The sequence below is a fragment of the Pseudomonas sp. WS 5079 genome, assembly GCF_012985465.1.
GTDB lineage: Bacteria > Pseudomonadota > Gammaproteobacteria > Pseudomonadales > Pseudomonadaceae > Aquipseudomonas.
In genome coordinates this window covers 1-54822 of record NZ_JAAQWN010000010.1, presented here as the reverse complement: position 1 = coordinate 54822, position 54822 = coordinate 1, and the positions used below count along the sequence as shown (strand labels likewise).

Here is a 54822-nt window from a genome sequence, read left to right as displayed (position 1 = left end):
GGCCATGGTCAGTACGGAGCTGTTGGCACGGTAGCCTGTCGTCTCGGCCAGCAGGCGCAGAATGACCAGGCGATAGTCTTCACGCAGAAAGGCGGCGTATTGGGTCATGTTTTTTCTCGCAGCAAGTAATCATTGATCCGGTCCAGCGAGCGGGCTAAAGGGCCAAGCGCATCCTTGACCCCCGATAGTTCGGCCCGCACAGCTTTCATGTCACCCAGCAGATCGGTGACGGCGTTCTGGTCAGGCAGGTGCCGGATTTGCTCTTCCAGGGCAACAATGCGGACACGCAAGTCCAGGAGTTCCTGACCGCTGGCCGCTTGGCGTTTGGTCATCCAGGTGTAGATACCCAGCACAGTCAGAATCAACCACTGCACGGTCTGGAAGCCAAAGTTGAGTTCGTTTAGGTTCATCGAAAACCCCGTCTGTTCATGTGTTTCAAAGCATCCGTGCAGTCGAAACAATGTTCGGTACCCGGTTCGTTTTGGCGCCGATCCTCTGGGATCGCATCACCGCAAGATTCGCAGCGGTAGGCAGACTGGCCTGAGTGGCGTTGCAAGCCGCTAGCTTGGGCACGCTGCATAACCTCTTTGATGTCGTCTTCATCTGTAGCGTGATCGGCTACATCCATATGGCGTCAGTCCTTTTCCTGTAGATCCAGCAAGCCGTTGAGTTGGGCCAGGTTGGTGCGAACCCATAGGCCGTAGTCCTGGGCGTGGGCAAGAATGTCTGCGGGAGTGACGCCGCTTTCCAATAGTTCGGCGTCAGTGCCGGGGGTGGCCCAGGGCGCTTGCGCAGGTTGGGTGGCAGTGGAGCCTGGTCCTGGGGCAGGCACACCGAGGGCGGTGTTGAAGTCGCGCAACCAGCCAGCAGTGAACACGCAACGAGGGATAGGCTGAGTAACTGCGCCAGGCGCAGGCCGGTATTGGGTCGTGACATGTGGAATGCGCTCCTGGAGCAGTTTCTTTTCTTGGGCGTACTGTTCCATCAGGTTGAACAGCAGAGACTCGCTTTCGTTGGCCCTGGCGACTTGTTGCAGCAGCTGCAGTCGGTTGTCCCGCTCGGCTTGCTGGGCCTGTTTGGCATTCTTGGATTCGAGGTCTGACAGTGCTTTTGCACCCAGGGCTTCGGCATATCGGAAGGCAAAGCCATAGGCGATAGCGCCCGCTACCGAAGCACTCAGCACGCAGGCAAGTGCTACGACAGCCCAGCGCGCAGGCAAGGGCCAAACCAATCGCTCAAGCGCGTCCATGGAGGTGCCTTTGGCGGTTTCGCGCTTTACGTGACCGGCGCTTGGCTGCGGCGATGCCCGTTTTGCCATGGCGATAAGGTGGAACAACGCTGGACCTAATCCAGGTTCCATCAGCGGTACTTGGGGTCACCCAACGACAGACCCCAACTAGCCCCGCCATCACAACTGCAAAGCCTCTGCTGAACAGGTTCAGTTTCATGAGGAGGCCCCTTGATCCGGTGGCCCTTGCTTGACCAGGCGAGCAAGGAACAGGACCAGCGCCAGGGCACTGTTGATGGCGGCGTAAGCACGTGGCGAGAACTGGGCTTGCCACATCGGCAACAGTTCCAGTTGGGCAAATCCTAGCAGCGCGATCAGGATGGTGATCTGGACGCTATAGAGCCGATAGCAACAACGCCAATCGCAGATAGGCTTCATGCCGCGACACCGTGCTTCGCCCCGCGCTCGATGCCTGCAAGAGCCAACCCATCGGCAATAATTGCATCCCCATACCATTGACCTCCTGGCAGCGGACCTGGGCCGTTTTCATGGCGGATGATGGCGGTAACCAGGGTGCGCATAACGTCGAAGTCATACACGTCCACGCCTTCAGAGTCGGGGTGACGCCCCAGGGCACGCGCCACACTGGCGGCGTAGGCATTGGTATCGTTTTCGGATGGCGGTGCCCAGCGCTCAACGAACTCACGGACGGTGTCGATGCGGCTGCCGTCTTTTGCCAGGCGCTTGTCCTGGTAGGTGATCAGTACGCGGGCAATGGCGCGGATACCCCAGCGGGGGGCGGTGAACTGGACGAATGCGCTATCGCCCTGGGCAACAGCCATACCTTGCCAGCGCACACCCTTGGCGTGACGGATATTGCCGGGGTTGAAATTACGGATGCCGCGAGGGTTATCGGGTCGCATCGGACGCCTCCAGTAACGGCGCCTCCCTTTTGAGGGCGCCAAAAAACACACACCGCCATCATCGGCGGTGTGTGTTCGGAGGACTTTTAATCGGGATTAAAGAGATTAGTGAATCGCGCTTTCGCGGAAGTCGAAGAGCTGGGAAACCAAGCGTTGGAACCAGCCGACCTTAGCCAGTTCTTCTTTTTTGTAGCCCATCGCTCGCATGGTCTCGTTATGGCAAATGCAGTTGAGCACATGCAATACCGGCGGCTCTTCGGCCTCAATGCTGAGTCTGGATTGAGTCACGCTCAACAAGCATTCTTCAGACTGAGGCTGCAGCATCAGCTTTTCCAGTTCAACGTAACGACGCATAAAGTCGGCATGTGCGCGAGCACGCTGCGCGCTGCCAATGACCAGGTTGATCGACGCCAGTACTGTGACCAGGGCGGAAGCCGCCAGTGCGACCCCTAATGCGTTCTTTTCAAGGATGCCGTAAATCGCCGCTGACCCGAAGATTACCGAAAGCATGTTGGAGAACTGGTCCAGGCGGTCGAAAAATGCCCGACGACGCTGGTGGTATCGGATGGATCGGCGGATGCCAAACAACATGGCATGCCATCGATCCGCCAAATCAGTGCTTACTTCCCCCATTTCCGTTTCCTCCATCTGGGCGTGGTGGTGGTTTGAGTGAGTCATACACTACGTTGCGTCCTGGACCTTCACTATAGTCGATGCTCTGTTTTCCGCGCTCTTCAGAGTTGGTAGCCCGGTCGCGACCGCTTTCACTTTTCTCGCGAGGTTTAACTTTGTCGTCTTTTGACACTGAGTAACTCCTTTAGTTATTGGTATGGGCCGAGAGTCAGTTTGTGCAGTGCGCAGGGCGTGGTTTTTCGGACAGTTCTTTGGTGGCAGCGTCCACGGTGTACACCTTCAAACACTCTTTGCCACCGCCAAATTTCTTTCTCAGCTCCGCATCCTGTTCGGCGTCAGCCTTGGCAACCGCAACAGGGTCAGCAGATTTTAGGCACTGGTCACGCGCTGCCTGGTACGAGTTCAAGGCATCTTTGATTGAGCTGGGAATCGTCTCAACCCCGCCATTGCTCGCAGCACTGACCTGAGACTGCCACCAGGATCTGGCGTAGATGCCAGCAGAGAAGCATTGCCCAAGGGGCTCAAAGACAGATTTGCCGAACTTGGCTTGACCAGCATCAGCCAGCGCGTTGAATGCGCGACTCTGAGCGCCAAGCTCCTGCAACTGGCCCTGCTTCAGGATGGCGGCGCTATCTGCCATTGCCTTGTCCAGGTCTGCAACGTATTGAGTCGCGCTCTGTAGGGCTTGCTCGCTCGCGCTGGTGAAGGTGGCAGCAGCTGCCACAGGTTCAAGTGTTGAGCTTTCGGTAGGTGGTTTACGTGACGAGCCAGCCACGATTAGCCAGTATCCCACTAAGATAATCAGTATCCAAAAGGACACCATCCCGACCTTTTCGCGAGTTCGCATATCTTTCCAGGCTCTACGTTTCACTTTTGTCACGCGCTAACTCCTTGTAAGAACTAAAACCAAAACCGTCCGACGAAGATCCCGAACAAAAAAAGGCCCGCTGCATTCATTTTGTACATGAGCAAGAACTCACGAAGTGGCAAGGGTTCTGCTGCCCGCTCCATAGAGTTTTCTGACGTCGGTTGTGGGGCGACTTCAACCTGCTGAACAAACTCTAGAACTCGTTGTAATTCATTACGTTTTAGGTTGTTAAGCTGCGTGCGCCCAAAGTTCAGGTCGCAGAAGTTCAACATCTCTTGTCGCGCGTCTTTTTCTGTTGCGCCTCGGAGAACTTTTCCTATGAGCCGGCGTTTGTCGGCCTCTTCCTGCAACTGCTCTAGGCGGCTATTTATCACGGCACGAGCTTCATGAAACTGCTCAGCAGTAATTTCGCTGATGGAGCACACCCCTAACTGCGCATGGACTGTGCGCCATACATCTCGCGGATCGTCGCCCAACTCCTCACACTTAGCGCGTAAGTCATGCAGCTCCTTACGCTGGGCTGTTACTAGCCCTCGGAACTCAGACTTTTCCGAAAGATTAATATTGATACCGTAGTTATTGATATCGCCTTCGGCTACTTGGCCCACACCTCCTTGGAATTCCTGTCCCATAACTATTTTTTCCTCTTGCTACCACCGACATTGAGTGTAAGCCCAGCCTGATTCACAGATCCGTGGATGTACTGACCGACGTCGTTAAATGTATGGCTAACCGTCTCGGTAGGAACTCCACCGAGAAGAACTCGGAGCGCTGCATCTCTCAGCTCTTTCTCACTTTCTCGAAAGCGTTCGATTAACAAACGCTCCTCTGGCGTGAGTGCTACGGAAGACCGCACCCCGGTCAGCACGTACTGAACATCCACTCCCGATAGAGCAATGGCGGATAGATAGTCAGCGGTCGGAGAACCATCGCCTTTTTCATAAAGAATCTGAGACCCCTTGGAGACAGCCCCAAGGCGTCCGAAGTCCGTCTGATTCATTCGTAGGCGTTTCCGTTCTTCAACGAGTCTCGCGCCAAGATTAATTCTCTGCACCACAAATCCCCTTGCATGGTTCAAGATCCTGAACCATAATGACCACGCACCACCACTTATAGTCACAATCTACCACACAGGGGGGCGCCATGAACGGCACCACAACTGCACTCGACTCGGCGCCATTGCCGTATCCACAAACCCCTACAAGTGCCAATGCCTGGTTTGTCAGCCATGGCATTTGCAAAGCGCACTGGGCTCAAGCCCAGGGCTTTGATCGGATGACTGTTGTTGACCTGTTACGGGGTCGGTTGAAAGGGTTGCGTGGTGAGGCTCATCACGCAGCTGTTGCCTTGGGATTGAAGGCCAATCCCGCAAGCGCCCATTCAGCTGCTGCATAACTGGAGCCCCCTCATGACTCAACCCATCTCCTCTGCAGCCCGTGTACTACGTGTACTCAAGGCACTGAAAGGCCACACCGTCACCGGCCTCAGCAATACCGAGTTGGCTCAACTCACCAAGGACAGCCCGAGCAACATCACTCGCGCTATGCAGACCCTCATTGAGGAAGGCTTGGCCGTGAAGCTAGACAACGGACGTTTTGCCCACTCGATTGGCTTGCTGCAAATCGCACAAGCCCACGCCGAACACATGTCGCGCTTGACCCACCGCATGCAGGAAATCAATCAGCGTATCGCCGCTGGCTCGTTGAACTAAGGAGAACACCATGGCACGTACCAAAACCCTAGTTGCTGAAGCTGTTGAACTACCAGCCCTAAACGGCGAGATGCTGACAGCTAATCAGAATGTGATGGCGACGATGCAGTCTTCACACAGTGAAGAGCGTGATCTGGTGAATCAGATGCTCGGCCAAATTCAGATGAGTCGCGCAATCTCAAAATTTACCGACGTCGTGAGTTTGCAAAAGTTAAAGAGCATCAAGGAAACCAAGATGTACCGGGCTCTTGCGGGGCAAAAGGGGTTTGATAGGGAGGGTAATGAAATTGCCGATGTCGGGACTTTTGATGGTTTTTGTCGAGCACTTGGCACCAGCGCTAGTAAGGTTGACGAGGATCTAAAAAATCTTGACGTGTTCGGTGAAGAAGCTCTTCAACAGCTAGCTCAAATTGGGGCCGGATATCGTGATCTGCGTAAATACCGTCGCCTGCCGGAAGACGAACAAGCCGCCCTGATCGAAGTCGCCAAAGCCGGTGATAAGGACGCATTCCTTGATCTGGCTGAAGAAATCATCTCCAGACACGCCAAAGAAAAAACCGAACTGACCCAGCGCCTCGACGACGTTAATGCTGACTACGAGGCCCAGGGTGAGGTTATGGCGAAGCGCTCCGGCGAATTGGACCAGACCAAAATGGAGCTGGAGAAAGCCCGTAAGCGCATCCAGTCCGCGACACCTGATGACGTAATCAAAGATCTGCGTAGTGAAGTGACGGCTCTGAGTTTCGAGATCGAATCAAAGGTGATGGGTTCGTTACGTGAAGGCTTCACGCTGATGGCAGAGCATGCCAACGAAACGGGTCAGGATCATCGTGAATTTCAAGCAGACCTTATCCGGCAACTGGAAACCACTCTGGCCACGGTGCGCAGTGAGTTCCATTTGCCAGCCTCCCTGGTCAATAGCGCACCGGTCTGGATGAACACGGAAGAGGCCTGAACATGAACCCAGTTCAGACCCAGCTCTTGGCCCAGATTGCCCAACAGGCAGCCAGTGCCCCGCATGGTCAGCGTACCGCCATCTATAAGGCCGGGGCCGCTGAGCTGGGCATCTCACTCCAAACCCTACAGCGCAAGCTGAAGGAGGTCTCAGTGACCAAGCCTCGTAAACGCCGCAGTGATGCAGGGTGCAGTGCGTTGCCCCTGGAAGAAGCCCAACTGATATCAGCTGTTTTGCTGGAGTCGATCCGCGCCAACAACAAACAGCTGTCCACTATTGAGCGGGCCGTCGAGCGCCTGCGCAGCAACAACATGATTCTTGCCGGTCGTGTCGATGAAGCCACAGGTGTCTTTCAGCCGTTGAGCAACGGAGCAGTCAGCCGTGCTCTGCGCAGCTACAAGCTGCACCCCGAGCAGTTACTGCACGATGTCCCGGCAGTATCACTTGCCAGTAAACACCCGAACCATGTGTGGCAGGTCGATGCCTCGATTTCAACTCAGTTCTATCTCGCCGATGACGGTGCGCGGGTGATGAACAAGGCTGAGTTCTATGACGGTAAGCCCGCCAACCTGAAGAAGATCGAGCGTCAACGCTTGTGGCGCTACGTCATCACCGATCACACCAGCGGCACCGTGTACCTGGAGTATGTACTGGGTGCTGAGTCCGCTGAGAACCTGTGCAATGTATTGATCAATGCAATGCAGAAACGCCACGACTCTGACCCATTCCACGGCGTGCCATGGATGCTCATGACTGACCCTGGTGCAGCCATGACCAGTGGGATCTTTCGCAACCTGTGCCGTGCCATGTCCATTGACTTGATCATTAACAAGGTCGGCAACGCACGGGCTAAAGGTCAAGTTGAGCAGGCGCACAACATTGTTGAGCGCGAGTTTGAGAGCGCGTTGAAGTTTCAGGCGGCCGAAAGTTTGGAGCAGATCAATGCGTGGGCAGGCCAGTGGATGCGTTACTACAACGCCACCTCTATCCATACCCGTACTCGGCGCACCCGGTTTGGTGTGTGGCAACTGATCACCTCCGAACAGCTGCGTTTGGCACCAGCTATTGAGGTCTGTCGAGAGCTGGCAATCAGCACACCGGAAGAGCGCAAGGTCAGCAATCTGCTGCAGGTCTCTTTCCGGGGGGCGCAGTTTGATGTCAGTTCGGTACCAAGTGTGATGGTCGGCGAAAAGCTGTTGATCACTCGTAACTGCTGGCGTGACAAGGATTCCGCCACCGTGGTGTTGATGGGCGATGACGGACGCGAGCAGTACCACGTTGTTGAGCGCATTGAAAAGGGCGAATTCGGCTTTGCGGGAACCTCCGCAATCATTGGTGAACAGTACAAGCGTCATGCTGAAACGCCTGCACAGCTCTCGCGCAAGGTGTTGGAACAGCTCGCCACTGGCACCACAAACCAGGCGGACGCCGAAGCAGCCCGAAAGGCCAAAACCGTGCCGTTCGGGGGCCTGATCGATCCGCACAAACACGTGACCGATACCGTGCTACCGGCCTACTTGCCGCGTCGTGGCACATCGCTGAACGTCAACGCACCGACTATCGAGCACGCGCTGCTGACGCACGTCGAGGCCGCGAAGCTGTTGCGTCCACGTATGCCTGACATGTGGTCGGCTGAAACCTTCAGTTGGCTGCAGCAGCACTACCCGGACGGTATCGACCAGGAACAACTGGACTCTATCGAGACCGAGCTGAAACGACCTGCCGAAGTTGTACGCAAACCACTCAGCCTGGTGGCTGTGGTTGGAGGTAACTGATGTTGAAGCTCAAGCATGTACTGCAAGGCGTAGGGCGACCTCAGTCGGCCCTGGCGGAGTCGCTGAGTCTCAGCTGCGCTGCTGTAGCCCAGTTACTGAATCACAGCCTGTGGCCGCGCAGTCTGGATTGCGAAGAATTGCAGGGGCGCATTCGTGTGTTCCTGACCGAGGCTGGCGCCAACGATGCCGATATCGCCAACGCCTTTGAAGAAGTGGATCTGCCGTGTTCGAGCACGGCAGATCCGGCCCAAGTGAATGAGCCGTCCGGGGAGGACGAATCTATGTTACTGCCAAAACAAACGTTACAGCCATCAACTCGTAAGGCTTTCAGCCTGTTTCGCGATCCCTTTGAGGAGTTGCAGAACGCCCAGGACATGTGGGTCAGTCCTGATATTCGTTATGTTCGCGAGACCATGTATCAGACCGCACGCCATGGTGGGTTCTTGGCGGTCGTGGGCGAATCGGGTGCAGGTAAAAGCACTCTGCGCCGGGACCTGATCAATCGAATCATGGATGCCAATGATCCCGTGATTATCATCGAGCCGTATGTGTTGGCGTCCGAAGACAACGACACCAAGGGCAAATCGCTGAAGAGCACTCACATTGCCGAGTCCATGATGGCGGCGGTCGCTCCCCTCGCGAAGCCCAAGAGCAGCCCTGAAGCCCGTTTCGCGCAGTTGCACAAGGCTTTGAAGGAGTCGCACGCAGCGGGCTACCGGCACTGTCTGGTAATAGAAGAAGCACACAGCCTGCCGATCCCGACCTTGAAGCATCTCAAACGCATCCTGGAACTGGAGGTTGGCTTTGTCAAACTGGTCAGCATCATCATGATCGGCCAACCGGAACTCGACGTGAAGCTGAGTGAGCGCAACGCCGATGTCCGTGAGGTGGTGCAACGCTGCGAGCGCGTCACCCTGGCCCCAGTCAGTGCCAATCTGCTCAAGGAGTTTCTGACCTTTCGCTTCAGCCGTGCAGGAAAGCAGCTGTCTGAGGTGATCGATGACAGTGGTATTGAGGCGATTGCTGCACGTCTTTCCCAGCCAAGTCGCCGTGGTGGTCGTGAGGAAACAGTGTCAATGCTTTATCCGCTGGCCATCGGCAACTTAGTGAATGCTGCGCTCAACATGGCAGCCGATATCGGTGCGCCGCTCGTCAACGCTGACGTTGTGAAGGGGGTGTGAGATGGCCGCTCTCTATTTGGTAGGTGTGCAAGTGATAGCGCCACACCCGGTCAGCATTCTGGCTGAGGAGTTCCCGGTGAAGCTTTCAGCTTTCAACGAACTGACCCGCGATATCCGCAACGCTGGTATCGGGATCAAGCATTTGGTGCTGCAAGACAACAAAATCTTCATTGAGCAGGGCTGTGTGGAGCTGTTCTTAAGGCGCTTTGGGCACGAACTACGTGGAATTCGTTACACGCCTGCAGGGCGTTTTACACGAAACACCGTGTCGGTACGGGGTGTCGATGTGGCTTGGTACACGTTGATGAAGGAGCAGGATCAATGAGCCAATCTCTGACTATTGCAATCGCCGCCATGCGTGATGCTGTCGAGCATGACTCCCCGACTATGTTTTGGGGTGAGGCCATGACGCATGTGGCGGTACTGCTGGAGCACATCAACCAGCAACGTAATGTTTCGGTAGGTACTGCTATGCCTCCTGAAATCAACAACCACTTGCTAGCGTGGATCGTTGACCAGGTTGACACCATTGAAGATGACAGTGTGATTCGCGATATCTACCGGCTAATAGCCGCTGACCAGGCGTCTTTCATTGCCACGGAATACGCCCAAGGGGCGCCAGCTTCGCTGCAAAGTGTTCTGGCAGAGCGCATTCGTCAGATCCAAGTTGAGTGTTTCTACCCGGAACATGACGACGAGAACACTGATGGATCTCTAGCCATGGCTGCTGCGTGCTATGCCGAAGAGGCATTTTACCAAGCAAAGATCGTCGATCGCTTATCTGCCATCTCGCAGGTCACACCCGTGCTGTGGCCTTGGACACCTGATATCTGGAAGCCCACAGATCAACGACAAAACCTGGTCAAGGCGGGCGCCCTAATCCTGGCTGAAATTGACCGTCTCGACCGCGCAGCAGCGCTTGCCCAAAAGGAGCAGCACCATGTCTGACATCAATATCCCTGAAGGCTTCGTTCGCAACGCAGTCGGCCATCTCGTCCCGGTAAGCCAGGTCCGTGACCACGACAAGCTTCGCGACCAGGTTGCCCGCGAACTTACTGACGAAGCCAAAGCACTGAGCCTGGCGCTGAAAAACTTCAAGAAGAAAGCGCTCGGTGATGTAGCCGACTTGATCAGTATTGCCGGTGAGCGTTATGGCGTAACGATGGGTGGCAAGAAAGGCAATGTCACCATCGCGACCTATGACGGCAAGTTCAAAGTACAGCGTTCATATGCAGACCGCCTGACGTTCACGGAAGAAATGGAGGTCGCCAAGGTCTTGGTCTACGACTGCATCCGCGCCTGGAGCAAAGGCGCTGACGACCACTTGATGGCCATTGTCGACCGTACCTTTAGTCCTAACCGCAACGGTCAGATCAAAACTTCTGACGTGCTGGACCTGCTGCGGTTGGAGATCGACGACGACAACTGGAAGGCAGCCATGCAGGCGGTGAAGGACTCCATCATGGTCTCGGGCAGCGCCGTGTACATCCGTGTTTATGAGCGGATCGGCGACTCAGACAACTACAAGGCAATCCCTCTCGACCTGGCGGTGGTGTGATATGGGCCTTCTAACTTCGATGAAATGGCCCAAAACGACACTGTTCGATCTGCTTGAAGATGCAGAGGCCAATACAAAGGACACCTTTGACGTTGTTCACCTGGAGCTGGAGTCAGGCCAGAGCTACGTGGTTGCGATTCTTCATGGCGAGCCAGATCAGGTTGATGCTATTGCCGAACAACTTGAGGAACTCAAGCATCAATGGCTGGGCACAAAAAATGACAAATCGTCCCTCTGCAGGTCACGCGACACGACCGATCAAGTAACAGCAGACGTTCACGACCCTGAAGTCGCGAAAATCATCGACTTGCTCCAGCAATGGCACACGAGCCGCATCCAGAAGCTACAGATGATTGTGCAGGCACCTGCGGATACCGAACTGGTGTTGCGCGGGGTAAACGGGCATCAGGTCGAACTGTTGGGTGACGAACGTAAGGGCTTTAAAGCTGGGTGCGCCATGGCGCTCGATCTCTTTAGCAAGTTTCCACTGACGATGACCGAGATCATCGACGATGACACAGGCGAGGATGAGTGACATGGACACTAACAACCGCACTCTTGAAAAAATCAAAAAGTGTCTGGAAATGGCGAAGTCCAAAACCAGCAACCCCCACGAAGCTGAAATCGCATTACGCCAAGCCCACAAGCTGATGGAAATGTACAACCTGGAGGTGGGTGATGTACTTGCCAGCATGGCTAGCGAACACACGATCCTTGCCGGCTCTGAAGGTTCTCCACCTGTGTGGCGTGTGCGACTTGCCCAAGTTTGCGCAGATGCATTCGGCACCATGATCATTATTTCCAACCCTCGATGGAGTGCGGCCCGCTTCATCTTTGTTGGCTGCTCAGCGGCGCCAGAGCTTGCTGGCTACGCATACCAAGTGCTGGGGCGCCAGTTGCAGAAAGCCCGTCGTGACTTTCTGGACACCCAAAAGCGTTGCAAGCGATCTACCAAAGTCGCCCGAGGGGATGCCTTCGCCAATGGCTGGCTGGACGCCGTACACAGCAAAATTCAGGCATTCGCAGGTGTGGAAGACAACATCGCCGAGGCAATTGAAGCCTTCATGCAGAAACACCATCCCGATCTGCAGAGCGTTGATATCAAGCGTCGTAAGGTTAAAGCGCGTAACGAAGGCGCCAGTGATGCCGGTTATGAAGCTGGTAAATCCGCTCAACTGCACCAGGCCGTGAATCACCAACCTCGCGCACGCTTGACCATGGGGGTTTGAAAATGGATGTCATGGAAACGAAGTTCGACACCCTGGTGGTTGAAGGCATGGGTGGCGAAGTTCCTCGGGTAATTGGCGAGCTGCGAGTGGCCGCTTGGTCTTCGGGTCATGCCCTCGACGAGAAGCTTGCTATGGAGGACTTCATCCGTGAGTTGTCTTACGGCGACATTGAAGATCCGCAGCAGGCTGCAATTGAACTGATGGAGCGTCTGAAATGGGCATGACCAGCACAGGGAAACTTTCAGCCGGTGTACTGGAGTTCATGGCGATCTGCGATCAGTGCAAGCGCCCCCGCAATACCGGCAACCACACTAAGTGCAGCAAGATTCGGCAACGGATTCACGCTGCTCATAACCAACAGTGCAGCAACGCACGTTCGATGCAGAGAGGTGACAAGTGAAATCCGCGCCTTCCAACCCGAACCGCCTGCGCTTGATCAAGCTGATCCATGTCGCCCGACGTGAGCTACGCATGGAAGATGACACCTATCGCCTGATGCTAGCTGGTATGAAGGGTTTGGACGGCGCAACGTCCACCGCTGATCTGAGCGTTACAAACCTGCTCAGGGTTTTGGAACAGCTCAAGCTAAAGGGTTTCAAGGTTCGTCCAAACAAACAGCAGAAGCGGCCGCTGGCCGACGACATTCAATCGAAGAAGATCCGATCACTGTGGTTGGAGCTGCACGGCCTGGGAGCGGTGCGCGACCCCTCCGAGGCAGCTCTGGCCAAGTTCGTACAGAGCATGACTCGTGTGTCAGCGCTGCAGTGGCTGAACACCGCCCAGGCGAGCCGAGTCATTGAGAACCTGAAACAATGGATGGGGAGAGTCCAGTCATGAGCACAATACGAGGTACTGATCTTTTAAGTGAAACCATCGAGCCGATGGCTAAGGTGATCCAGGAAAGCTTGGGCGTGAGCATTGAACTGGCCGAAGCGACGAGCGTGGAAATCACCACGCTTTTTGCCCACCTCTGGGGTGGCCAGGTGGTCTATGTGCCCAAGGGCGTAAGCATTCAAGCTTCGAGACTGCACCAAAAGATCTACGACGACTGGACTGGTCGCAATCACCACGAGGTTGCAACTAAACATGGTGTTTCTGTTCAGCTGGTTTACAAGGTGGTTAAGCGCATGCGCCTGGCAATCATCGCTCGTAATCAGCGTGACCTATTCGAACCGCCTGAAGACACGTTGGAAAAGGAGTAAATGGCAGGACAGGCTGGCCTCATCGAAGGTATGCTAACCCCGGTCAACGGCAACTGATCGGGGGCTATTTCAAATTGCACTGGCTGCAACTCTATTTCAGAACTCCGCTCACCATGTACCACCATGTCCCGGAGTATCTCGGGTTTACCTCACACTCCCCCTAGTATTTATCCCAGTCCTAAACAGATGACCCCCTGGGCAGCCGACTCCACCTGGCGCGGCAAGCTCAACCTGACCCCGGAACATATCACCGACATGGTGGTGGACATGGACCGGCGCGGCCTGCGGGTGATCGCCCATTGCACCGGCGACGGCGCTTCCGATGTATTTCTCGATGCGGTAGCCGAGGCGCGGCGGGTCAACGGTGACAGCGGCATTCGTCACCAATGTGCCCACAGCACCCTGCTACATCCGGGCAACCTCAAGCGCTTCAAGGCGCTGAACGTGATCGCCGAGTTCTCCCCGGCTGCCTGGTACCCGACGCCGTTTGCCAGCGGCGCCCGCTCCGGTTACGGCGCCGAGCGCCTCAAGCGCATCTACGACTTCAAAGGCGTGCTGGCCGAAGGCGGCCTGGCGGTGATGGGCACCGACTGGCCGGTGGCCTCGATTGACCCGTGGTTGGCCCTGGAAACCATGGTCACCCGGCAAAACCCCTGGAACCAGGAACCGGACTGCTTCGGCGAGCCGATCACCCTGGAGCAGGCACTGCAAGTGGCGACCCTCAACGGCGCCCACGCCATGGGCCTGGAGCACTCCACCGGCAGCCTGGAGGTGGGCAAGTGCGCCGACCTGATCGTGATCGACCGCGACCTGTTCGCCCAGCCCGCGCGCAACTACATCCACCAGACCCAGGTGCTGCTGACCCTGGTCGATGGGCGGCCGGTGTACGACCGCCTCAACACTTTTGAAGGCACGGCGCTGCAAGCCGTGTGGCAAGGCCTGCCGCCGGTGATCGAATGAATAGCGAGCGTATTGCGGTCACGGTAGTCTCGGGCTTTCTCGGCGCAGGCAAGACCACCCTGCTCAACCGTATCGCCCAGCAGCCGCAACATGGGCGCATGGCGGTGATCGTCAATGACTTCGGCGAGCTGAATATCGATGCGGCGATCATCGCCGAAGTCACCGACGCCGTGTTCAGCCTGCAGAACGGCTGCATCTGCTGCACCGTGCAAGAGGACCTGCTGGCGCAACTGGTGAGCCTGAGCCAGATGCGCCCACGCCTGGATCGGATCGTGATCGAGTGCAGCGGCGTGTCCGACCCGCAACGCATTGTACAAACCCTGGGTTATCCACAACTCAAGGCGCACCTGTACCTGGATACGGTGATCACCCTGGTGGACGCCAGCGGCTACAGCACCCTGGAAGGTGAATTCGCGCGCTTGTCCCGCGCTCAGGTGGCGTGTGCCGACCTGGTGCTATTGAACAAGGCCGATCTGGTCAGCGCCGCCGAACTGCAGCGCCTGCGCACCGAGATCGGAGCGCGTACGCGGGTGATCAGTACCGTCCAGGCGCAGATCCCCGACGCCCTGCTGCTGGGCGAACGCAACCCACGCAACGGCCTGACGCCGGTGCCGGCGCCGCACCACGAACTGTTCGAAAGCTGGACCTGGCAGGGCACCCAGGCCCTGCCGGCCAAAGCCCTGCGCGATTGGCTGGGGCAACTGCCCAAGGATTTGTTCCGCCTCAAAGGCCTGGTGCATTTACAGGGCAACGACCAACCCTTCTGGTTGCAACATGTGGGCAACCGCAGCCAGTTCACCCTGGCCGGCGGCGAGCATGCGCAGGATTCATCGCAACTGGTGTTCATCGTCCGACGCGGCAGCGAGCTACGGGAGCGGCTGGAGACACAACTGCAAGAGATACAGGGCCTGTAGACGCGGATGACGATGAAGGCAGAGTGCCGCCTTGACCTTGCTACCCTGGCCCTTGAAAATGCCCGACGCTTTTTCGTCTCCCCGCTTACAGAAGTAGTGAAATTTCAATGTCCGATTCCCGTACTGAAGAATCCGTAGTCACCTTGCAATCCAAAGCTGAATACGAAAACGCCATCAATCTTTCACAGCATGTGCCAGCGGCCAAGAACATCAGTGAAATGGTGCTGGACGCGTTCCATACCTCCAAGGAAAGCGACCAGATCCGCGAATTGCGCATCGCCATCCGCCAGGCCCACGACGCCTTCGACGATGACCAGGCCTACGACCTGATGGGCCAGCTCAAACAGCTCAAGGACGCCGAAGCGGCCGACAACGCCGCCCTGGAAGACCTGAGCAGCAAGTTTTCGATCAGCCGCATCCTGTCCAGCTTCAAGGACGACCCCGAGTTCCAGGAACTGGTGTATGGCCTGGCACTCAAGGTGCTGAACCAGACCCACCAGGCCATCAGCAACCCGAGCGCCGGCAAGGGCAAGGCCGCGCGGGCGAAGAAGGAATTGGAAGTGTTTGTGATCAGCAAGGACGGGATCAGCGTAACCCTGCCGCTGCGCACGCCGCGCTCCAAGCTCAATGTAGACCGCGAGGCGCTGGAGTTTTTGGGGTTCAGCTTTGTGGGCGAAGGGGATGAAGCGGAGCTTGAGAGTGAGAGCTTTGTGGATAACTCCGGTGTCGAGCAGCCTTTGACGCGCAAGAGCATCGTCACCGCGCTGCAACAGCAGACTGCGTTTGACGGTTACAGCATCGCCCAGCAATAAGCCCTACCCCCTCTAAATGTGGGAGCGGGCTTGCTCGCGAATGCGCAGTGTCAGTCACTTATTTGTTGATTGATACACCGCTTTCGCGAGCAAGCCCGCTCCCACAGGTAAGCAGCTCCGCGCTCTGGTTTTGCTGTTGCTTTTGATCTCAGGCGCCCCGTTAAACCACGATGGCCGCAGGCAGGTATTGCGCAGTGGGCACCCCGGCATGGATGCCGGGGTAGCCGCGACACGGCCATGGATGGCCGATCGCGGCGGGCCCACGGAGCAATGCCTGACTGCGGGCATGCCGAGCCTAGGCGAGGCACCGAGTGGTGGGGCAAGAGCCCTTTGCTTACTTTGGGGCTTTTCCAAAGTGAGCCGCCGTCAGGGCGGAACCCTAGGCCGCCGTTACCGCAGAAATGGATATGTACTCATACCAAACCACCCCCACAAAAAAGCCCCGCGCTTCTCTCGAAGGCGGGGCTTTTCATTGCATCCCAACTCAGTGGGCGTAAGTCAGCAGCAACTCTTTCGGCACCTGGAAATCCAGGGACATCATCACGCTCAAGGCCGTGATGGTGAAGATCGAGAAGACGAACAACTTGCGCGCCCAGACAGTGTCATCCACCGCCTTGTAGCCGGTCCAGGCCATGTACAACCAGTACATGCCCATGGCCGCGGCGACGGCGAGGTAGCTCATGCCGGCGTAGCCACTGAAGGTCAACATCAAGGTCGCCACGAGGAAGGCCAGGATGTAGAGCAGGATGTGTTTCTTCGCCACCTGGATGCCGCGCTTGACCGGCAATACCGGAATCGAAGCCGCCAGGTAATCGTTGAAACGGAAGATCGCAATGGCGTAGGAGTGCGGCATCTGCCACAGGCTGAACATCACCAGCAGCACCAGCGCAGCCATGTCGAAGCTATTGGTCACAGCGACATAACCAATCACCGGCGGCATCGCCCCCGACAGGCTGCCCACCAGCGTGCCGTGAACCGACTTGCGCTTGAGGTACAGGCTGTAGAGGCCGACGTAGATGACAAAGCCGATCACGGCAAACAACGCCGCCAGCGGATTGGCCACCGTGTACAGCAATGCCACGCCGGCAACACCGAGGACGGTCGCGAAGATCAGTGCCAGTTTCAGGGAGATTAGGCCCTGGACCAGCACACGATTCTTGGTGCGCTCCATCTTGATATCGATGTCACGGTCGATGCAGTTGTTGAACACGCAACCGGATGCCACAACAAGGGAAGTGCCGATCATTGCCGCCAGGAAGATGGCCAGATCGACATGCCCCTTGGAGGCCAGGAAGAAACCGCCTGCCACAGAAAGCACGTTACCGAAAATGATCCCCGGTTTGGTGATTTGGATAAAGTGCTTGAGCGACATCGGGTCTTACCTCACTTCGCCATCATGTAGGTGTGGATGCTGAACATGATCCACAACGACAGGCCGACCAGCAGCAGGATCACAATGGCCGTGAACACAAACGCAATCACGTTGTTGCGCTGGGCCTGGGAGCGATCCAGGTGCAGGAAGTAATACAGGTGGACAACCACCTGGATCACCGCGAACAACAGCACGATGGCCAGTGTCGTGGCCTTCGGCAAGGTTGGGTACATCACCAGGCCGAACGGGATGATCGTCAGGATCACCGACAGGATGAAGCCGATAGCGTAAGACTTTACGCTGCCGTGGCTCGCATCATGGCTGTCATGGGAGTGTGCATTAGCCATTACAGAGTCCCCATCAAGTAGACAACGGTGAAGACGCAGATCCAGACCACGTCCAGGAAGTGCCAGAACAGGCTCAGGCAGCTCAGGCGGGTCTTGTTGGTCGACGTCAGGCCATGCTTGTTGACCTGGTACATCATGATCGCCATCCAGATCAGACCGGCGGTGACGTGCAGACCGTGGGTACCGACCAGGGTGAAGAACGCCGACAGGAAGCCGGAACGGCTAGGGCCGTAGCCTTCGGAGATCAGCAGGTGGAACTCGTTGATCTCCATGGCGATAAAGCCAAGGCCGAGCAGGAAGGTCAGGCCCAGCCACTTCAGCACGCCCGCCTTGTTGCCACGGAAGAACGCCAGCATGGCGAAGCCGTAGGTGATCGAACTGAACAGCAGCAAGGCGGTTTCGCCCAGTACGTAATTCAGTTCGAAGATGTCGTGGCCCGATGGGCCACCCGCTACGTTGTTTACCAGTACCGCGTATACCGCGAAGATCGATGCAAACAGGATGCAGTCGGTCATCAGGTAGAGCCAGAAACCGTATACGGTCATCTCGCCCGAGTCGTGGTGATGGTCATCGTGCCCATGGTCATCGACATGGGCGTGTCCAGCATTGGTCACTAAGTTCGACATGGTTTAAGCCTGTTCCAACGAGGTTTCAACACGGTTGGCCGGAATCTTCTTCTCGGCTACCAGGCGAGCGTGCTGCTCGGCTTCGATGCGCTCGATCACGTCGACCGGCACCATGTAGCCTTGATCATCACGAGCCGCGTGGATCACGAAATAGATCACGGTGCCAGCCAGGCTTGCGATGGCCAGCCACCAGATGTGCCAGATCATCGCGAAACCGAAGACCGTCAACAGCGCGCCCATCACCACGCCAGTGGCGGTGTTGTTCGGCATGTGGATCGGCTCGTAGCGCACAGGACGCTGGTACGCAGTACCGTTTTCCTTGGCTTCGGTGAACGGATCGATGGTCTCGGCCTTAGGCAGCACGGCGAAGTTGTAGAACGGCGGTGGCGACGAAGTCGACCATTCCAGGGTGTGTGCATTCCATGGGTCGCCGGAGTCGCAGGCGTTTTGCTTGCGGTCACGGATACTCACGTACAGCTGGATCAACTGGCAGGCAATACCGACAGCGATCATCACCGCACCGAACATGGCGACGTACAGGTACGGCACCCACTCAGGGTTGGTAGTGGCGTTCAGACGACGGGTCATGCCCATGAAGCCCAGTGCGTAGAGCGGCATGAACGCGACGAAGAAGCCGGTGATCCAGAACCAGAATGCAGCCTTGCCCCAGCCTTCGTGCAGCTTGAAGCCGAACGCTTTCGGGAAGTAGAAGCTGAAGCCAGCGATGTAGCCGAATACCGCACCACCGATGATCACGTTGTGGAAGTGCGCGATCACGAACAGGCTGTTGTGCAGCACGAAGTCAGCACCCGGGATGGCCAGCAGTACGCCGGTCATGCCGCCGATGGCGAAGGTCACCATGAAGCCCAGGGTCCACAGAACCTGGCTGGTGAAGCGCAGGCGGCCGTGATAGATGGTGAACAGCCAGTTGAATAGCTTCACCCCCGTCGGGATCGAAATCAGCATCGTCGCCAGGCCGAAGAAGGCGTTGACGCTGGCCCCCGAACCCATGGTGAAGAAGTGGTGCAGCCAGACCATGAAGCCCAGTACGGAGATCGCGCCCGAGGCGTAGACCATCGAGTGGTGACCGAACAGGCGCTTGCCGGTAAAGGTCGAGATCACTTCGGAGAAGATACCGAACGCTGGCAGGATCAGGATGTACACCTCAGGGTGACCCCATGCCCAGAACAGGTTCACGTACATCATTGGATTGCCACCAAGTTCATTGGTGAAAATGTGGAAATCCATGTAACGGTCAAGCGTCAGCAGGGCCAGGGTAGCGGTCAGGATCGGGAACGAAGCCACGATCAGGACGTTGGCCCAGGTGCAGGTCCAGGTGAAGATCGGCATGTCCATCAGCTTCATGCCTGGGGTACGCATTTTCAGCACGGTGGCCAGGAAGTTGACCCCCGTCAGCGTCGTACCCAGCCCGGATAGCTGTAGCGCCCAGATGTAGTAATCCATCCCCACGCCCGGACTGTATTGCAGCCCCGACAATGGCGGATAGGCAACCCAACCGGTCTTGGCGAATTCGCCGACGCCTAGGGACAGGTTGATCAGCACGACGCCGGAAACCAGCAGCCAGAAGCTCAGGGAGTTGAGGAACGGGAACGCAACGTCACGCGCACCGATCTGCAGCGGCACTGCCAGGTTCATCAGGCCGGTGAAGAAAGGCATCGCCATGAAGATGATCATGATCACACCGTGGGCGGTGAAGATCTGGTCATAGTGTTCAGGCGGCAGGTAGCCAGGCGAACCCTCGGTGGCCATGGCCAACTGGGTACGCATCATGATGGCGTCGGCAAAACCACGCAGCAGCATGACCATGGCGACGATGATGTACATCACGCCGATTTTCTTGTGGTCGACCGACGTCAGCCACTCGGTCCACAGGTAGGTCCACTTCTTGAAGTAGGTGATTGCCGCAAACAGCGCCAGACCACCCAGCGCGATCATGGCGATGGTCACCATCACGATCGGCTCGTGGAATGGGACCGCTTCCCAACTTAATTTACCAAACATCGTTTACTCCTCTGCCCCGGCAGCTGAATGCGAATTTGCGTCCGTCCCTTCCACAGCAGCCACTTCTTTCTTCTCGTGCTTGACCGGCTTGCCTGGCTTCATCCCTTCATACTTATCGATGATTTTCTGAAACAGGTCCGGCGTGTACGAGGAGTACAGCTCTACAGGGTTGTTCTGGCTTGGCTTGGCAAGGGCTTCGTATTCAGCTTTTTCAAGCTGTTTTGGTGAGCTCTTGGCTTCTTGTACCCAGGCGTTGAAGTCTTCCTGGGTGGTGGCGATTGCTTTGAATTTCATGCCGGTAAAGCCCGCGCCACTGTAGTTGGCGGAGATACCGTCGAGCTCGGCGTTCTGGTTGGCAATCAGGTGCAGCTTGGTCTGCATGCCCGCCATCGCGTAGATCTGGCCACCCAGGCCCGGGATGAAGAACGAGTTCATCACCGCATCCGAGGTCACTTTGAAGTTGATCGGGGTGTTGGCCGGGAACACGATCTTGTTGACGGTGGCGATCCCTTGCTCGGGATAGATGAACAGCCACTTCCAGTCCAGCGCGACCACTTCGATAGTGATTGGCGGCACGTCGGATTCCAGCGGACGGTAAGGGTCCAGCTCGTGGGTCGACTTATAGGTGATGTAACCCAGGGCGATGATGATAAGTACAGGTACCAGCCACACCGCGATCTCGATCTTGGTGGAGTGCGACCACTTCGGCGCGTAGGTGGCCTTGGTGTTGGACGCGCGGTATTTCCAGGCGAACGCGAAGGTCATCACGATCACCGGCACCACGACCAACAGCATCAGCAAAGTGGCCGTGATGATCAGGTTACGTTGCTCCACGCCGACCTGACCCACAGGGTCGAGCAGCGTCCAGTTGCAGCCTCCCAGCAATAACATGCCGAAAAGCGGCACTATGCCTAGTAATCGGGTGTACCTGTTTTTACTCATCTCACGACCTCTAAAGCAGCTTGCGCAATGCAGTTGGGTTTTGATCGCCAACACTTCACCCTGCCAAGGGTTGGCATTTCTCTTCGATTGAATAAGGGCCTGCCCGGCGCTTCATGCGCTGATCGACACGTCCAGGTCTGGCGGTGAATTCTTATTCGATTTCGTTGGTCAAAGGCCTTGTTACAGACCAATTCCATTTGGTGCGGATAGTTGAAAGGCTGCCGGCACCTGGGGTCGCATGAAGCAATGTTTTCGCCTCTCGACCGCCCTATTTGCTCAGGGTTGAGCAGCACCGGACACTCAGTGCGGGCGATTGTAGTTAGCTAGCGATGTATAAACCATGACTTATAAAGAAATAATTTTTATCGATTCCAGCAATAATCCTGCGCCATTGTTGCAAAGGTTCGGGATCCTATCGCGTTTGATTCTCAACAAAAACCACAAAAAATGCTGTGTTATTGCCTAATGTGTCGCACCTCAAGGCCCCTTTCAGGGTCGCCAAACCCCAGGCAAGCCCGCTAAAAACAAGGCATTCGCCGATCACCAGAAGTTCTCGAGAGCACGCCGTGCGCGGGGTCGGCCGGGGTGGAAAGTGACAGGCAGCAGCCCCCGACCAATGGTCGATTAAGCGCCCTGGCGCGGGGTGGGAAACGTCCTGCGACGCCCTCAGTGTGACAACGTGTCGCACGTTGCGCGCCGCCAATCTTGTCCGGCGTCACGGTCCTTTCACAAAATCCCCGCACACAAAAACGCCCCGGCCTGCATCAGCAGGACCGGGGCGTTTTGTAGGACGATTTAAGCGCTGTGCTTGCGATTGCGGTAAATGCCCAGGGGCACCAGGATCACCGTCAACACGAACGCCACCAGCGCCCACTGCGCCAGGGACAAGCCCAGCACCGGCGGGTATGGCGTGCTGCAGAAACCATCGACCTGGAAGCCCAGGGGGAAGATCTTCGCCAGGGGCAGGTCATCGACAATCGGCTGCAGCACATCGACGCCGCAACTGATGGCCGGGTAGAACTGGGTGTACACATGATGCCCGGCGGCAGCGACACCGCCGAGGGCGCTGAGCACGACCAGCACTTCAAAGATCGTGACACTGCGTTGGGTACGCATGGCCGCGCCGATAAAGGCAAAGAGCGCAATCAGCAGCAAGGCATAGCGCTGCAGGATGCACAAAGGGCATGGCGCTTCGCCCAGCACTATCTGCATATAGAGTGCGCCACCGATCAGCGCCAGGCAGATGATCCCCAGCAACACCAGGAAGCGCCGCTCCCGCCCCAACCGCATTTCGTCAATCATCCCCGTTTCCCTTTGCCTAATGATGGGTGTGCCAATGGCCGCAAGTTTACACACAGGAGGTGAAAATTTAGCAGTAGGCGTCGGCATCTTAGGCGCAGGCGGGTTAACGACACATTAATGTGGGGGGTTTCGGACGCCATCGCAGGCAAGCCAGCTCCCACATTTGAATGTATTCACAGATCAAATTGTGGGAGCTGGCTTGCCTGCGATGAAGCCAATGCGGTTTAAAGACCTGCCGCTTATTCCAGCGCCGCCGCCGGCCCGAAGAACTCATACCGGCTCTGCTTTTCAGGCACACCCAAAGCCTTGAGGTGACGCTTGATCGCACTCATGAAGCCCTTAGGCCCCAGGAAGTAGGCATCCACATCACGCTCCTCAGGTAACCACGCCGCCAGTTGCTCCTGGGTCAGCATGCCGAGCTTGTCCGCCGCCGGGCTGATGCCGTCGTCTTCGGCATAGCAGTAAAAGCGCTGCAATTGCGGATGACGTGCAGCCAGGGCATCGACCCAATCACGAAACGCATGCACGCCGCCATTACGCGCGCAGTGGATAAAGTGCACCGGGCGCTCGGTGGCCAGCGCCGCTTCCAGCATCGGCAGGGTGGGAGTGATGCCCACCCCGCCGCTGATCAGCACCAAGGGCTTGTCGCTGGGCACCAGGGTGAATTCCCCCGATGGCGGGAACAGGTCGATGGTCGCGCCCACATGCATCTGATCATGCAGATAGTTGGACACGCGCCCGCCCGCTTCGCGCTTGACACTGATGCGGTACAGGCCCGCGTCGGTGCGCGCCGACAATGAATAGTTGCGGCGCACTTCTTCGCCATCGAGGATCAGCTTCAGGCCGATGTACTGGCCGGGCTCGGCAGCGAGGATCGGGCCGTTGTCCACCGGGGCAAAGTACAGGGAGATGATTTCACTGCTCTCCTCCACACGCTTGACCAGCAAAAACGGGCGCGCCCCACGCCAGCCGCCAACGGCCTGGGCTTTTTCATCGTAGATCGCGCTTTCTGCGCCGATCAGGATGTCGGCCAACTGACCATAGGCCGCGCCCCACGCGCTCATCACTTCTGGGGTCGCGATTTCGTCACCCAGCACCTCGGAAATCGCCCGCAGCAGGCAGTTGCCGACAATCGGGTAGTGCTCCGGGAGGATTTGCAGGGCCACGTGCTTGTTGATGATCTTGGCCACCAGGTCGCCCAACTGGTCCAACTGGTCGATATGCCGCGCGTACATCAACACGCCGTTGGCCAGGGCACGGGGCTGGTCGCCGCTGGCCTGGTGGGCCTGGTTGAACAGCGGGCGCACTTCGGGGTATTCGGACAGCATCATGCGGTAGAAGTGGGTGATCAGGGCTTCGCCACCGCTTTCCAGCAGCGGCACAGTGGACTTGACGATGGCACGGTCTTGAACGCTAAGCATGGGGAGACTCCTGAGCCTTTGGGGCTTCTGAATGATTACCCTGTAGCACTCAGTATTCGTGCCAACTAATAAACCTATATTTATCAGTGAGTTAATTTAGAAGTAGTCAATATGACCTCCTACACTTTATAGTCATTAGGACTACAAGGAGTCATTATGACTGCACACTCCCTGCTCACCACCCTGCTGCCACTGGTGGCTGACCTGTCCCGCGAACTGCCGGAAGGCGAACGTTACCGACGCCTGCTGCAAGCCATGCGCACCCTGCTGCCCTGCGACGCCGCCGCGCTGTTGCGCCTGGACGGCGAATGGCTGGTGCCGCTGGCCGTGGACGGCCTGAGCCCGGACACCCTGGGCCGACGCTTCAAGATCAGCGAACACCCGCGCTTTGCGGTGCTGCTGAGCAGCCCCGGCCCGACCCGTTTCGACAGCGACAGCGAACTGCCCGACCCCTACGACGGCCTGGTCGATGGCCTGCACGGGCACTTGGAGGTCCACGACTGCATGGGCTGCCCGCTGTTTGTCGATGATCATCCCTGGGGCCTGCTGACCCTGGACGCCCTGGACACCGAACGCTTCGAGCGCGTCGAACTGGACGCCTTGCAGGCCTTCGCCAGCCTCGCCGCTGCCACGGTCAATGTGGCCGAACGCATGGAACACCTGGCCCTGCGTGCCGAGGACGAACACCAGCGTGCGGAAATCTATCGCCAGGCCAGCGGCCAGCAGCACAAGGAAATGATCGGCCAGAGCAAGACCCACAAACGCCTGGTGGAAGAAATCAAACTGGTGGGCGGCAGCGACCTGACCGTGTTGATCACCGGCGAGACCGGGGTTGGCAAGGAACTGGTGGCCCAGGCCATCCACGCGGCCTCGCCCCGCGCCGAGAAACCGTTGATCAGCCTCAATTGCGCCGCCCTCCCGGAAACCCTGGTGGAAAGCGAGCTGTTCGGCCATGTGCGCGGCGCGTTTACCGGCGCGCTGAATGAGCGTCGGGGCAAGTTTGAATTAGCCAATGGCGGCACCCTGTTCCTCGATGAAGTGGGTGAGTTGTCGCTGACGGTCCAGGCCAAGCTGCTGCGGGTCCTGCAAAGCGGGCAGTTGCAGCGGCTCGGTTCGGATAAGGAGCACCAAGTGGACGTGCGCCTGATCGCCGCCACCAACCGCGATCTCGCCGAAGAAGTACGCAACGGCCGCTACCGCGCCGACTTCTATCACCGCTTGAGCGTGTACCCCCTGCAAGTGCCGGCCCTGCGTGAACGCGGGCGCGATGTGTTGCTGCTGGCAGGCTTTTTCCTTGAACAGAACCGCTCGCGCATGGGCCTGGGCAGCCTGCGCCTGACCAGCGATGCCCAGGCGGCGTTATTGGCCTATGGCTGGCCCGGGAATGTACGCGAGCTGGAACACTTGATTGGCCGCAGCGCGCTGAAGGCCCTGGGCAATTGCCGCGAGCGGCCGAAGATCCTCAGCCTCAGTGCCAAGGACCTCGACCTACCCAATGAGTCTGCGCCATTGATCGAAGCGCCCGTGGAACTCGCACCGGTGACCGGCGATCTGCGCCAGGCGACCGCGCACTACCAGAGGCAAGTCATCGGCGCCTGCCTGGAGCGCCACCAGCACAACTGGGCCAGCGCCGCCCGCGAACTGGGCCTGGACCGCGCCAACCTGGGGCGCATGGCCAAGCGCCTGGGCCTGAAGTAACGCGGATCACCCTGTGGGAGCTGGCTTGCCTGCGATACCGGTGGGTCAGTCAGCATAGGCATTGCTGATTCACCGCTATCGCAGGCAAGCCAGCTCCTACATTAGATCTTCTTACACATTAGGTTTGCTTCGGTTGAAAAAGCGGGCTCACAGCTGCAACCGCCCTGGGCTTACGAAACACCAACACATTCCCCAGCATCACCAGCACCAACCCGGCCAGCGCCGGGGCGGTCCATTGGTAGCCTTCGACCAGCGCCGAGACGTTCAGCGCCACCACCGGGAACAATACGGTGCAATACGCCGCCCGCTCCGGGCCCATGCGGCCGACCAGGGTCAGGTAGGCGGTAAAGCCAATCACCGACCCGGGGATCACCAGGTACAGCAACGAGCCGATGTAGCGGGTGTTCCACTCCATCTCAAATGGAATGCCCTGCACTACGCAGTACAGCGCCAGCATCGACGCGCCATAGGCCATGCCCCAGGCGTTGGTGGTCAACGGCCTGAGCCCGGCTTTCTGTTGCAGGCTCGACAGCATGTTGCCCGCCGAAAAACACAGGGTCCCCAACAGCGCCAGGCCCAGGCCCAACAGTGTCTCGGGGCTGGCGGTGTGCCCGGCAAGTTCGGGCCAGAACAAAAACCCCAGGCCCAGCAAACCAAGGCCACCGCCCAGCAATACATTGCGCGCGATTTTCTGGCCGAAGAACACCCGGGCATTCAGCGCATTCCACAACGTCGCGGTAGAGAACACCACGGCCACCAGGCCGCTGGGGATCCACTGACTGGCCGTGAGGAAGCACATGAAGTTCACGCAAAACAGGCACAAGCCCTGGGCCAGGCAGATCAGGTGCCCACGGCGGTTCATCACCTGCAGTTTGCGGCTGAGCAGCAGCAACACAAACAGCACCAGCGCCGCCAGGCCGAAGCGATAGACGATCGAGACCGGAATCTGCACCACGCCCAACTGCCACTTGAGGGCGATCCAGGTCGTGCCCCAGATCAGCACGGTCAGTAAATACAAAGATAGGTTCATGGCGCACTCCGGTGGTTGAGCCACAGTTTCACCCCGCCTTGCTGCCAGGCACTTGCAGATTCTTGCGCTTTTGTCGGGCCGAGGGATCACAGCGCCGGCCGCCGGGAGTAGGATGCAAGGCGTCGGAGAGAACCCCATGCCTGCACTGGAAAACCTACAAGTCTTCAAAGCCCTGAACAGTTCGCCCAACGCTCGCCTTGAGCTGTGCGCCGAGCTCGGTGACGGCTTGTCTGCGGCTTTGTGGAGCAACCACCACGACTCCCAGGACTACGAAGCGCCCAGCCATCACACCCTGTCCTGCTACGTGGGCGGCGGCACCGAGACATTTCGCCGTGGCCAGCCCGGCACCAAGGGCGGCCCCGATAAATTGTGCATCCTGCCCGCCGAACATCAGTCGGCCTGGGTGATCAACGGCGAGATCCGCCTGGCCCACGTGTACTTCAGCCCAGAGCAATTTGCCCTGGGTTGCATCACCCTGCTGGACCGCGAACCCCGGGCGCTGCAACTGCGCGAAAGCACGTTTTTGGAAGACCCGCAGCAAGCCCGGCGCTTTCACCAACTCATCGGGCTGAACTGGCAGGAACCCGCCGAACGCCTGCTGACCAGTAGCCTGGCCCATGAAATGCTCAGCCACACCCTGCTCAGCCAGGTTGGCCTGCGCGAAGGCTTGCGGCTCAAGGGCGGATTGGCGGCGCATCAACGCCGCCAGTTAGTGGACTACATCGAGCAGCAACTGGCCGAGCCGATCAGCCTGGGGCAACTGGCGGGGCTGTGCGCCTTGTCGGAATACCACTTTGCGCGGATGTTTCGCACAAGCTTTGGCCTGCCGCCCCACCAATATGTGCTGACCCGCCGCCTCGCGCAGGCCCAGGCCCTGTTGCGCAGCGGGTCAATGCCGCTGGGGGAGATTGCCCTGGCATGCGGGTTCTCCAGTGCCAGCCACTTTACCAACCGGTTTCGCCAGGCGATGGGAGCGACACCGGGGGAATATCGGCAGGCGTTCCGACCTTAGTTGCCTTGACACCAAACTAATGTGGGCATGGGATTTTGTGGGAGCGGGCTTGCTCACACATTGTTCAATCGCGGCTTTGCGCCAGGACCACGGCCACTCGATCTTCCAACGCCTTGATCCGACTCCCCTCCACCACATAGTTGTTGGTCAGCATCGAAAACACCAACCGCCGCCCACCCGCATCGGTGATGTAGCCCGTCAACGAAGACACCCCACCCATCGACCCCGTCTTGGCCTGCAGGTTGTTTTGCGCCGCAGTCCCGCGCAGGCGGTAACGCAGGCTGCCGCCACCGAGGCGATCCGGGTTACCGGCGATGGGCAGCGCGTCGTACCAGGCGTTGAACCATGGCTGTTTGCCCATGGCCAGCAACAGGTCGGTGAAGTTCTGCGCCGACACCAGGTTACGTCGCGACAACCCCGAGCCATCCACCTGGCTTAATGTTGCCGGGTCCAGGCCCTGGCGCGTGAGAAAGTCAGCCACCGCCGCAACCCCGGCCGCCGCCGTGCCGGCGTTGGCCTGTTGACGTCCCATGGCCTTGAGCAGCGCTTCGGCCATGCTGTTATTGGACAGTTTGAGCAAGGGCCTGATCAGCTCCTGCAACGGCGCCGACTGGTGCGTCGCCAACACCGTGGCGGTGGCCGGGCTGACACCACCGATCACGCGCCGACCCTGCACGCTGATCCCCTGCTGCGCCAAGGCCTGGGCGAACAGATTGGCCACCAGTTGCGTCGGCTCCCACACGCTGACCCATTGCCGGCTTTGCGTCCCCGGCGTCAGCGTGCCACTGAGGCGCAGCAGGTTGCTGCCATGCTGGCGATTGAGCCCATAGCTGTTGCCCGGACCGCTGAGCGCCAGGTTGCTCAGTTGCACATAATCAGTAGGCGGGCTGAGGGTGACGCCCAGCGGTTGGCCGACCGCCATGGGTGCCTTGGCCGTGACGATCAAGGTGCCCGCATCAAAATCAGCATTGGGCGACACGGTCAGTGCGGAAATCTGCGCGCCGTAATACTTGTCTTCGTCGTCGTGGGCCCAATCCACACCCAGGCGTTCGGCGTCGAACCAGCTGTCATCGAGCACCAGGTCGCCGTCGATCTGCCGGATGCCCTGCGCGGCCAGGTTCGCCGCCAGGGCCTGGTAATCCGCCCACTGGATCGTCGGGTCGCCCAGGCCTCGCAGGTACAGATTGCCCAGCAGGCGCGAGCCTTGTCGGCTGCCGGTGCTCAGCAACTGCGTAGAAAACCGATACTGCGGGCCCAGTACATCCATGGCCGCCGCCGTGGTCAGCAGTTTCAGGCTGGAGGCCGGCACCAGCCGCGTGCGGGGGTTGTGCTGGTACAGCGTGCTGCCGCTGCGGGCGTCACGCACCATCAACGAAACGCTGGCCCCGGCCAGGGCCGGATCGGCCAGCAATTGCTCCAGCGCCTGCTCGCCGGTTTTCGAAGGGCTGGCACAGCCACCCAACAACAGGCTTACGCCCACCAGCATGGCGCTGGTGTGTATCCATCGTCCCAACTGCATCAAACCGTCCCGGCAATCCTCAAAGAGCGCAACGCTAGCAGCTCAGGCCGCCAGCGTCATCGCCGACGGTCAGAACTCCAACGTGCTGGACAACGACACCTGGCGCGCATCGCCCATGGACACAAACAACCGGCTGACGGCCGAGGTGTAGTAGGTGCGGTCAAACAGGTTCTTCACGTTTAGCTGGAACTTGACCTTCTGCCCGTCGACCTTGGTGTCATAGGTGGCAAACGCATCGGCCACGGTGTAGCCCGGCAGGTCGAAGCTATTGAGTGCATCGCCGGCCCGCTCGCCGACGTAACGCGCACCGGCACCGACGCGCAGCTGGTCGCCGCCGACGATAGTGCCGAAGTCGTACACGGCTGAAACAGAACCGGAATTTTTCGCCACGTTTTGCAGGCCTTTGCCTTTGTAGGCCGGGTGCTCGGTGACTTCGGCATCGGTGTAGGCATAGCTGCCGATCAGGCTCCACTGGTCGGTCAACTGCCCGCTCAGGTCCATTTCCAGGCCACGGGAGCGCACCTTGCCGGCGACGCTGTAGATCGAGGTCGCGCCCTCGGTGATCGACACCAGCACGTTGCGTTTGTGGATATCAAACAAGGCCACGTTGGCGGTAATGCGCCCCGGCATATCGAACTTGGCCCCAAGCTCCCAGGACTTGGACTGTTCCGGGGCGATGCTGCCGTCGATCACCATCTTGTTGTCCAGCGGCGCAATGGTGGAGTTGGGTTTGAACGATTCGGTGTAGCTGCCATAAAACGACAGCTCATCGGTGTAGCGGTACACCAGGCCGGCGCGGGGCACCCACTTCTGGCCGTTGCTGTCGGTGTTGGCCGTGAACGGGCGGCCCTTGCCGGCGTACTGGTCGTACGTCTGGAAACGCGCCCCGCCGACCAGGATCCACTGGTCAGTCAGGTGGATGGCGTCCTGGAAAAACACCGAGTCGCTGCGCAGCAGGTCAGTCTGGTTGCTGTCCGGCGCGCTGACGGTGGTGCCCGCCACTTCGCGGCCGTACACCGGGTCGTTGTAGTTGAACACGCTGCGGCTGGCCTGGCGGATCAGGTCGGCGCGGTAGATTTTGCGGTATTCGTCATCCAGGCCAAACACCAGGTCATGGCGCATGCCGGCCACGTCCACCTTGCCTTCGAGGCTGACGGTAGTGAAGCGGTCGGTGGTCAGCGCGCCCTGGGTGCCGTCCATATTGCGCGTCAGCACGCCGTTGGCGTTGACCTTGCTCACGCGCACCTGGCTGGCGTCGTAGGTTTCGCGGTTCCAGCTGTAGCCGAAGTGGGCCTTCCAGTCGTCGTTCAGGTCATGGTCGACCTCAAGGCGATACAGGTCGGAGCGGCCTTCCATATTGTTGAACGGCTCATCCAGGCGGCGCGTGGCGGGGATATCCAGGGGGTGATTGGTCGTGGGGTCGATGGCCGTGCCACGGTCGAACGGCGAGAGAAACTCGCGGTGCTCGTAGGCCAGCAACACCTTGGTGGCGTCGCCGTACCAGGCCAGGGATGGCGCGATCAGGCTTTCGCGGTAAGTGCCGAAATTGCGCCAGTAATCCTCATCTTCGTGGTCGAGAATCAAACGATAAGCCAGGCCGCTGTCGCCAATCGGGCCGGTGGTGTCGAGGTTGCCGCCGCTGCCGTTCTTACCGCTGCCATAGGTCGAGCCGCGCACGGTCAGGGCGGTGGATGGGGTCAGCTCGGGTTTCTTGCTGACGATATTGATCACCCCGCCGGGGTCCTGGATGCCATACAGCAACGACGCCGGGCCCTTGAGCACTTCGACGCGCTCGGCGGTTTCGTTCAGCGCCCGGCCCTGCACCACGGGCATGCCGTCGCGCATGACCGAGCCATTGCGGTTGTCGCCAAAGCCCCGCAGCATCACCGCATCCTGGGTGCTGCCCAAGGTGTTGGCCTGGGTGATGCCGCTGACGTTGGCCAAGGCATCGTCGAGGTTGCGCGGCACTTGGTCGCGCATCACTTGGGCCGGCACCATGTTCACGGTTTGCGGGGTTTCCAGCAGCAGGCCCTGGGAGCGCATGACCGAGCTGGTGGGCGGTGGCTGGTAGCTGGTGGCTTGCTGCTGGTTGACGCCGCTGATAGTGGTGGCGCCAAGATTGACCGCGCCTTCGCTAGGCAGCGGTTCCAGGGCCAGGGTGCGGGCGTCCATCTGGCGGAAGGTCAAGCCGGAGTTACCCAACAGGCGCTGCATGGCCTGGGCGGCGCTCATCCGCCCACTGACGGCCGGGGCGTTGAGGTTGTAGGGAGCTTCGTCGGTGTAGACCACGCTGATGCCGGTCACCCGGCTGAAATCGCTCAGCGCCTGGGGCAACGGCTTGGCCGGCAGTGCAAAACTGAAGACTGCGCTCTGCTCCTGCGCCGCTTGCGCCAGGCTCAGGGGCTGTAATGCCAGGCCGGAAGCGGCCAGAAGGGAGGCTCCCAGCCACTGTTTAACCGAACTGCCTGCCGCCGACTTTGCCCTGGACTTCATACTTGAGAACCCGTGTAGAGAACGCTGTTAATGCGAATTGATCGCAGTTTCAAGCACTACACGGATGGCGTGGGGTTTTACCTCAGGTGAAATTGAAAATAATTTCACCTTCAGCCTTTGTTCTTGTTTTTCGCCCCGCCCTGCCGGGCCTTGAAGCGTGGGTTGGATTTGCAGATCACATAGATCCGCCCCCGGCGCTTGACGATCTGACAGTCGCGATGGCGGTTCTTGGCTTCTTTGAGTGAGGACAGGACTTTCATGGGGTGGCTCCTTGATAGGGATGTAATAACATATCATAAATGCAAATAAGAATAGTTATCAACTTTTGTTCGGACCATCTCCTAAACCAGCTCCCACAGGAACGCAGCTTCGCGCTCTGGCTCTGCTGTTGCTGTGCTTTTGATCTGGCTTTTGATCTCAGGCGCCCCGTTAAACCACGCTGGCCGCAGGCAGGTATTGCGCAGTGGGCACCCCGGCATGGATGCCGGGGTAGCCGCGACACGGCCAGGGATGGCCGATCGCGGCGGGCCCACGGAGCACTGCCTGACTGCGGGCATGCCGAGCCTAGGCGAGGCACCGAGTGGTGGGGCGAGGACCTTTTGGTTACTTTTGGGTCCCAAAAGTGACCCGCCGTAAGGGCGGAACCCTAAGTGGCCGTGACCGCAGGAATGGATATGTACACAGAGCGAGTTGTGTCGATACTCATGCTGCGATGGCTCCTGAAGGGTTGCGCAGCTCTTCCAGACGCCATCGCGGGCAAGCCCGCTCCCACAGGGGGTGGCTGGTTTTCAGCGGAGGACGATCAACCGCCCCAACACACTGTGCTGCTCAAAACCCAGCACCGCTTGCAATGCGTTGAGCACCGCCTCCGGGTCCTTGCTCGGGAAGCTGCCGCTGACCCGGCGGGCGCCGAGTTCGTCATCAAGCAGCAGGATGCGGCCAGGGTAGTAACGGCCAAGGTCCTTGAGCACATCGGCCAGCGGGGTCTTGTAGTAGTTGAGCCAGCCGTCGCGCCAGCCCAGGCGCGATTCACTGTCCACCGCATGCCGCTCATCAGCCACACCCTCGGCGTAGGCCACTTGCTGGCCGGCCGTCAGAATCTGCTGAGTACCCTGGGCCGAGGGTGTAACCCCGACCCGCCCCGACAACACCGTCACCTGGGCGCCCGCCGGTTGCAGGCGCACTTCGAACTGCGTGCCCAACACCCGCACTTCGCCACTGCCTGCGTGCACTACAAAGGCTTGCCCGGTGTGGGGCACGCTGAAAAAGCCGGCGCCACGGCGCAGTTGGATGTGCCGCTCGCCGTGGCTGAAATCCACGGCAATCGCGCTGTCGGCATCCAGGGTGACTTGGCTTTGATCGGCCAGGGTCACGGTTTTGACCTCACCCGGCGCACTGACGTAATCGGCGCCCAGGTCATCGACCCAGCGCTGTGGCTGCCAACCGGCGCCCATCGACACCATCAGCACCAGGCACGCCGCCATCGCCAGTGCCGCCGACCAGCGGCGCATACGGGAGCGTTTTGCGCCGTCCATGGCCTTGAGGTAACGCTGCAGGGCCAACGCGTCTTCGGCGGCCAGGGTGCGCGCCGGCACTTCGCTCAATTCCCACAGCACCTGGGCCTGGGCATACGCCTCGACGTGGGCCGGGTCGGCGCGCAACCAGTGGCTGAAGGTGGCCTGGTCACCACTGCTGGGCGCATCGTGCAGCAGGCTGAGCCAGGCCAGGGCGGCCTGTTCCTGGGCGGGCGTCGGGGTGACGTTCACGGTGCTTTCCCTGGCGAGCGTGGCGGATGGGCTTGCCGAAGGCTGGCTTTGCAGGCTTCGAGGGCACGCATCATATGTTTTTCCACGGCACTTTGGGACAGGCCCATGGCCTTGGCGATTTCTGCGTATTTGCGCCCGTGGATGCGGTTGAGCAAAAAGATCTGCCGCGTACGCTCCGGCAAACTGCGCAGCGCCGCTTCGACATGGCGCAGATCGTTGCCCGCTTCCAACGCGGCCTGGGGCTCGGAGCCATGATGATCCTGCTGCTGCGGCAACCAGCCTTCATTGCCGCGCACCCGCGCGCTTTCGCTGCGCAGGTGGTCGATGGCGATATTGCCGGCGCAGCGCAGCAGGTAGGTGCTGAGTTCTTCGACCTGCACCAGGGGTCGGCGCCAGAAACGCAGGAACAAATCCTGCACCAGGTCCGCCGCCGTCGCACGGCAGCCTACGCGGCGGCTGACCAACGCCTCCATCTGTGAGCGCTGGGACAAAAACACCTGTAGGAAATGTGCGCGCCCACCCGACGATTCAGCGTGAGGGTGATCCTGGGACTCGGGCGGCGTGGTGATCATCAACGGTGCTCAGAGGGTCGCGAAGGCCGCAACGGGGCTGGCCAGCAGGCCAACGCCCGCGAGGATCAAGGCCAGCCTTGGCCGATACGGCAACAGCAACACCAGCAACAGCCCACTGAGCATCAGCACCGCGCACCAGTCCACCAGGCCCCGGCTCCAGCCGGCCAGGTGCACCGCCGGCCAGATCGACAGCCCCAACAGCAGCCAGCCACCCACGCGCAACCCCAGGCGCCGCCGTGGCGAAGGTTTGCTGTGCAGCAACTCGCCATGGTGACGGTCCAGGGACAGGCACAGCGCAACAAAGCCTGCGTAGCACAGCAACAAGGCCAGCAACATCAGTGCACCTCGCCTTTGAGGGTCAGTGGGCGGGCCCGCTCGGCACGGGGTTGGGCGGCGCTGCGGTGCTGCATCTTCCAGGCGGCCCAGGCCAGGAACAGGCCGCTGCCCAGGCAGGTCAGGTCAAAGCCGGCCATGGCCCAATCACCCTTGGCCAGCGACACGCCCAGGTGCTGGGAAGTGGTCAGCGCATTGAGCAGCGGCACCGCCATAAACAGTACGGCGCCCAGGCCCAGTTGCTCGACCCAGGCGCGGCGGCCACGGCGCAGCATGGCGTGCAGCAAGGTCAGGCCCCAGGCGATAAAGAAGCTCTGCACCTCCCAGTCCGAACGTTCGGCGAAGCTCGCCGGCAGCAGGCGGTTGGCCCAGAAAAACACAGCAATGGCGATGACCAGCCCGGACATGCTGGCAAGGTTCAACACCTCCACCAGGCGCAACTCAAACGGCATCACCCCGGTTTTGGCATGCTTGAGCTGACGCTTACCCAGCCAGATCACCAGGCCAGTGCCAATCATCGCCGTGCCCGCCAGGCCGCAGATAAAGTACAACCACCGCAGCACCGGGCCGGCGAAGTGGCCCATGTGCAGGCCGTAGAAACTGCCGCTGATTGCCATCGGCAGCGACTGCTCGGCACTGACCCGCAGCAATTCGCCGGTGCTGCCATTAAAGGACACGGTGCTGCCGAAATCATGCACCACCCGGTCAGAGCCGGCGCGGGAGACGTTGACCGAGGCATTCACATCGCCAGGGTTGTTCACCGCCAGCCGCCCCACATGACCACCGCCCCACTGCGCCCGGGCCTGCTCCACCAGCGGCGCCAAAGGCAGCAGCTTGCCCGGCTGGCCGAGGGCCGGGGCGTTGTCGGTGGCCGGGAACAACTCATTGAAAAACCCACGGGTGTCGCCGTCATAAGACGCGAGGATGCTGGCAGGCATGACCATGGTCATGAAAATCACCAGGCTGCTGTAGGTGATCATCAGGTGGAACGGCAACACCAGCACGCCCACCGCGTTGTGCCCATCGAGCCAGGAGCGCTGGCCCTTGCGCGGGCGGAAGGTGAAGAAGTCCTTGAAGATTTTCTTGTGGGTGATGATCCCGGTGATCAGCGCGACGAACATCACCATCGCCGCGATGGTCGACAACCAGCGGCCCCACGGATGAGGCATCTGCAACTGGAAGTGGAACCGGTAGAAGAACTCGCCGCCCATGGTTTCCCGGGCCTGGAGTTGTTCGCCGGAGACCGGGTCGAGCATTTTCTCGATGAAATTGCCGCGCCGGCCTGGGTCGATCTTGTCTTGCCACATCACCGATAAACCAGGGTCGCGGCTGTTGGGCAAGCCGATAAACCAACGGGCCGCCGTGGGTGCGTGCTGCTCCAGGTAGCGTTGCGCCACCGCCACGCTGCGCGCATCGTCCACCGCATGGGCTGGCACTTCGGGCTGCATCCAGTGGGTGATTTCACCCTTGAAGTAAGACAGGGTGCCGGTGAGGAAAATCGCGAACAGCAACCAGCCGAAAATCAACCCGGCCCAGGTGTGCAACCAGGCCATGGCCTGACGGAAACCCTCTTTCATGGGCGTGCCATCCAATAGGCCAGGCCAGCCAGGGTGGCCAGTATCGCGCAGGGCACCAGCACGCCAAACCAGGCGCGGGCCGCACTGCGGCAGGCAAAGCACCAGATCACCGCCAGCAGGTAGAACACAAAGGAACTGAGCATGCCGCTGACCACCGCATCGGCGCGGGAGATTGGCAGCCAGAAGGTCAGGCACACGCTGGCCAGGGACGCCAGCACATAGCCGCCGACAACAGCCGCCAGCAGCCGCGACGTCACACCGAGCCGGTAGGAAAGAGGAAGTGATGCTTTGCTTTTCATGCCAGTGGCGCCTGGTTCGTCAGGGGCGAGAGTCTAATGATAAATATTCTCATAAGCAAAAGAGAACGGATGAAGCGGGCACCAAAAACAGAGGTGGGGCTTGTGTGGGAACTGGCTTGCCTGCGATGCAGCCACCTCGGTGTGTCTGGCAGAACAAGATGATGCTGTCGCAGGCAAGCCAGCTCCCACACAAGCCAGCCCACAGGGTTCTGTGGCGATAAAAGCGGCTATCGGTCTTATGCTGATTGCCGAATGCCACCCGCCCACCCTACAATGCGAACAATTCTCGTTATCTAAAGCATGCTGATGCTGCCGGAGTGTTCGCGTTGCGGCCGTCCAATACCGTCGAAGTCCTGTATCACGACCATCACCACTGGCTGACCGGCTGGTTGCGACGCAAGCTCGGCTGCCCGCACAGCGCCGCCGACCTGGCCCAGGACACGTTTATCCGGGTGTTGAGCGGCCGCGAAACCCCGACACTGATCGAGCCCCGCGCCTTCCTCACCACCATCGCCAAGCGCGTGTTGTTCAACCATTACCGCCGCCAGGACCTGGAGCGCGCCTACCTCGACGCCTTGGCGCAAATGCCGGAACTTGCGGCACCATCGGAAGAAGAGCGGGCGATCATCCTGCAAACCCTGATGGAACTGGACCAGTTGCTCGACGGTTTGCCCGTGCCGGTCAAGCGCGCCTTCCTGCTGGCCCAGCTCGACGGCCTGACCTACGGGCAAATCGCTGCCGAACTTGGGATCTCCATCGCCACCGTCAAACGACATTTGAATAAAGCCGCCATGCGCTGCTATTTCGCCCTATGAACCGCGCCGCGAACTTCTCGACCCAGGTCGCCGAACAGGCGGTGCAGTGGCTGATGCAAATGCAGCAAGGCCCGCTCAACCCGCGCCAGCAGGCAAACTGGCAGCGCTGGCTGGATGCCCACAGCGAGCACCAACGGGCGTGGGAGCATATACAGCGGGTCAACCAGCGCTTGCGCGGAATGCCCTCGCCCCTGGCCCACGCGGCACTGAACGCACCGCAATCGAACAGTCGGCGCCAGGCGCTGAAGCTGTTGCTGATCCTCGGCGCCGGTTCGGCAGCGACCTGGGGCTTGCGCCAGCAGCACTTGATCGCGCCATTGACCGCCGACTACCGCAGCCCCTTCGGCCAGCGGCGCAAGGTCCAACTGGCCGACGGCAGCCAACTGCAACTCAACACCGCCAGTGCGGTGGATGTGCAATTCGATGGCCCACAGCGCCTGATCCACCTGCTCGAGGGCGAGATATTGCTGCGCGCCAGCACCCCGTTGCAGATCATCACCGGCCAGGGCATCGTCACCGCCCGGGCAGCGCAGGTGAATGTGCGCCAGTTCAATGATCACACCCAGGTCGCCGTGCTGGATGGCCAGGTCGAGATTGCACCCAGGTCCTACAGCGGCTTACCGCTGACCTTGGAAAAATCCCACCAGGCCAACCTCACCCGCAAAGGCTGGGATACGCCGCGCCTCACTGATGCCAACACCGGTGCCTGGGCCGACGGCATGCTGGTGGCGTCGCACATGCGCCTGGCAGATTTCCTCGAGGAACTGAGCCGTTATCGCCGGGGCCAATTGCAGTGTGATCCGCAAGTGGCCAACCTGCTGATTTCCGGCAGCTACCCGCTGGACGACAGCGAACGCATCCTCGACCTGCTGCAAATCAGCCTGCCGGTCAAAATTCGGCGTTTTACCCGCTATTGGGTCAGTGTCGAAGCCCGCGCCTGAATTATTTTCAGGCACCTGTGAGCCGTTTTCCGTACCTCGCGTGACAGAGAGGGAAAGCCACCCTGTTTCCCACCTCTGAGGAACGTTCTTCATGCCCCAGCAACCGACTCGCCTGACGCCACTTGCCCGTACGCTGCGCCACTTGCTGCTGGGCGCCAGCCTCAGTTTCAGCGCCCTGCCCTACGCCATGGCGGCCGAGGCCAAGCCTTATCACATCGCCCCGACGTCCCTGGAAGCGGCGCTGAATCAGTTTGGCCGCGAGGCCGGCGTGCTGATTTCGTTTGGCTCCGAAGTGACTGCCGGCGCGCAAAGCCAGGGCCTGCAGGGCAACTACACCACCTTGCAAGGTTTGAACGCATTGCTCAAGGGCACCGGCCTGCAAGCCCGCGCCGAAGGTAACAATGCCTACAGCCTGCAACCACTGAACGCGCCGGCCACCCTGGAGCTGGGCACCTCCAATGTGGTGGGCGACTGGCTGGGCGACGCGGCGCAAACCAACGTCTTCGAACACCCCGGCGCCCGTGATGTGATCCGCCGCGAAGAATTCGAGCGCCAGGGCGCAACCCAGGCCCGTGACGTGCTCAATCGTATTCCCGGGGTCAACGCGCCGGAAAACAACGGCACCGGCAGCCACGACATGGCGCTGAACTTCGGTATTCGCGGGCTCAACCCACGCCTGGCGTCGCGCTCGACGGTATTGATGGACGGCATTCCGGTGCCTTTCGCGCCGTATGGCCAGCCGCAGTTGTCGTTCGCGCCGGTCAGCATGGGCAACATGGATGCAGTGGACGTGGTACGCGGCGGTGGCGCAGTGCGTTACGGGCCGCAGAACGTCGGCGGCGTGGTCAACTTCGTGACCCGGGCAATTCCTGATGCACCGACGGTCAAGGGCGGCCTGCAGACCGAGACCAGCCCGTCTTCCAGCCACGATGGCTTCAAGACCACCGGCAACCTGCTGGCCGGCGGCACCGCCGACAATGGCCTGGGCGGCGCGCTGCTGTATTCCGGCACCCGCGGCGGCGACTGGCGCGAACACAGCGACACACAAATCGACGACCTGATCCTCAAGGGCAATTACCAACTGGACGAAGCCAACAGCTTCAATGCCATGGCCCAGTACTACGAAGGTCAGGCCGATATGCCCGGTGGCTTGAGCACGGCGGCCTACAAGGCCGACCCGTATCAGTCCACCCGCCCCTACGACAAATTCTGGGGCCGCCGTACGATGTTTAACGTGGGCTATCGCTACCAGGAAGATCGCCGGGAATTCACCGTCAACAGCTTCTTTACCAAGACCCTGCGCAGCGGCTATCTGGACCAGGGCAGCTTCCTTTCGCTGTCACCGCGCGAGTATTGGGTACGCGGCCTGGAAACCCGCCTGGCCCAAGGCTTCGACCTCGGCCCGACCAGCCACGAGGTTGGCGTGGGTTACCGTTACATCAACGAGGCCGGGCACGAATTGCGCTACCGCACGCCGATCAGCGCCAACCAGCAACTGCCCAATACCGACAGCCGCAACGACCGCGACACCCGCGGCGGCACCGAAGCCAACGCATTCTTTATCGACGACCGCATCGATATCGGCAAGTGGACCGTAACCCCTGGCATCCGCTACGAGATGATCAAGTCCCAGCAAACCAACAACCTGACCGACGTCAAATACAAGGGCGACTACAACACCGCCCTGCCGGCGTTGAACGTGTTGTATCACCTGACTGACGACTGGAACCTGTACGCCAACACCGAAGGCTCCTTCGGCAGCGTGCAGTACAGCCAGATGCCCAACCGCGTAAGCAGCGGCGCGGTCAAGCCGGAAAAGGCCCGCACCTGGGAAGTCGGCACCCGCTACGACAATGGCGCGCTGCGCGCAGAAATCGGCGCGTTCCTGATCAACTTCGACAACCAGTATGAAAGCAACCAGACCAACGACTCGGTGATCGCCCGGGGTGAAACCCGGCACCAGGGCATCGAATCCAGCCTCAACTACGCCCTCGACGGCTTGAGCCCCGCGCTGGCCGGCTTTGATGTGTACGCAAGCTACGCCTATGTCGATGCAACCATCCGCGAAGACGGCCCGAACAAAGGCAACCGCGTGCCCTTCTCGTCCAAGCACAAAGGCACCCTGGGCGTGGGCTACACCGAGGGCCAATGGAAGTTGAACCTGGACAGCACCTACCAGAGCAGCCAGTTCGCCGACAACGCCAACACCCAGGCCGAAAGCGCGGATGGCAGCAATGGGCGCATCCCCGGCTACATGCTGTTCAGCAGCCGCGCGGCGTACGACTTCGGCCCGCAGTTGTCGGATTTGAATGTGGCGGTGGGGGTGAAGAACATCTTCAACACCCAGTACTTCACCCGTTCGTTTGACGATAACAACAAGGGCAAATACGTGGGTGAGCCGCGCACGGTGTATGTGCAGACCTCGGTCGCGTTCTGACGAATAGCCTGAATACACTCTTGGCTTATGTGGGAGCTGGCTTGCCTGCAATGGCGGTGGGTCAGCTGCAACTTCAGTAAATGGCAGATCGCCATCACAGGCAAGCCAGCTCCCACATTTGATATATATTCGCCACAAAAAAACGGGCCTGCATCTGCAGGCCCGTTTTGTATGGGGTTGAAAAACATTCAGCAATCAGCTGTTAAGCGCAGCCTGTTCGTTTTCCAGGAATTCCTCTTCAAGCCCGGCTTCATCGACTTGGTTGTTGGGCGTGCGTTTCTCTGCACGCGGCTTGCCTTGCAATCTGCCGAACAGATGCTCCAGCGCGTTATCCAGCTTGGTGGCCGCCCCGTCGATGGCTTGTTCCAGGGTGTCGGCTTTATGGATGACCGAAATCGGTTGATGACCCTTTGGCCGCGCTTCCAGGCGGCAACTTAAATCGTGTGGGCCCGGCTTGTCGCCGTTCTCATCCTTCAAAAAGACTTCGATGCGGGTCAAGTCTTCTTCATAACGTTCGAGCGTGCTCTCAATGGTAGTACGTACCCACTCCTCCAGTCGGATGCTGCTTTCAATATGGTTATCGCTGTTGACTAGGATTTGCATAGTGTTTCCCTTATTTCAGCTAGCTCGCCAGAGGTCACAACTGCAACACCGATGCGGTGAAACCATGACCTCTTGATTACACAATTGAGCACCTGAGGGAACAATTCAACCCCTATTCAAAGATAAATCCTACATTACAAATTAAGTCTGACAATCGCCCAAAGCGCTGTTATGGTCGGGAGTTGGGTGCACCCGCCCACCCAGGCAAATCCTCACAATTGCCCCTCTCCCAAGGGGTGCAATCCGCGAAAAATCCCCGCCTCTTCCACCAGCCAGTCATGCACCGCACGCACGCCGGGATGGTTCAGCGCGCCTGGCGCATACAACAGCACGTAGCGCTTGTGATTCGGCACCGCGAGCCCGAACGGCACGATCAGGGTGCCGCGCTCCAATTCGTCATTGAGCAGGGTACGCCGGGCAATCGCCACGCCCATGCCGGCAATGGCGGCCTCGATGGTCAGGTGGTTGCGGTTGAAGGTATGCCCGCGCCGCACGTCGGCGTCGTGATGGCCGATAGCATTCAGGTAAAACTCCCACTCGGCGTACTCATAACTCCCACGCCAGGCGGTGATGTCGTGCAACAGCGGGAAGTGGGCCAGGTCGGCCGGACCGTGCAACGGCGGCCGTCCGCGCAGCAGGCTCGGCGCGCACACCGGGAATATCTGCTCATCGAGCAAGGCTGTGGATAACAAACCCGGATAGCTGCCGTCGTTAAGGTCGATGGCCAGGTCGAAGTCGCCTTCGTGCAGGGCAATGCTGCTGTCTTCGGCCACCAGGCGCAGTTGGATATCCGGGAAACGCTGCTGCAAACGCGGCAGGCGCGGTGTCAGCCATTTACCGAGAAATGACGGAATCGAGCGCAGGCGCAAGGTGCCGCTGATCATCCCCGCATCCAGGCGCTGCAACTCGGCATCGATGCTGCCGTAGGCCTCACTCACCGTAATCGCCAACCGCTGCCCCTCGGCACTCAGCTCCACGCCACGCGCCCGGCGATGAAACAGGCGAAAGCCCAGGCGTTCTTCCAATTGGCGAATCTGCTGGCTGACCGCCCCCGGCGTGATGTGCAGTTCTTCGGCGCAGCGCGTGAAGGATAAATGCCGTGCGGCGCAGGCAAATACGTGCAACCAGACATAGGTCTGGGCATGAAGCGGGCGAGCCATAGAGTTTAGTCCTGCTAAAGGGTGTCTTAGGATAATTCGTTGGTCAGTGCCGATCTAGAGGCTCAGTATCGCGCCACTTCCGCTTGTCCTACAAAACATGGCAGCGATTCCTACTCCATTGCTTGTAAGGCTTTAGCATGGCTATCAGCGTTTTTGATCTATTCAAGGTGGGCATTGGCCCGTCGAGCTCCCATACCGTCGGCCCCATGCGGGCAGCGGCAACCTTCGCCCAGGCCCTCACCGACCAACAATTGCTGGAGCAAACCCAGCGCGTGGAAGTGCGCCTGTACGGTTCACTGTCGGCTACCGGCGTGGGCCATGCCACCGACCGTGCCTGCGTAATGGGGTTGATGGGAGAATGGCCTGATCGAGTGGACCCTACCTCCATCGGGCCGCGCATCCAGCAGTTGCGCGAATCTGGCCGCTTGTTGCTTGCCGGCACCCAAGAAATCTCCTTCAACTGGCAGCACGATCTCCTGCTGCTGGAGGAAAGCCTGCCCTACCACCCCAACGCCATGTCCCTGCATGCCTACGGCAAAAACGGCCTGTTGAGCGAACAGACCTACTACTCGGTGGGCGGTGGTTTCATTATCGAGGCAGCGGAAGCCGAGTCGGGTATTGCTCCCACCAGCGATGTAGAACTGCCCTACGACTTTTCCAGCGCCGTCGAACTGCTGGCCCTGTGCAACAAGCATGGCCTGCGTGTTTCTGAATTGATGATGGCCAACGAACGCGCGTGGCGCAGCGACGAAGAAATCCGTAGCGGCCTGCTGCATATCTGGTCGGTGATGCGCGAGTGCGTCGAGCAAGGCCTGCGCGATGAAGGCATCTTGCCCGGCGGTTTGGATGTGCCGCGCCGCGCCGCCAAGCTGCACCGCAGCCTGCTGGAAATCGGCAAACCGAATGTGATCACCTCGACCTTGTCGGCCATGGAATGGGTCAACCTGTTCGCCCTTGCGGTCAACGAAGAAAACGCCGCCGGTGGGCGCATGGTCACCGCACCGACCAACGGCGCGGCCGGGATCATCCCAGCAGTGCTGCACTACTACATGAAGTTCAATGCCGACGCGTCCGACGACGATGTAGTCAACTTCTTCCTGGCCGCAGCCGCCGTCGGCATCCTGTGTAAGAAAAACGCCTCGATCTCCGGTGCCGAAGTCGGCTGCCAGGGTGAAGTCGGTTCGGCCTGTGCCATGGCCGCCGCTGGCCTGGCAGATATCCTTGGCGCCACCCCCGAGCAACTGGAAAACGCCGCCGAAATCGGCCTGGAGCACAACCTTGGCCTGACCTGCGACCCCGTGGGCGGCCTGGTCCAGGTGCCCTGTATCGAGCGCAACGCCATTGCCGCCGTCAAAGCCATCAACGCCACGCAAATGGCCCTGCGCGGCGATGGCAAGCACTTCATTTCCCTCGACCGGGTGATCCGCACCATGCGCGATACCGGCGCCGATATGCATGACAAATACAAAGAAACTTCACGGGGCGGCCTGGCGGTCAGCTGGGTGGAGTGCTGAGGAGCACGCCTACCCGCCCCATACGTGAGCCCGCGCAAAAATAATAACGAGGCAATAACGATGACCGATGTACGTACACCTGCTGCCGAAAATCCCGCTTCTGCCACACAAACCGTAACGAGCGGCTGGAGCAAACACGACACCACCTGGATGCTGGGCCTCTACGGCACCGCCATCGGTGCTGGCACCCTGTTCCTGCCGATCAACGCCGGGGTCGGCGGCTTCTGGCCGCTGATCGTGCTGGCGCTGCTGGCCTTCCCCATGACTTTCTTCGCCCACCGTGGGCTGACGCGCTTTGTGCTGTCAGGCAAATCCGGCGACATCACTGACGTAGTGGAAGAACATTTCGGCGTCGGTGCCGGCAAGCTGATCACCCTGCTGTACTTCTTCGCCATCTTCCCGATCCTGCTGGTGTACAGCGTCGCGCTGACCAACACCCTCGGCAGCTTCATGGAACACCAACTGCAAATGACCCCACCGCCACGGGCGATCCTGTCCCTGGTGCTGATCCTCGGTCTGATGGCCATTGTGCGGTGCGGCCAGGGCGTGATCGTCAAGGCCATGAGCGTGCTGGTCTACCCGTTCGTCGCCGCCTTGCTGCTGCTGGCGCTGAGCCTGATCCCCAACTGGAACGGCGCGTTCTTCGCCTCGGCCAGCGAGGGCATGCCCCTGCCGGTGTTCTTCAAGACCCTGTGGCTGGCGATCCCGGTGATGGTGTTTTCGTTTAACCACTCGCCGATCATCTCGGCCTTCGCCGTGGACCAGAAACGCGTGTACGGCGCCCAAGCCGAACGCAAGAGCAGCGGCATCCTGGCCATGGCCCACGGCATGATGGTGCTGACGGTGATGTTCTTCTGCTTCAGTTGCGTGCTGGCACTGTCGCCCGCCGACCTCGCCGCCGCCAAGGCGCAGAACATTTCGATCCTGTCCTACCTGGCCAACCACTTCCAAACCCCGGTTATTGCCTACGCCGCGCCATTGATCGCGCTGGTGGCCATCACCAAATCCTTCCTCGGCCACTACATCGGCGCCAGCGAAGGCTTCCAGGGCCTGATCGTCAAATCCCTGCGTGGCCGCAACCGCACCCTGTCGGCGCGCTGGCTGGAACGCTGCACCGCGGTGTTCATGATCCTCAGCTGCTGGGCCGTGGCCACGTTCAACCCAAGCATCCTGGGCATGATCGAAACCCTCGGCGGGCCGATCATTGCGTGTTTGCTGTTCCTGATGCCGATGTACGCAATCCGGCGCGTGCCATCTTTGCGCCAGTATTCGGGCCAGGTGTCGAATGTGTTTGTGGTGTTGGTGGGGCTGATTGCGCTGTCTGCGGTCATTTTCTCGCTGGTGCCCTGAAACAGCCCACTGCAAAGATCAACTTGTGGGAGTGGGCTTGCCCGCGATAGCGGTACATCAGTCACGCAATGGTTGGCTGATCCACCGCAATCACAGGCAAGCCCGCTCCCACAGGGACAACTCGTTGTCAGAAAAATAGCTGTACGGCACGGCCCTTGCTGTACACCCCATGAAGGAAAACGGAGCTTGCGACCGGTGGTCAGGCAACACGAACCAATCGCCATACCGGTCGTCAATCAGTGCATGTTCTTATCAGGCGGTAACGCACCATGGACAATCCTTTTCAGCTGATCACCGACACGTTCACCCCCCAATACCGGGTCAACCTGAGCATCCAGCGCCTGGACGGCAGCATCATGCTGACCCTGTCCGACGACAGCGGCGTAGTTGCCAAACGCATGATCAGCGCCGAACAGCGCAACGACCCACAACGGCTCAAACGCCTGGTGCAAAGCGTGCAATTTGGCATTGCCATTGAACAGGGGCACAGCGCCATGGAGATTTTGGCAGTGATGACCGACGGCGACAGTCACAAGCTGTTGCAGCGCCCGCCGAGCACCCGGCCGCCAATCACAGCCGGGCTCTGACTCAGGAGTCGGATTTTTCCTTGACTGATGGGTAACGCGACGAGGCAAAACGCACCACTAGGATGGCGAACGCCAACAACAGAATCCCGCCACACAGGTAAATAATCCCCAGGTCCGGGGCATTGTGGTGGGACACGTCGCCGATCAGCAGGCGGGTCAATGCGGTGATCGCCACGTACAGCAGGAAGCGGATCGGCATGTGGTTGGTCTTGAAATAGATCCCCACCATGGCGCCCAGCTCCAGGTAGATAAACAGCAGCAGGATGTCATCAACGCTGATGCCGCCTTTTTGCAACATGTCGATAAAGGTCATTATTGCCGCATAAGCGGTGATTGCACCGATACCAAAAAGCGCGAGGTAGTGAAACGCCTCCACCGCCAGATTGCCCAGGGAATCTGCATTCGCGTGCAGGCTTTTGCGCACTTTGTCGGCCCACTTCATTTCTGTCATTGCTCACCACCACTGTTTAAAAAATAGCCAACTATTTGCCACTGCCTAAGCCATGCTTCGACTCGCGGGGGATAATGCCCGTTTGGCATGACGATTTCTCTGCATGCAGAAAGAAGGCCAGAGATTGCAGAATGAGATGATGGTGGAATGACATGAGACACTTACTCTTGCCTTTTGGGGTTTGCGACTGCGGCACTGACATCTGACAAACCCCATTTCCCAACTACATTAAAAAGCTGCTACCCAAACCCCCTGGATTGGCTTATCCTTTTAGCTGTATATAAATACAGTAGTCGCAATAGACAACTATCGTGAAGGCATGTGAGGTGGTGAATGGCCGTCGAAGTGGTATACCGCAGCAGCCGAGATCTGGAGCGTTTGTTCATGGATAAAGCCGAAGCTGACCGTCATGACAAGATGCTTGAACTCGCTGAGTTGCTGGCAGAAGTGTTGCAAAAAGCCGTGCCGTCCCTGAGCGAGCAGCAGGTGGAGGAAGCCGGGATCTACATGGCGAAGAATCGCGATGTATTTGCCAAGGCGTTCAAGAGCCAGCCAGATGCGTTGTCCGAGTTGCTGAACCCGGCGGCGGAATAAAGCCCGAATTGAACAGGCCCTGGATCGTTGATTCAGGGCCTTTTTAATAAGGGCTAGGCGTACAGCAGGCGCTCGGCCAGTTCATCGGCCACTCGGGCGGGTGAGCGTTTTTCGGCTTGAGCGTGGCCGAAGATTTCGGTCAGGCGTGTGCCGATGTTGGACAGGTGCGCGGTGATGGTCGCCAGGTCCGCGCCACCGTGCTTGAGGGCGACGTAGATCAGGCCGCCGGAGTTGATCACATAGTCCGGTGCGTAGAGGATGCCGCGCGCTTCCAATTGGTCGGCCACTTGCAGGTGGGTCAGCTGCGCGCTGGCGGAACCGGCCACGGCGGCGCAGCGCAGTTGGGCGACGCTCTGGCGGTTGAGGACAGCGCCCAGGCCGCACGGCGCGAGAATGTCGCATGGGGTACTGAGTAGGGCGTCGTTGGCAATCGGGTGGGCGCCCAGTTGCTCCATGGCTAGTTGCACTTTGCCAGGGTCGATATCGCTCACCAGCAATTCGGCGCCAGCGGCGTGCAGTTGTTCGGCCAGGGCGTAGCCGACGTTGCCCAGGCCCTGGATTGCCACACGCAGGCCTTCCAGGTTGTCGCTGCCCAGGCGGGCCATGGCGGCCGTGCGGATGCCGGCGAATACGCCCATGGCCGCATGGGGAGACGGATCGCCGGCGGCGGTGGTGCTGGTGACAAAGCGCGTGTGCTGGGCGATGCAGTCCATGTCTGCCACGGAGGTGCCGCTGTCGATGGCGGTGATGTAGCGGCCATCGAGTTGCTCGATGCACCGGCCGAAGGCTTCGAACAACGCGGCGCGGCTTTCCACATGGGCCGGGCGGATGATTACAGCGTTGCCGCCGCCCACCGGCAAGCCGGCCAGCGCGGCTTTGTAGCTCATGCCTCGGGCCAGGCGCGCGGCGTCGGCCACGGCGCTTTCGTCGTCGGGGTAGGCCAGGTAGCGACAGCCGCCCAGGGCCGGCCCCAGGCGACTGCTGTGAATGGCAATGACCGCCTTCAACCCGCTCACCGGGTCAACGCTCAGGTGCAGGGATTCAAGGCGGGTGCTGTGCATGAGAGCAAACATCGTCAAGCTCCCGAATCACTTCTTGTAGTCGCCAAGTATAGGCCGCCGGTAAAAGATTGCCGGAGCACGCGGGAATAAGCCGACCGCAATTTCAGGCTTTGTGACATAAACAAGTAGGCTGGTTCTCAAGAAGCTGGACGAAAGTTCTCGGCAAGGCTAAAACGAGACATCCGACGGAGAATGCAATGAATCCCCGCCAAGCCTTTTTCGACTGCCTGCACCGCTCGCCTGCGGCGCTGTTTGAAGCCGCCCTATGGATCGCTGCCGAGCACGACCCCGCCGTGGAGCCACGGGCGATCCTGGCTGACTTCGCGGTGCTGCAACAGCAGGTAAGCCTCGGCATGCCGCTGCTGCCGGCCGATGAGCTGGGCCAACCGTTGCTGCGGATAATGAACGACCTGGGGTTCGCCCAGGATGACTTCACCCCCTTGCGCCCCGCCGCCGCGCTGCTGGACAAGGTGTTGCAGCGCCGCCGCGGACAGCCCTTGGCCCTGGGGCTGATTGCCCTGGAGTTGGCGCGGCGCCTGGAGATCCCGATGGTCGGGGTCAACTTCCCCGGGCACTTCCTGCTACGGGTAAGCGGTGCCGATCATTTGCTCGACCCCTGTGGCGGGCGGCGGCTGTACCCCAACGACTGCCGCGAATTGCTGCAACGTCAGTACGGCCCCAATCTCAAGCTGCAAGCCGAGCACCTGCGTAGCGCCGAGCCACGGCTGATCCTGCAACGGCTGTCGCGCAACCTGCGGCAACTGCACCTGGCCAATGACAATCACCTCGCGGCGCTGATCGACGCCGAGCGCGTGCTGGAACTGGGCGATGCCAGCGCCGCCGACTATCTGGCGCGGGCCAGTCTGTACAAGCACCTGGATTGCCCCAATGCCGAGCGCTTCGATCTTGAGCACGCGCTGTTGCTCAGTGAAGACCCGGTGCAGCGGCTGCGTCTGACGGAGCGGCTGGGGCATTTGCCGCCTGGGGCGGTGGTGCATTAAAGGGGGCGACCGGTGAACCGCGTCGCCCTCATCGCCGCCTCGCCGGGGCTCGACAGCTCCTACAAATAAGGGGGTTGCCCTTCAGGATTCAAGCCGGTGCTGGAGGATCTCAACCGGCGCCTTGGGCTCGGGGGAGCGCACCTGAATGATCAGCAGCGCGGCGATCACCGCTGGAATCGCGCAGAAGAAGAAAATCTGCTGCACCGGTACCTGCATCGCCAGCAACATGCTGCCAAACAGCGGCCCGAGGATCGAACCAAACCGCCCGACACCCAGCGCCCAGCCCGTGCCCGTCGCACGTACATGGGCCGGGTAAAAGTTGCTGGCAAACGCATTGAGGGTCAACTGGCCACCGATGATGCAAAAGCCCGCCGCAAACACAAACGCCACCAGGTAACGCGGGTTGTCGTGATTGAGCCCCAGCAGAATCGTGCACACCGCCGCGGCCGCCAACACACCGGAGAGCAGGCGGACCTTGCTTTTCAGGCGATCAGCGAACCACGCCATGCCAATCGCGCCCAACGTGCCGGCGAACAGGAACATCGAGGTCACCAGGTTGGCTTTGTTCAAGGCCATGCCACTTTCCAGCAGCAGTGACGGCAACCAACTGATCATGAAGTACAGCAGGATCAGGCTGACAAAAAAGGTCGACCAGATCAGCAGCGTCGGCCGGGCATAGCCATTGCGAAACAACTCCACCACCGTCAGCTTGCTGCCCTGCTCCTGGCGATTCTGTTCTTCGTTGGCCGCCGGCGCCTGCCAACCAGGCAGCATGCGCGCCGTGACTTTCTGCAGGCGCGCATAGGGCGGCGCATCGCGCAACAAACGTGGCAAGGATTCAGGCAGCAGCCATACCAGGAAGGGAAACAGCAGCAACGGCGTCACACCACCGGCGAGGAACACCGCCTGCCAGCCGAAACTGTCGATAAAACCCGCCGCGACAAAACCACCCGCCGCGCCACCGAACGAGAAACCACAGGCCGCTAGCGTCACCATCAACGTGCGCATACGCGGTGGCGAATATTCCGACATCAAGGCCATGGCACTGGGCATCGCGCCACCCATGCCAATGCCGCAGATAAAGCGCGCGGCCATCAGCGTGTTCAGGGAATTGGCGAATACCATCAGCACCGTGAGGCTGGCGTAGATCAGTACGCAGGCGAGCAGGATGCGGCGCACGCCGAAGCGGTCCGCCAGGGGCGTCACGGCCAGGGAACCTAAGGTCAGCCCCAGCAGGTTGGCACTGAACACCGGGCCGAAGGCGGCTTTTTCCAGGCCCCAGTCCTGGGCCAGGGCCGGGACCACGTAGCCCAACACTTGGGCATCGTAACCATCGGTGACCAGCAACAACGCCAACAACAGGAGAATCAACCACTGGTAGCGCGACACCGGACGGGCGTCGAGTGCCGCGCGAAAGCTGGCAATCTGATTGTGCATCGCAAGGTACCTGTTTTTTTTATTGGATATCCGCCTGTAGGAGCCGGCTTGCCGGCGATGGCGGTGTATCAGGTGAAGCGCCATCGACGGCAAGCCGGCTCCTGCAGGGGTTAGGGGGTGTCAGGTTGGTTGGAGGGATGGGCCTGGATAAATGCAGGATGTTTGGCAGCCAACGCCGCGACGCGCAGGATTCGTGGGTAGCCATCCAGTGCCACCTTGAAGCGCTCTGCCGCGTACAACTGCGGGATCAGAAACGCATCCGCCAGCCCTGGCTGGTCACCGAAGCAATAGCCCTGGTCACCGATCAATTGCTCCACGGCGCCCAGGCCCTGGCTGATCCAGTGCCCGATCCACTCCAGCAATTGCGCCTCGTCATGCCCCCATTGGCGCAACAGGTTTTGGGTGCTGGAGTTGTGCAACGGGTGAATGTCACAACCGATGATCGAGGCCACCGCGCGCTCATGGGCGCGGGCTGCCAGGTCCTTGGCGAGCAGCGGCACCTGTGGATAACGTTCATCCAGGTACTCGATGATCGCCGGCGACTGGATCAACAGTTCGCCCTCGTCGGTACGCAAGGCCGGGACACGGCCCTGGGGGTTGATCGCCAGGTATTCGGGCTGGCGGTTGGCGCCGCCCTTGGGCACCAGCAGGTTGACCGGCAGCGCGGTAAAGTCCAGGCCCTTGAGCGCCAGGGCGATGCGCACCCGGTAGGACGATGTGGAACGGTAGTAGGTATAGAGTTCCATCCCCTCGCCCCCTTAGCGCGCGGCGACCACGGTGCCACGGCATTCGCCGAAGCCGATGGAGGCAAATCCATCACGCGTGCAGCGGGCGCGCAGGATGATTTCGTCGCCGTCTTCAAGGAACTTGCGCACTTCGCCGGAGGCCAGCTCGATCGGCTTTTTGCCGCCTTCGGTGATTTCCAGCAGGCTGCCGAACTGCCCCGCTTCCGGGCCCGACAAGGTGCCCGAACCAAACAGGTCGCCGGCCTGCAACTGGCAGCCGTTGACGCTGTGGTGCGCGACCATTTGCGCCACGGTCCAGTACATGTGTTGGGTGTTGCTCAGGGTCAGGCGATGGGCCGCCAGGTTCTGCTCGCGCATCGCGGCGGTGGTCAGCAGCACTTCCAGTTCGATATCAAAGCCGCCAGCGGCCTGATCACGGGTGTCCAGCAGGTACGGCAGCGGTTGTGGATCGCCAGCCGGGCGTGCGGGCTGGGCCTTGCGGAACGGCTCCAGGGCTTCGGCCGTGACCACCCAGGGCGAGACGCTGGTGATAAAGCTTTTCGACAGGAACGGCCCCAGCGGCTGGTACTCCCAGGCCTGGATATCGCGGGCCGACCAGTCGTTGAGCAGGCAGAAGCCAGCGATGTGCTCGGCGGCATCGCCAATGGCAATCGAGTCGCCCATGGCATTGCCCTGGCCGATCCAGATGCCCAGTTCCAGTTCGTAGTCCAGGCGTGCGCACGGGCCGAAGGTCGGTTCGGTCTGGCCGGCTGGCAGGGTCTGGCCCTTGGGCCGGCGCACCTCGGTGCCGGACGGGCGGATCGTCGACGCGCGGCCGTGGTAACCAATTGGCACGTACTTGTAGTTGGGCAACAACGGATTGTCCGGGCGGAACAGTTTGCCGACGTTCTGCGCGTGCTCGATGCCGACGTAGAAGTCGGTGTAATCGTTGATTTTCGCTGGCAGGTGCATCTGGCAATCGGCGGCCAGTGGCAACACTTGGGTACCCAGGGCTTGCAGCTTGGCTTGCTGGCTGCTGCCCTCGGCGAGCAGTTCCAGCAGGCGTTCGCGCAGTGCCACCCGTGGGCCACGGCCCAGTTCGAAGAAGGCGTTCAGTTGGCCGTCCGCCATGGCATCGATGGCGCGGCGCGCTTCACCGTCAAACAGGTCACGGGCCGCTTGCAGATCAAAAATATGCTCGCCAATCGCCACGCCACTGCGCGGTGCCGAACCGGTGAGGCTGAAGATGCCCAGGGGCAGGTTCTGCAAGGGGAAATCCGGGTGACCGTTGGCCGAGGCCACCCAACTACGGGTGAGAGTGGACTGAGTCATGGTTTATCTCCGATTCGGGTTGAAGGTTGCCGGCAGCGTGGCCCAGCAAGCGTCGTAAGTGTTTTGCAGTTGCGGGCAGTCCAGGGCGAAGCGGGTCGGGCGCAGCACCTGGCTGGTCTCGAACATGAAGGCCATGGTGTTATCGATTTTGTGCGGCGCCAGGTCCACGGCGATGGCCTTGGTGCAGGTCTCGCCATCCGGGCCGTGGGCGCTCATGCAACTGTGCAGCGACGCGCCGCCGGGCAGGAAACCTTCTGCCTTGGCGTCGTAGGCGCCCTGGATCAGGCCCATGTATTCGTTCATCAGGTTGCGGTGGAACCACGGTGGCCGGAAGGTGTTTTCGGCCACCATCCAGCGCGGCGGGAAGATCACGAAGTCGAGATTGGCCAGGCCGTGGACGCTGGTAGGCGAGGTCAACACGGTAAAGATCGACGGATCCGGGTGATCGAAACTCACTGTGCCGATAGTGTTGAAGCGGCGCAGGTCATATTTGTACGGCACGTTATTGCCGTGCCAGGCCACCACGTTCAGCGGCGAGTGATCGAGGGTGCAGCCCCACAGCTCGCCGAGGAACTTCTGCACCAGCGGCGTGGGCCGTGAAAGGTCTTCGTAGTGGGCGACCGGGGTCAGGAAGTCCCGGGGGTTGGCCAGGCCATTGCTGCCAATCGGCCCCAGGTCCGGCAGGCGCAGCGGCGCGCCGTGGTTTTCGGCGACGTAGCCGCGAGCCTGGGCATCCAGCAATTCGATGCGAAATTTCAGGCCCCGTGGCAGCACGACGATTTCCAGCGGCTCGACCTCCAGCACCCCAAGTTCAGTAGCGATGCGCAGGCGGCCTTGCTCGGGAACGATCAACAGTTCGCCGTCGGCGTTGAAGAACACCCGCTCCATGGAGCAGTTGGCGCGGTAGTGATAGATGCTGATGCCGGAGGGTTTCTCGGCGCCGGCGTTGGCCACCATGCCGACCAGGCCGTCGATAAAGTCGGTGGGTTGTGCAGGTACATCCAACGGGTTCCAGCGCAGGCGGTTGGGCGTCACCTCGCCCAGCGGGCCACCGGCCAGTTGTCGTTCCAGCTTGATGAATGCCGGGTGATTGGCCGACGGTTGGATGCGATACATCCAGGTACGCCGCGCTTCGCTGCGCACCATGGTGAAGGCGGTGCCGGAGAACAGTTCGGTGTACAGCCCGTAGGGCGCTTTTTGCGGGGAGTTCTGGCCGACCGGCAGTGCACCTGGCAAGGCTTCGCTGGCGAATTCATTGCCAAAGCCCGATTGGTAATCGAGGGTCATGGATCGTCCTCAGTAAGGAAGTTGTTTTTATCGTAATCCAGTTACGCATAACGTAATTTGCTCCGTATCGACCGTCAAGCTATAAAGACCGCCATTCGTCTTTCGGACACACGCTCTCCATGGAAAAGCCCCCCGCCCCCCGCGACACCGGTAAACAGAAAGTCCGCTCGGCCGAAGTCGGCACCGACATCCTCAAGGCCCTGGCCGAACTGTCGCCGGCCACGTCCCTGTCGCGCCTGGCCGAACATGTGCAGATGCCCGCGAGCAAGGTCCACCGCTATTTGCAGGCGTTGATTGCCTCGGGTTTTGCCGAACAGAACACGGCCACCAACCATTACGGCCTGGGCCGCGAAGCCTTGCGCGTGGGGTTGGCGGCGCTGGGCAGCATGGACGTGCTGAAAGTCGCCACCCTGCCCCTGGCGCAGCTGCGCGACGAGTTGAATGAAACCTGCTTTCTCGCGGTGTGGGGCAACCACGGCGCAACGGTGGTGCATATCGAGCCGGCGGTACGCGCGGTCACGGTGGTGACGCAACTGGGGTCGGTGCTGCCGCTGCTCAGCTCATCCACGGGCCTGGTGTTCAGCGCCTTTTTGCCAGAGCGCGAAACCGTCGACCTGCGCACGCAGGAGATCCAGGCCGGCACCGCCCATGCGCTGGCGGACGACCAGGCGTATGGGCAGGCCTGTGCGCAGATTCGCCAGCGGGGCCTGCACTTTGTGCATGGCTTGCTGATGCCCGGGGTCGATGCGCTGTCGGCGCCGGTCTTTAATGCCATGGGCCAGGTGGTGGCGGTGATGACGGTGGTGGGGCCGACATCGTTGTTCCATGCCGATGAAGATGGACCGGCGGCCCGGCAATTGCTGGCGGCGAGCCAGGCGGTGAGTTGGCGGATGGGTTATCAACCCTGATCCACCCATACTGAATGCACACAGGCCAATGTGGGAGCTGGCTTGCCTGCGATGGCGGTGGGTCAGTTGATACATGCTGCGACTGATACACCGTCATCGCAGGCAAGCCAGCTCCCACAGTTGGTGTGTGGTGTGTGCAAAGTCCTGTGCCCAGCCGAGATCCCCTGTGGGAGCGGGCTTGCCCGCGATGGCGGTGGGTCAGGTGATACATTCTGCGACTGATACACCGTCATCGCAGGCAAGCCAGCTCCCACAGTTGGTGTGTGGTGTGTGCAAAGTCCTGTGCCCAGCCGAGATCCCCTGTGGGAGCGGGCTTGCCCGCGATGGCGGTGGGTCAGG

The 54822-nt window shown here is 60.1% G+C and carries 60 protein-coding genes and 2 pseudogenes (1 of these 62 only partly in view); 28 read left to right on the top strand and 34 right to left on the bottom strand.

The window, feature by feature from the left end; translation table 11 throughout:
- The 10 genes from HBO05_RS24110 to HBO05_RS24065 form a co-directional block, all read right to left on the bottom strand.
- Positions 1-108, bottom strand: partial view of a hypothetical protein gene (locus tag HBO05_RS24110; RefSeq protein ID WP_041986514.1) — the 5' end (the start) only. The gene continues 186 nt to the left of window position 1, outside the view; 108 of the gene's 294 nt are visible here — the first part of the coding sequence; it begins with the start codon at positions 106-108; its stop codon lies beyond the left edge, outside the window.
- Positions 105-410: a DUF2730 domain-containing protein gene (locus HBO05_RS24105; RefSeq protein ID WP_172314330.1), complete on the bottom strand. Its 306-nt coding sequence runs from the start codon at positions 408-410 to the stop codon at positions 105-107. The genes HBO05_RS24110 and HBO05_RS24105 overlap by 4 nt, the downstream gene beginning before the upstream one ends.
- Positions 407-580 (bottom strand): TraR/DksA C4-type zinc finger protein, encoded by a 174-nt coding sequence (locus HBO05_RS24100; protein WP_262381458.1) that lies wholly within the window; start codon positions 578-580, stop codon positions 407-409. Before HBO05_RS24100 ends, HBO05_RS24105 begins: the two co-directional genes overlap by 4 nt.
- A gap of 54 nt (positions 581-634) precedes the next feature.
- Complete coding sequence (locus tag HBO05_RS24095; RefSeq protein WP_262381454.1) at positions 635-1360, bottom strand: lysis protein; 726 nt, start codon at positions 1358-1360, stop codon at positions 635-637.
- A gap of 84 nt (positions 1361-1444) precedes the next feature.
- On the bottom strand, positions 1445-1666 hold the full coding sequence (locus HBO05_RS24090; protein WP_172314326.1) for a hypothetical protein: 222 nt from the start codon (positions 1664-1666) through the stop codon (positions 1445-1447).
- Positions 1663-2151, bottom strand: coding sequence for a structural protein (locus HBO05_RS24085; protein WP_172314324.1), 489 nt, complete (start codon positions 2149-2151; stop codon positions 1663-1665). Before HBO05_RS24085 ends, HBO05_RS24090 begins: the two co-directional genes overlap by 4 nt.
- Before the next feature lie 105 nt (positions 2152-2256).
- Positions 2257-2829 (bottom strand): hypothetical protein, encoded by a 573-nt coding sequence (locus HBO05_RS24080; protein WP_262381453.1) that lies wholly within the window; start codon positions 2827-2829, stop codon positions 2257-2259.
- Between the two features lie 163 nt (positions 2830-2992).
- Positions 2993-3664 carry a hypothetical protein gene (locus HBO05_RS24075; protein ID WP_172314322.1) on the bottom strand — a complete coding sequence of 224 codons (672 nt, stop codon included), beginning with the start codon at positions 3662-3664 and terminating at the stop codon, positions 2993-2995.
- A gap of 20 nt (positions 3665-3684) precedes the next feature.
- Positions 3685-4284, bottom strand: a complete 600-nt coding sequence (locus HBO05_RS24070) for a hypothetical protein (RefSeq protein ID WP_172314320.1) — start codon at positions 4282-4284, stop codon at positions 3685-3687.
- A gap of 2 nt (positions 4285-4286) precedes the next feature.
- Entirely contained in the window at positions 4287-4652 is a 366-nt protein-coding gene (locus tag HBO05_RS24065) for an XRE family transcriptional regulator (RefSeq protein ID WP_172314318.1), read from the bottom strand.
- A gap of 143 nt (positions 4653-4795) precedes the next feature.
- Here HBO05_RS24065 and HBO05_RS24060 point away from each other — a divergent pair, with 143 nt between their 5' ends.
- The 16 genes and pseudogenes from HBO05_RS24060 (at position 4796) to HBO05_RS23985 (ending at position 15949) form a co-directional block, all read left to right on the top strand.
- A complete protein-coding gene (locus HBO05_RS24060) occupies positions 4796-5047 on the top strand; it encodes a DNA-binding protein (RefSeq protein ID WP_172314316.1) in 252 nt (83 codons plus the stop codon).
- A 13-nt stretch (positions 5048-5060) separates the two neighbouring features.
- Positions 5061-5363 (top strand): helix-turn-helix domain-containing protein, encoded by a 303-nt coding sequence (locus HBO05_RS24055; protein ID WP_172314314.1) that lies wholly within the window; start codon positions 5061-5063, stop codon positions 5361-5363.
- Positions 5364-5373: 10 nt separating this feature from the next.
- Complete coding sequence (locus tag HBO05_RS24050) at positions 5374-6318, top strand: hypothetical protein (protein WP_172314312.1); 945 nt, start codon at positions 5374-5376, stop codon at positions 6316-6318.
- Between the two features lie 2 nt (positions 6319-6320).
- Entirely contained in the window at positions 6321-8093 is a 1773-nt protein-coding gene (locus tag HBO05_RS24045; protein WP_172314310.1) for a DDE-type integrase/transposase/recombinase, read from the top strand.
- A complete protein-coding gene (locus tag HBO05_RS24040) occupies positions 8093-9274 on the top strand; it encodes an AAA family ATPase (RefSeq protein ID WP_172314308.1) in 1182 nt (393 codons plus the stop codon). The genes HBO05_RS24045 and HBO05_RS24040 overlap by 1 nt, the downstream gene beginning before the upstream one ends.
- Before the next feature lies 1 nt (position 9275).
- Positions 9276-9599, top strand: a complete 324-nt coding sequence (locus tag HBO05_RS24035) for a hypothetical protein (RefSeq protein WP_172314306.1) — start codon at positions 9276-9278, stop codon at positions 9597-9599.
- On the top strand, positions 9596-10222 hold the full coding sequence (locus HBO05_RS29395; protein WP_262381452.1) for a hypothetical protein: 627 nt from the start codon (positions 9596-9598) through the stop codon (positions 10220-10222). Before HBO05_RS24035 ends, HBO05_RS29395 begins: the two co-directional genes overlap by 4 nt.
- Positions 10215-10832, top strand: coding sequence for a DUF3164 family protein (locus tag HBO05_RS24025; protein WP_172314304.1), 618 nt, complete (start codon positions 10215-10217; stop codon positions 10830-10832). Before HBO05_RS29395 ends, HBO05_RS24025 begins: the two co-directional genes overlap by 8 nt.
- A gap of 1 nt (position 10833) precedes the next feature.
- On the top strand, positions 10834-11367 hold the full coding sequence (locus HBO05_RS24020) for a hypothetical protein (protein WP_172314302.1): 534 nt from the start codon (positions 10834-10836) through the stop codon (positions 11365-11367).
- A gap of 1 nt (position 11368) precedes the next feature.
- Positions 11369-12061 carry a DUF2786 domain-containing protein gene (locus tag HBO05_RS24015; RefSeq protein ID WP_172314300.1) on the top strand — a complete coding sequence of 231 codons (693 nt, stop codon included), beginning with the start codon at positions 11369-11371 and terminating at the stop codon, positions 12059-12061.
- 2 nt (positions 12062-12063) lie between these two features.
- Positions 12064-12285: a hypothetical protein gene (locus tag HBO05_RS24010; protein ID WP_172314298.1), complete on the top strand. Its 222-nt coding sequence runs from the start codon at positions 12064-12066 to the stop codon at positions 12283-12285.
- 172 nt (positions 12286-12457) lie between these two features.
- Positions 12458-12898, top strand: a complete 441-nt coding sequence (locus HBO05_RS24005; protein WP_172314296.1) for a regulatory protein GemA — start codon at positions 12458-12460, stop codon at positions 12896-12898.
- Positions 12895-13263, top strand: a complete 369-nt coding sequence (locus HBO05_RS24000; protein WP_172314294.1) for a Mor transcription activator family protein — start codon at positions 12895-12897, stop codon at positions 13261-13263. The genes HBO05_RS24005 and HBO05_RS24000 overlap by 4 nt, the downstream gene beginning before the upstream one ends.
- A 186-nt stretch (positions 13264-13449) precedes the next feature.
- Positions 13450-14223 (top strand): annotated as a pseudogene (locus tag HBO05_RS23995) (amidohydrolase family protein); the annotation flags it as partial.
- Positions 14220-15137: a GTP-binding protein gene (locus HBO05_RS23990; protein ID WP_172314292.1), complete on the top strand. Its 918-nt coding sequence runs from the start codon at positions 14220-14222 to the stop codon at positions 15135-15137. The pseudogene HBO05_RS23995 and the gene HBO05_RS23990, both read left to right, overlap by 4 nt.
- Before the next feature lie 107 nt (positions 15138-15244).
- Positions 15245-15949, top strand: coding sequence for a hypothetical protein (locus tag HBO05_RS23985; protein WP_169956220.1), 705 nt, complete (start codon positions 15245-15247; stop codon positions 15947-15949).
- A 484-nt stretch (positions 15950-16433) separates the two neighbouring features.
- On the opposite strand, the gene cyoE is transcribed toward HBO05_RS23985, so the two are convergent.
- Genes cyoE through cyoA form a run of 5 tightly spaced genes read right to left on the bottom strand, consistent with a single transcriptional unit; the run spans position 16434 to position 21258 of the window.
- Positions 16434-17321, bottom strand: a complete 888-nt coding sequence (cyoE, locus tag HBO05_RS23980; RefSeq protein ID WP_029300217.1) for a heme o synthase — start codon at positions 17319-17321, stop codon at positions 16434-16436.
- 11 nt (positions 17322-17332) lie between these two features.
- Entirely contained in the window at positions 17333-17668 is a 336-nt protein-coding gene (cyoD, locus tag HBO05_RS23975) for a cytochrome o ubiquinol oxidase subunit IV (RefSeq protein WP_029300215.1), read from the bottom strand.
- Positions 17668-18294, bottom strand: a complete 627-nt coding sequence (cyoC, locus tag HBO05_RS23970) for a cytochrome o ubiquinol oxidase subunit III (RefSeq protein ID WP_038446230.1) — start codon at positions 18292-18294, stop codon at positions 17668-17670. The genes cyoD and cyoC overlap by 1 nt, the downstream gene beginning before the upstream one ends.
- A gap of 3 nt (positions 18295-18297) precedes the next feature.
- The gene (gene cyoB / locus HBO05_RS23965) at positions 18298-20316 is read right to left on the bottom strand and encodes a cytochrome o ubiquinol oxidase subunit I (RefSeq protein WP_057444528.1); all 2019 of its coding nucleotides are present in this window, start codon (positions 20314-20316) and stop codon (positions 18298-18300) included.
- A gap of 3 nt (positions 20317-20319) precedes the next feature.
- Positions 20320-21258 carry a ubiquinol oxidase subunit II gene (gene cyoA / locus HBO05_RS23960; protein ID WP_029300208.1) on the bottom strand — a complete coding sequence of 313 codons (939 nt, stop codon included), beginning with the start codon at positions 21256-21258 and terminating at the stop codon, positions 20320-20322.
- 27 nt (positions 21259-21285) lie between these two features.
- On the opposite strand from cyoA, the pseudogene HBO05_RS29485 reads away from it, so the two are divergent.
- A pseudogene (locus tag HBO05_RS29485) lies at positions 21286-21500 on the top strand (hypothetical protein).
- A 553-nt stretch (positions 21501-22053) separates the two neighbouring features.
- Here HBO05_RS29485 and HBO05_RS23955 read toward each other — a convergent pair.
- Positions 22054-22560: a disulfide bond formation protein B gene (locus HBO05_RS23955; RefSeq protein WP_169954931.1), complete on the bottom strand. Its 507-nt coding sequence runs from the start codon at positions 22558-22560 to the stop codon at positions 22054-22056.
- 239 nt (positions 22561-22799) lie between these two features.
- Complete coding sequence (gene hmpA, locus HBO05_RS23950) at positions 22800-23981, bottom strand: NO-inducible flavohemoprotein (RefSeq protein ID WP_169954930.1); 1182 nt, start codon at positions 23979-23981, stop codon at positions 22800-22802.
- A gap of 156 nt (positions 23982-24137) precedes the next feature.
- Between hmpA and norR the strand changes: the two genes are divergently transcribed.
- The gene (gene norR, locus HBO05_RS23945; protein ID WP_169954929.1) at positions 24138-25679 is read left to right on the top strand and encodes a nitric oxide reductase transcriptional regulator NorR; all 1542 of its coding nucleotides are present in this window, start codon (positions 24138-24140) and stop codon (positions 25677-25679) included.
- A gap of 118 nt (positions 25680-25797) precedes the next feature.
- On the opposite strand, the gene HBO05_RS23940 is transcribed toward norR, so the two are convergent.
- Entirely contained in the window at positions 25798-26709 is a 912-nt protein-coding gene (locus HBO05_RS23940; RefSeq protein ID WP_169954928.1) for a DMT family transporter, read from the bottom strand.
- 136 nt (positions 26710-26845) lie between these two features.
- On the opposite strand from HBO05_RS23940, the gene HBO05_RS23935 reads away from it, so the two are divergent.
- A complete protein-coding gene (locus HBO05_RS23935) occupies positions 26846-27721 on the top strand; it encodes an AraC family transcriptional regulator (RefSeq protein WP_169954927.1) in 876 nt (291 codons plus the stop codon).
- A gap of 64 nt (positions 27722-27785) precedes the next feature.
- Here the strand turns inward: HBO05_RS23935 and dacB are convergent, their stop codons facing one another.
- From dacB to HBO05_RS23895, 8 genes are all read right to left on the bottom strand, one after another.
- The gene (gene dacB / locus HBO05_RS23930; RefSeq protein ID WP_172314290.1) at positions 27786-29240 is read right to left on the bottom strand and encodes a D-alanyl-D-alanine carboxypeptidase/D-alanyl-D-alanine-endopeptidase; all 1455 of its coding nucleotides are present in this window, start codon (positions 29238-29240) and stop codon (positions 27786-27788) included.
- Positions 29241-29309: 69 nt separating this feature from the next.
- Positions 29310-31733 (bottom strand): TonB-dependent receptor, encoded by a 2424-nt coding sequence (locus tag HBO05_RS23925; protein ID WP_172314288.1) that lies wholly within the window; start codon positions 31731-31733, stop codon positions 29310-29312.
- A 110-nt stretch (positions 31734-31843) separates the two neighbouring features.
- Positions 31844-31993 (bottom strand): type B 50S ribosomal protein L36, encoded by a 150-nt coding sequence (gene ykgO / locus HBO05_RS23920; protein ID WP_020297337.1) that lies wholly within the window; start codon positions 31991-31993, stop codon positions 31844-31846.
- A gap of 528 nt (positions 31994-32521) precedes the next feature.
- Entirely contained in the window at positions 32522-33499 is a 978-nt protein-coding gene (locus HBO05_RS23915) for a FecR family protein (RefSeq protein WP_172314286.1), read from the bottom strand.
- A complete protein-coding gene (locus HBO05_RS23910; protein ID WP_172314284.1) occupies positions 33496-34074 on the bottom strand; it encodes an RNA polymerase sigma factor in 579 nt (192 codons plus the stop codon). The genes HBO05_RS23915 and HBO05_RS23910 overlap by 4 nt, the downstream gene beginning before the upstream one ends.
- A 6-nt stretch (positions 34075-34080) precedes the next feature.
- Complete coding sequence (locus HBO05_RS23905; protein ID WP_170043004.1) at positions 34081-34407, bottom strand: DUF3325 domain-containing protein; 327 nt, start codon at positions 34405-34407, stop codon at positions 34081-34083.
- Positions 34407-35981, bottom strand: coding sequence for a PepSY-associated TM helix domain-containing protein (locus HBO05_RS23900; protein WP_172314282.1), 1575 nt, complete (start codon positions 35979-35981; stop codon positions 34407-34409). Before HBO05_RS23900 ends, HBO05_RS23905 begins: the two co-directional genes overlap by 1 nt.
- Positions 35978-36280 carry a DUF3649 domain-containing protein gene (locus HBO05_RS23895; protein WP_169954920.1) on the bottom strand — a complete coding sequence of 101 codons (303 nt, stop codon included), beginning with the start codon at positions 36278-36280 and terminating at the stop codon, positions 35978-35980. The genes HBO05_RS23900 and HBO05_RS23895 overlap by 4 nt, the downstream gene beginning before the upstream one ends.
- Before the next feature lie 326 nt (positions 36281-36606).
- Here HBO05_RS23895 and HBO05_RS23890 point away from each other — a divergent pair, with 326 nt between their 5' ends.
- The 3 genes from HBO05_RS23890 (at position 36607) to fecA (ending at position 40473) form a co-directional block, all read left to right on the top strand.
- Entirely contained in the window at positions 36607-37095 is a 489-nt protein-coding gene (locus HBO05_RS23890; RefSeq protein ID WP_170043006.1) for a sigma-70 family RNA polymerase sigma factor, read from the top strand.
- Positions 37092-38036: a FecR family protein gene (locus tag HBO05_RS23885; protein WP_172314280.1), complete on the top strand. Its 945-nt coding sequence runs from the start codon at positions 37092-37094 to the stop codon at positions 38034-38036. Before HBO05_RS23890 ends, HBO05_RS23885 begins: the two co-directional genes overlap by 4 nt.
- 91 nt (positions 38037-38127) lie before the next feature.
- Positions 38128-40473 carry a TonB-dependent Fe(3+) dicitrate receptor FecA gene (gene fecA, locus HBO05_RS23880; protein ID WP_172314278.1) on the top strand — a complete coding sequence of 782 codons (2346 nt, stop codon included), beginning with the start codon at positions 38128-38130 and terminating at the stop codon, positions 40471-40473.
- Between the two features lie 195 nt (positions 40474-40668).
- Here the strand turns inward: fecA and HBO05_RS23875 are convergent, their stop codons facing one another.
- Positions 40669-41076, bottom strand: a complete 408-nt coding sequence (locus tag HBO05_RS23875; RefSeq protein WP_099167987.1) for an HPF/RaiA family ribosome-associated protein — start codon at positions 41074-41076, stop codon at positions 40669-40671.
- A gap of 212 nt (positions 41077-41288) precedes the next feature.
- The gene (locus HBO05_RS23870; protein WP_172314276.1) at positions 41289-42236 is read right to left on the bottom strand and encodes a LysR substrate-binding domain-containing protein; all 948 of its coding nucleotides are present in this window, start codon (positions 42234-42236) and stop codon (positions 41289-41291) included.
- Between the two features lie 137 nt (positions 42237-42373).
- Between HBO05_RS23870 and HBO05_RS23865 the strand changes: the two genes are divergently transcribed.
- The 3 genes from HBO05_RS23865 (at position 42374) to HBO05_RS23855 (ending at position 45687) form a co-directional block, all read left to right on the top strand.
- Positions 42374-43750: an L-serine ammonia-lyase gene (locus tag HBO05_RS23865; RefSeq protein ID WP_172314274.1), complete on the top strand. Its 1377-nt coding sequence runs from the start codon at positions 42374-42376 to the stop codon at positions 43748-43750.
- A 60-nt stretch (positions 43751-43810) separates the two neighbouring features.
- Entirely contained in the window at positions 43811-45100 is a 1290-nt protein-coding gene (locus HBO05_RS23860) for a serine/threonine transporter (protein WP_169954915.1), read from the top strand.
- A 269-nt stretch (positions 45101-45369) separates the two neighbouring features.
- The gene (locus HBO05_RS23855; RefSeq protein ID WP_169954914.1) at positions 45370-45687 is read left to right on the top strand and encodes a DUF3509 domain-containing protein; all 318 of its coding nucleotides are present in this window, start codon (positions 45370-45372) and stop codon (positions 45685-45687) included.
- Between the two features lies 1 nt (position 45688).
- On the opposite strand, the gene HBO05_RS23850 is transcribed toward HBO05_RS23855, so the two are convergent.
- Positions 45689-46138, bottom strand: a complete 450-nt coding sequence (locus HBO05_RS23850) for a phosphate-starvation-inducible PsiE family protein (protein WP_169954913.1) — start codon at positions 46136-46138, stop codon at positions 45689-45691.
- A gap of 333 nt (positions 46139-46471) precedes the next feature.
- Between HBO05_RS23850 and HBO05_RS23845 the strand changes: the two genes are divergently transcribed.
- On the top strand, positions 46472-46732 hold the full coding sequence (locus tag HBO05_RS23845; RefSeq protein ID WP_003188807.1) for a YebG family protein: 261 nt from the start codon (positions 46472-46474) through the stop codon (positions 46730-46732).
- 53 nt (positions 46733-46785) lie between these two features.
- Here HBO05_RS23845 and HBO05_RS23840 read toward each other — a convergent pair whose 3' ends face one another.
- Positions 46786-47805: a Glu/Leu/Phe/Val dehydrogenase gene (locus HBO05_RS23840; RefSeq protein ID WP_170043010.1), complete on the bottom strand. Its 1020-nt coding sequence runs from the start codon at positions 47803-47805 to the stop codon at positions 46786-46788.
- A 185-nt stretch (positions 47806-47990) separates the two neighbouring features.
- On the opposite strand from HBO05_RS23840, the gene HBO05_RS23835 reads away from it, so the two are divergent.
- Positions 47991-48794, top strand: coding sequence for a transglutaminase family protein (locus HBO05_RS23835; protein ID WP_172314272.1), 804 nt, complete (start codon positions 47991-47993; stop codon positions 48792-48794).
- Between the two features lie 81 nt (positions 48795-48875).
- Here the strand turns inward: HBO05_RS23835 and HBO05_RS23830 are convergent, their stop codons facing one another.
- The 4 genes from HBO05_RS23830 to hmgA all read right to left on the bottom strand — a co-directional run bounded on the left by HBO05_RS23830 (position 48876) and on the right by hmgA (position 53575).
- Positions 48876-50231, bottom strand: a complete 1356-nt coding sequence (locus tag HBO05_RS23830) for an aromatic acid/H+ symport family MFS transporter (RefSeq protein ID WP_172314269.1) — start codon at positions 50229-50231, stop codon at positions 48876-48878.
- A 110-nt stretch (positions 50232-50341) separates the two neighbouring features.
- The gene (maiA, locus tag HBO05_RS23825) at positions 50342-50977 is read right to left on the bottom strand and encodes a maleylacetoacetate isomerase (RefSeq protein WP_172314266.1); all 636 of its coding nucleotides are present in this window, start codon (positions 50975-50977) and stop codon (positions 50342-50344) included.
- Positions 50978-50989: 12 nt separating this feature from the next.
- The gene (fahA, locus tag HBO05_RS23820; RefSeq protein ID WP_170043014.1) at positions 50990-52288 is read right to left on the bottom strand and encodes a fumarylacetoacetase; all 1299 of its coding nucleotides are present in this window, start codon (positions 52286-52288) and stop codon (positions 50990-50992) included.
- 3 nt (positions 52289-52291) lie between these two features.
- Positions 52292-53575, bottom strand: a complete 1284-nt coding sequence (gene hmgA, locus HBO05_RS23815; RefSeq protein ID WP_172314264.1) for a homogentisate 1,2-dioxygenase — start codon at positions 53573-53575, stop codon at positions 52292-52294.
- A 119-nt stretch (positions 53576-53694) separates the two neighbouring features.
- Here hmgA and HBO05_RS23810 point away from each other — a divergent pair, with 119 nt between their 5' ends.
- A complete protein-coding gene (locus HBO05_RS23810) occupies positions 53695-54483 on the top strand; it encodes an IclR family transcriptional regulator (protein WP_170043015.1) in 789 nt (262 codons plus the stop codon).
- The last annotated feature ends 339 nt before the right edge of the window (positions 54484-54822 follow it).

Excerpts from the sequence above, each read along its gene's own strand:
- hmpA (WP_169954930.1), bottom strand. The coding sequence starts at position 23,981 with ATGCTTAGCGTTCAAGACCGTGCCATCGTCAAGTCCACTGTGCCGCTG.
- HBO05_RS24020 (WP_172314302.1), top strand. The coding sequence starts at position 10,834 with ATGGGCCTTCTAACTTCGATGAAATGGCCCAAAACGACACTGTTCGAT.
- cyoD (WP_029300215.1), bottom strand. The coding sequence starts at position 17,668 with ATGGCTAATGCACACTCCCATGACAGCCATGATGCGAGCCACGGCAGC.
- HBO05_RS23855 (WP_169954914.1), top strand. The coding sequence starts at position 45,370 with ATGGACAATCCTTTTCAGCTGATCACCGACACGTTCACCCCCCAATAC.
- norR (WP_169954929.1), top strand. The coding sequence starts at position 24,138 with ATGACTGCACACTCCCTGCTCACCACCCTGCTGCCACTGGTGGCTGAC.
- HBO05_RS24085 (WP_172314324.1), bottom strand. The coding sequence starts at position 2,151 with ATGCGACCCGATAACCCTCGCGGCATCCGTAATTTCAACCCCGGCAAT.
- HBO05_RS23875 (WP_099167987.1), bottom strand. The coding sequence starts at position 41,076 with ATGCAAATCCTAGTCAACAGCGATAACCATATTGAAAGCAGCATCCGA.
- HBO05_RS23845 (WP_003188807.1), top strand. The coding sequence starts at position 46,472 with ATGGCCGTCGAAGTGGTATACCGCAGCAGCCGAGATCTGGAGCGTTTG.
- HBO05_RS23835 (WP_172314272.1), top strand. The coding sequence starts at position 47,991 with ATGAATCCCCGCCAAGCCTTTTTCGACTGCCTGCACCGCTCGCCTGCG.
- hmgA (WP_172314264.1), bottom strand. The coding sequence starts at position 53,575 with ATGACCCTCGATTACCAATCGGGCTTTGGCAATGAATTCGCCAGCGAA.
- cyoB (WP_057444528.1), bottom strand. The coding sequence starts at position 20,316 with ATGTTTGGTAAATTAAGTTGGGAAGCGGTCCCATTCCACGAGCCGATC.
- fecA (WP_172314278.1), top strand. The coding sequence starts at position 38,128 with ATGCCCCAGCAACCGACTCGCCTGACGCCACTTGCCCGTACGCTGCGC.
- HBO05_RS24100 (WP_262381458.1), bottom strand. The coding sequence starts at position 580 with ATGCAGCGTGCCCAAGCTAGCGGCTTGCAACGCCACTCAGGCCAGTCT.
- HBO05_RS24035 (WP_172314306.1), top strand. The coding sequence starts at position 9,276 with ATGGCCGCTCTCTATTTGGTAGGTGTGCAAGTGATAGCGCCACACCCG.
- HBO05_RS23895 (WP_169954920.1), bottom strand. The coding sequence starts at position 36,280 with ATGAAAAGCAAAGCATCACTTCCTCTTTCCTACCGGCTCGGTGTGACG.
- HBO05_RS23865 (WP_172314274.1), top strand. The coding sequence starts at position 42,374 with ATGGCTATCAGCGTTTTTGATCTATTCAAGGTGGGCATTGGCCCGTCG.
- dacB (WP_172314290.1), bottom strand. The coding sequence starts at position 29,240 with ATGCAGTTGGGACGATGGATACACACCAGCGCCATGCTGGTGGGCGTA.
- HBO05_RS24015 (WP_172314300.1), top strand. The coding sequence starts at position 11,369 with ATGGACACTAACAACCGCACTCTTGAAAAAATCAAAAAGTGTCTGGAA.
- HBO05_RS24025 (WP_172314304.1), top strand. The coding sequence starts at position 10,215 with ATGTCTGACATCAATATCCCTGAAGGCTTCGTTCGCAACGCAGTCGGC.
- HBO05_RS23985 (WP_169956220.1), top strand. The coding sequence starts at position 15,245 with ATGTCCGATTCCCGTACTGAAGAATCCGTAGTCACCTTGCAATCCAAA.
- cyoE (WP_029300217.1), bottom strand. The coding sequence starts at position 17,321 with ATGTCGCTCAAGCACTTTATCCAAATCACCAAACCGGGGATCATTTTC.
- HBO05_RS24050 (WP_172314312.1), top strand. The coding sequence starts at position 5,374 with ATGGCACGTACCAAAACCCTAGTTGCTGAAGCTGTTGAACTACCAGCC.
- HBO05_RS23870 (WP_172314276.1), bottom strand. The coding sequence starts at position 42,236 with ATGGCTCGCCCGCTTCATGCCCAGACCTATGTCTGGTTGCACGTATTT.
- HBO05_RS23885 (WP_172314280.1), top strand. The coding sequence starts at position 37,092 with ATGAACCGCGCCGCGAACTTCTCGACCCAGGTCGCCGAACAGGCGGTG.
- HBO05_RS23905 (WP_170043004.1), bottom strand. The coding sequence starts at position 34,407 with ATGTTGCTGGCCTTGTTGCTGTGCTACGCAGGCTTTGTTGCGCTGTGC.
- HBO05_RS24105 (WP_172314330.1), bottom strand. The coding sequence starts at position 410 with ATGAACCTAAACGAACTCAACTTTGGCTTCCAGACCGTGCAGTGGTTG.
- HBO05_RS24065 (WP_172314318.1), bottom strand. The coding sequence starts at position 4,652 with ATGAATCAGACGGACTTCGGACGCCTTGGGGCTGTCTCCAAGGGGTCT.
- HBO05_RS24000 (WP_172314294.1), top strand. The coding sequence starts at position 12,895 with ATGAGCACAATACGAGGTACTGATCTTTTAAGTGAAACCATCGAGCCG.
- HBO05_RS23840 (WP_170043010.1), bottom strand. The coding sequence starts at position 47,805 with ATGTTTGCTCTCATGCACAGCACCCGCCTTGAATCCCTGCACCTGAGC.
- HBO05_RS23935 (WP_169954927.1), top strand. The coding sequence starts at position 26,846 with ATGCCTGCACTGGAAAACCTACAAGTCTTCAAAGCCCTGAACAGTTCG.
- HBO05_RS23925 (WP_172314288.1), bottom strand. The coding sequence starts at position 31,733 with ATGAAGTCCAGGGCAAAGTCGGCGGCAGGCAGTTCGGTTAAACAGTGG.
- ykgO (WP_020297337.1), bottom strand. The coding sequence starts at position 31,993 with ATGAAAGTCCTGTCCTCACTCAAAGAAGCCAAGAACCGCCATCGCGAC.
- HBO05_RS24095 (WP_262381454.1), bottom strand. The coding sequence starts at position 1,360 with ATGGAACCTGGATTAGGTCCAGCGTTGTTCCACCTTATCGCCATGGCA.
- HBO05_RS24060 (WP_172314316.1), top strand. The coding sequence starts at position 4,796 with ATGAACGGCACCACAACTGCACTCGACTCGGCGCCATTGCCGTATCCA.
- HBO05_RS23860 (WP_169954915.1), top strand. The coding sequence starts at position 43,811 with ATGACCGATGTACGTACACCTGCTGCCGAAAATCCCGCTTCTGCCACA.
- HBO05_RS23900 (WP_172314282.1), bottom strand. The coding sequence starts at position 35,981 with ATGAAAGAGGGTTTCCGTCAGGCCATGGCCTGGTTGCACACCTGGGCC.
- HBO05_RS23850 (WP_169954913.1), bottom strand. The coding sequence starts at position 46,138 with ATGACAGAAATGAAGTGGGCCGACAAAGTGCGCAAAAGCCTGCACGCG.
- cyoA (WP_029300208.1), bottom strand. The coding sequence starts at position 21,258 with ATGAGTAAAAACAGGTACACCCGATTACTAGGCATAGTGCCGCTTTTC.
- HBO05_RS24080 (WP_262381453.1), bottom strand. The coding sequence starts at position 2,829 with ATGACTCACTCAAACCACCACCACGCCCAGATGGAGGAAACGGAAATG.
- HBO05_RS24010 (WP_172314298.1), top strand. The coding sequence starts at position 12,064 with ATGGATGTCATGGAAACGAAGTTCGACACCCTGGTGGTTGAAGGCATG.
- HBO05_RS24045 (WP_172314310.1), top strand. The coding sequence starts at position 6,321 with ATGAACCCAGTTCAGACCCAGCTCTTGGCCCAGATTGCCCAACAGGCA.
- HBO05_RS29395 (WP_262381452.1), top strand. The coding sequence starts at position 9,596 with ATGAGCCAATCTCTGACTATTGCAATCGCCGCCATGCGTGATGCTGTC.
- HBO05_RS23940 (WP_169954928.1), bottom strand. The coding sequence starts at position 26,709 with ATGAACCTATCTTTGTATTTACTGACCGTGCTGATCTGGGGCACGACC.
- HBO05_RS23955 (WP_169954931.1), bottom strand. The coding sequence starts at position 22,560 with ATGATTGACGAAATGCGGTTGGGGCGGGAGCGGCGCTTCCTGGTGTTG.
- HBO05_RS24040 (WP_172314308.1), top strand. The coding sequence starts at position 8,093 with ATGTTGAAGCTCAAGCATGTACTGCAAGGCGTAGGGCGACCTCAGTCG.
- HBO05_RS23990 (WP_172314292.1), top strand. The coding sequence starts at position 14,220 with ATGAATAGCGAGCGTATTGCGGTCACGGTAGTCTCGGGCTTTCTCGGC.
- HBO05_RS23810 (WP_170043015.1), top strand. The coding sequence starts at position 53,695 with ATGGAAAAGCCCCCCGCCCCCCGCGACACCGGTAAACAGAAAGTCCGC.
- maiA (WP_172314266.1), bottom strand. The coding sequence starts at position 50,977 with ATGGAACTCTATACCTACTACCGTTCCACATCGTCCTACCGGGTGCGC.
- HBO05_RS24070 (WP_172314320.1), bottom strand. The coding sequence starts at position 4,284 with ATGGGACAGGAATTCCAAGGAGGTGTGGGCCAAGTAGCCGAAGGCGAT.
- HBO05_RS24090 (WP_172314326.1), bottom strand. The coding sequence starts at position 1,666 with ATGAAGCCTATCTGCGATTGGCGTTGTTGCTATCGGCTCTATAGCGTC.
- HBO05_RS24055 (WP_172314314.1), top strand. The coding sequence starts at position 5,061 with ATGACTCAACCCATCTCCTCTGCAGCCCGTGTACTACGTGTACTCAAG.
- fahA (WP_170043014.1), bottom strand. The coding sequence starts at position 52,288 with ATGACTCAGTCCACTCTCACCCGTAGTTGGGTGGCCTCGGCCAACGGT.
- cyoC (WP_038446230.1), bottom strand. The coding sequence starts at position 18,294 with ATGTCGAACTTAGTGACCAATGCTGGACACGCCCATGTCGATGACCAT.
- HBO05_RS23830 (WP_172314269.1), bottom strand. The coding sequence starts at position 50,231 with ATGCACAATCAGATTGCCAGCTTTCGCGCGGCACTCGACGCCCGTCCG.